General features: G+C 50.9%; 52 protein-coding genes and 1 pseudogene (1 of these 53 running past the window's edge). 26 read left to right on the top strand and 27 right to left on the bottom strand.

All coding sequences use genetic code 11. From position 1 onward, the window contains the following. The 3 genes from QKW35_RS10510 to QKW35_RS10500 form a co-directional block, all read left to right on the top strand. A protein-coding gene (locus QKW35_RS10510) for a LysR family transcriptional regulator (protein ID WP_282352929.1) crosses the window boundary here: on the top strand, nt 1-159 show its 3' portion. Its footprint begins 780 nt before the window's first position; only the last 159 of its 939 coding nucleotides appear in the window; its start codon lies beyond the left edge, outside the window; it ends in the stop codon at nt 157-159. A gap of 94 nt (nt 160-253) precedes the next feature. Next, complete coding sequence (locus tag QKW35_RS10505) at nt 254-760, top strand: Crp/Fnr family transcriptional regulator (RefSeq protein ID WP_282352927.1); 507 nt, start codon at nt 254-256, stop codon at nt 758-760. A gap of 212 nt (nt 761-972) precedes the next feature. Then, entirely contained in the window at nt 973-1,914 is a 942-nt protein-coding gene (locus tag QKW35_RS10500; protein ID WP_282352925.1) for a carbon-nitrogen hydrolase family protein, read from the top strand. Between the two features lie 197 nt (nt 1,915-2,111). Here the strand turns inward: QKW35_RS10500 and QKW35_RS10495 are convergent, their stop codons facing one another. Together QKW35_RS10495 and QKW35_RS10490 are read right to left on the bottom strand one after the other, a co-directional pair. Then, nucleotides 2,112-3,530 carry an aldehyde dehydrogenase family protein gene (locus QKW35_RS10495; protein WP_282352923.1) on the bottom strand — a complete coding sequence of 473 codons (1,419 nt, stop codon included), beginning with the start codon at nt 3,528-3,530 and terminating at the stop codon, nt 2,112-2,114. Between the two features lie 18 nt (nt 3,531-3,548). After that, a complete protein-coding gene (locus QKW35_RS10490; protein ID WP_282352920.1) occupies nt 3,549-4,967 on the bottom strand; it encodes an aminotransferase in 1,419 nt (472 codons plus the stop codon). A gap of 434 nt (nt 4,968-5,401) precedes the next feature. Here QKW35_RS10490 and QKW35_RS10485 point away from each other — a divergent pair, with 434 nt between their 5' ends. The 3 genes from QKW35_RS10485 to QKW35_RS10475 all read left to right on the top strand — a co-directional run bounded on the left by QKW35_RS10485 (nt 5,402) and on the right by QKW35_RS10475 (nt 8,801). Next, on the top strand, nt 5,402-6,124 hold the full coding sequence (locus QKW35_RS10485) for a TorF family putative porin (RefSeq protein ID WP_282352918.1): 723 nt from the start codon (nt 5,402-5,404) through the stop codon (nt 6,122-6,124). 203 nt (nt 6,125-6,327) lie between these two features. Beyond that, entirely contained in the window at nt 6,328-7,230 is a 903-nt protein-coding gene (locus tag QKW35_RS10480) for a LysR substrate-binding domain-containing protein (protein WP_282352916.1), read from the top strand. 155 nt (nt 7,231-7,385) lie between these two features. Then, complete coding sequence (locus QKW35_RS10475; RefSeq protein ID WP_282352914.1) at nt 7,386-8,801, top strand: NAD(P)/FAD-dependent oxidoreductase; 1,416 nt, start codon at nt 7,386-7,388, stop codon at nt 8,799-8,801. Nucleotides 8,802-9,130: 329 nt separating this feature from the next. Here the strand turns inward: QKW35_RS10475 and QKW35_RS10470 are convergent, their stop codons facing one another. Further along, nucleotides 9,131-10,069, bottom strand: coding sequence for a LysR family transcriptional regulator (locus QKW35_RS10470; RefSeq protein ID WP_282352912.1), 939 nt, complete (start codon nt 10,067-10,069; stop codon nt 9,131-9,133). Nucleotides 10,070-10,214: 145 nt separating this feature from the next. Between QKW35_RS10470 and QKW35_RS10465 the strand changes: the two genes are divergently transcribed. Together QKW35_RS10465 and QKW35_RS10460 are read left to right on the top strand one after the other, a co-directional pair. After that, complete coding sequence (locus QKW35_RS10465; protein WP_282352910.1) at nt 10,215-11,579, top strand: DUF3422 family protein; 1,365 nt, start codon at nt 10,215-10,217, stop codon at nt 11,577-11,579. A 225-nt stretch (nt 11,580-11,804) separates the two neighbouring features. Then, nucleotides 11,805-12,560 (top strand): Asp-tRNA(Asn)/Glu-tRNA(Gln) amidotransferase subunit GatC, encoded by a 756-nt coding sequence (locus QKW35_RS10460; RefSeq protein WP_282352908.1) that lies wholly within the window; start codon nt 11,805-11,807, stop codon nt 12,558-12,560. 68 nt (nt 12,561-12,628) lie between these two features. On the opposite strand, the gene QKW35_RS10455 is transcribed toward QKW35_RS10460, so the two are convergent. The 3 genes from QKW35_RS10455 to QKW35_RS10445 form a co-directional block, all read right to left on the bottom strand. Continuing rightward, nucleotides 12,629-12,862, bottom strand: coding sequence for a GDCCVxC domain-containing (seleno)protein (locus QKW35_RS10455; RefSeq protein WP_282352906.1), 234 nt, complete (start codon nt 12,860-12,862; stop codon nt 12,629-12,631). Beyond that, nucleotides 12,862-13,272, bottom strand: coding sequence for an organomercurial transporter MerC (gene merC, locus QKW35_RS10450; RefSeq protein WP_282352904.1), 411 nt, complete (start codon nt 13,270-13,272; stop codon nt 12,862-12,864). Before merC ends, QKW35_RS10455 begins: the two co-directional genes overlap by 1 nt. A 70-nt stretch (nt 13,273-13,342) precedes the next feature. Continuing rightward, nucleotides 13,343-13,738, bottom strand: a complete 396-nt coding sequence (locus QKW35_RS10445; RefSeq protein WP_282352902.1) for a MerR family transcriptional regulator — start codon at nt 13,736-13,738, stop codon at nt 13,343-13,345. Between the two features lie 341 nt (nt 13,739-14,079). Here QKW35_RS10445 and QKW35_RS10440 point away from each other — a divergent pair, with 341 nt between their 5' ends. Further along, on the top strand, nt 14,080-14,550 hold the full coding sequence (locus QKW35_RS10440) for a hypothetical protein (RefSeq protein ID WP_282352900.1): 471 nt from the start codon (nt 14,080-14,082) through the stop codon (nt 14,548-14,550). A gap of 111 nt (nt 14,551-14,661) precedes the next feature. Here the strand turns inward: QKW35_RS10440 and QKW35_RS10435 are convergent. The 3 genes and pseudogenes from QKW35_RS10435 to yghU all read right to left on the bottom strand — a co-directional run. Continuing rightward, nucleotides 14,662-14,847, bottom strand: a pseudogene (locus QKW35_RS10435) (Na+/H+ antiporter NhaA); the annotation flags it as partial. A gap of 151 nt (nt 14,848-14,998) precedes the next feature. Continuing rightward, complete coding sequence (locus tag QKW35_RS10430) at nt 14,999-15,670, bottom strand: glutathione S-transferase family protein (protein ID WP_282352898.1); 672 nt, start codon at nt 15,668-15,670, stop codon at nt 14,999-15,001. 12 nt (nt 15,671-15,682) lie between these two features. Further along, the gene (yghU, locus tag QKW35_RS10425) at nt 15,683-16,549 is read right to left on the bottom strand and encodes a glutathione-dependent disulfide-bond oxidoreductase (protein ID WP_282352895.1); all 867 of its coding nucleotides are present in this window, start codon (nt 16,547-16,549) and stop codon (nt 15,683-15,685) included. Between the two features lie 139 nt (nt 16,550-16,688). On the opposite strand from yghU, the gene QKW35_RS10420 reads away from it, so the two are divergent. Next, nucleotides 16,689-17,270, top strand: coding sequence for a TetR/AcrR family transcriptional regulator (locus tag QKW35_RS10420; protein ID WP_282352894.1), 582 nt, complete (start codon nt 16,689-16,691; stop codon nt 17,268-17,270). Nucleotides 17,271-17,440: 170 nt separating this feature from the next. Here QKW35_RS10420 and QKW35_RS10415 read toward each other — a convergent pair whose 3' ends face one another. After that, nucleotides 17,441-18,316 (bottom strand): SEL1-like repeat protein, encoded by an 876-nt coding sequence (locus QKW35_RS10415; protein ID WP_282352893.1) that lies wholly within the window; start codon nt 18,314-18,316, stop codon nt 17,441-17,443. A 214-nt stretch (nt 18,317-18,530) separates the two neighbouring features. Here QKW35_RS10415 and QKW35_RS10410 point away from each other — a divergent pair, with 214 nt between their 5' ends. The 4 genes from QKW35_RS10410 to QKW35_RS10395 all read left to right on the top strand — a co-directional run bounded on the left by QKW35_RS10410 (nt 18,531) and on the right by QKW35_RS10395 (nt 20,895). Then, nucleotides 18,531-18,920 carry a TonB-dependent receptor gene (locus QKW35_RS10410; protein WP_282352892.1) on the top strand — a complete coding sequence of 130 codons (390 nt, stop codon included), beginning with the start codon at nt 18,531-18,533 and terminating at the stop codon, nt 18,918-18,920. Nucleotides 18,921-19,090: 170 nt separating this feature from the next. Further along, nucleotides 19,091-19,408 (top strand): antibiotic biosynthesis monooxygenase family protein, encoded by a 318-nt coding sequence (locus QKW35_RS10405; protein ID WP_282352891.1) that lies wholly within the window; start codon nt 19,091-19,093, stop codon nt 19,406-19,408. 35 nt (nt 19,409-19,443) lie between these two features. Next, complete coding sequence (locus QKW35_RS10400; protein ID WP_282352890.1) at nt 19,444-19,914, top strand: HAD family hydrolase; 471 nt, start codon at nt 19,444-19,446, stop codon at nt 19,912-19,914. Nucleotides 19,915-20,031: 117 nt separating this feature from the next. After that, nucleotides 20,032-20,895, top strand: coding sequence for a LysR family transcriptional regulator (locus QKW35_RS10395; RefSeq protein WP_282352889.1), 864 nt, complete (start codon nt 20,032-20,034; stop codon nt 20,893-20,895). Nucleotides 20,896-20,955: 60 nt separating this feature from the next. Here QKW35_RS10395 and QKW35_RS10390 read toward each other — a convergent pair whose 3' ends face one another. Further along, the gene (locus tag QKW35_RS10390) at nt 20,956-21,837 is read right to left on the bottom strand and encodes a HalD/BesD family halogenase (RefSeq protein ID WP_282352887.1); all 882 of its coding nucleotides are present in this window, start codon (nt 21,835-21,837) and stop codon (nt 20,956-20,958) included. 513 nt (nt 21,838-22,350) lie between these two features. On the opposite strand from QKW35_RS10390, the gene QKW35_RS10385 reads away from it, so the two are divergent. Beyond that, nucleotides 22,351-23,259 carry a HalD/BesD family halogenase gene (locus QKW35_RS10385; protein WP_282352885.1) on the top strand — a complete coding sequence of 303 codons (909 nt, stop codon included), beginning with the start codon at nt 22,351-22,353 and terminating at the stop codon, nt 23,257-23,259. A gap of 208 nt (nt 23,260-23,467) precedes the next feature. Then, nucleotides 23,468-24,325 (top strand): LysR family transcriptional regulator, encoded by an 858-nt coding sequence (locus QKW35_RS10380; RefSeq protein ID WP_282352883.1) that lies wholly within the window; start codon nt 23,468-23,470, stop codon nt 24,323-24,325. A gap of 244 nt (nt 24,326-24,569) precedes the next feature. On the opposite strand, the gene QKW35_RS10375 is transcribed toward QKW35_RS10380, so the two are convergent. From QKW35_RS10375 to QKW35_RS10350, 6 genes are all read right to left on the bottom strand, one after another. Next, nucleotides 24,570-25,901, bottom strand: a complete 1,332-nt coding sequence (locus QKW35_RS10375; RefSeq protein WP_282352881.1) for a tetratricopeptide repeat protein — start codon at nt 25,899-25,901, stop codon at nt 24,570-24,572. A 259-nt stretch (nt 25,902-26,160) separates the two neighbouring features. Further along, on the bottom strand, nt 26,161-26,430 hold the full coding sequence (locus QKW35_RS10370) for a hypothetical protein (protein ID WP_282352878.1): 270 nt from the start codon (nt 26,428-26,430) through the stop codon (nt 26,161-26,163). Between the two features lie 141 nt (nt 26,431-26,571). Continuing rightward, nucleotides 26,572-27,342, bottom strand: a complete 771-nt coding sequence (locus tag QKW35_RS10365) for an SDR family oxidoreductase (RefSeq protein WP_282352876.1) — start codon at nt 27,340-27,342, stop codon at nt 26,572-26,574. Nucleotides 27,343-27,382: 40 nt separating this feature from the next. Then, entirely contained in the window at nt 27,383-28,450 is a 1,068-nt protein-coding gene (locus QKW35_RS10360; protein ID WP_282352874.1) for a quaternary amine ABC transporter ATP-binding protein, read from the bottom strand. An 11-nt stretch (nt 28,451-28,461) separates the two neighbouring features. Further along, entirely contained in the window at nt 28,462-29,496 is a 1,035-nt protein-coding gene (locus tag QKW35_RS10355) for an ABC transporter permease (RefSeq protein ID WP_282352872.1), read from the bottom strand. A 190-nt stretch (nt 29,497-29,686) separates the two neighbouring features. Beyond that, complete coding sequence (locus QKW35_RS10350; RefSeq protein ID WP_282352870.1) at nt 29,687-30,658, bottom strand: ABC transporter substrate-binding protein; 972 nt, start codon at nt 30,656-30,658, stop codon at nt 29,687-29,689. Between the two features lie 486 nt (nt 30,659-31,144). Between QKW35_RS10350 and QKW35_RS10345 the strand changes: the two genes are divergently transcribed. The 5 genes from QKW35_RS10345 (at nt 31,145) to QKW35_RS10325 (ending at nt 37,571) form a co-directional block, all read left to right on the top strand. Further along, complete coding sequence (locus QKW35_RS10345) at nt 31,145-32,233, top strand: mandelate racemase/muconate lactonizing enzyme family protein (RefSeq protein WP_282352868.1); 1,089 nt, start codon at nt 31,145-31,147, stop codon at nt 32,231-32,233. Nucleotides 32,234-32,549: 316 nt separating this feature from the next. Further along, a complete protein-coding gene (locus QKW35_RS10340) occupies nt 32,550-34,349 on the top strand; it encodes a hypothetical protein (protein WP_282352867.1) in 1,800 nt (599 codons plus the stop codon). Continuing rightward, complete coding sequence (locus tag QKW35_RS10335; protein ID WP_282352866.1) at nt 34,337-35,929, top strand: hypothetical protein; 1,593 nt, start codon at nt 34,337-34,339, stop codon at nt 35,927-35,929. Before QKW35_RS10340 ends, QKW35_RS10335 begins: the two co-directional genes overlap by 13 nt. A 9-nt stretch (nt 35,930-35,938) precedes the next feature. Next, complete coding sequence (locus QKW35_RS10330; protein WP_282352865.1) at nt 35,939-36,385, top strand: response regulator; 447 nt, start codon at nt 35,939-35,941, stop codon at nt 36,383-36,385. Beyond that, nucleotides 36,378-37,571 (top strand): response regulator, encoded by a 1,194-nt coding sequence (locus QKW35_RS10325; RefSeq protein WP_282352864.1) that lies wholly within the window; start codon nt 36,378-36,380, stop codon nt 37,569-37,571. The genes QKW35_RS10330 and QKW35_RS10325 overlap by 8 nt, the downstream gene beginning before the upstream one ends. A gap of 395 nt (nt 37,572-37,966) precedes the next feature. On the opposite strand, the gene QKW35_RS10320 is transcribed toward QKW35_RS10325, so the two are convergent. The 6 genes from QKW35_RS10320 to QKW35_RS10295 form a co-directional block, all read right to left on the bottom strand. Continuing rightward, nucleotides 37,967-38,830: a LysR family transcriptional regulator gene (locus QKW35_RS10320; RefSeq protein ID WP_282352863.1), complete on the bottom strand. Its 864-nt coding sequence runs from the start codon at nt 38,828-38,830 to the stop codon at nt 37,967-37,969. 292 nt (nt 38,831-39,122) lie between these two features. Then, a complete protein-coding gene (locus QKW35_RS10315) occupies nt 39,123-40,682 on the bottom strand; it encodes a BCCT family transporter (protein ID WP_282352862.1) in 1,560 nt (519 codons plus the stop codon). A gap of 212 nt (nt 40,683-40,894) precedes the next feature. Then, nucleotides 40,895-41,788 carry an NAD(P)-dependent oxidoreductase gene (locus QKW35_RS10310; protein WP_282352861.1) on the bottom strand — a complete coding sequence of 298 codons (894 nt, stop codon included), beginning with the start codon at nt 41,786-41,788 and terminating at the stop codon, nt 40,895-40,897. Between the two features lie 86 nt (nt 41,789-41,874). Then, entirely contained in the window at nt 41,875-42,621 is a 747-nt protein-coding gene (locus tag QKW35_RS10305) for a class II aldolase/adducin family protein (RefSeq protein WP_282352859.1), read from the bottom strand. A gap of 208 nt (nt 42,622-42,829) precedes the next feature. Then, a complete protein-coding gene (locus QKW35_RS10300; RefSeq protein ID WP_282352857.1) occupies nt 42,830-43,780 on the bottom strand; it encodes a 2-hydroxyacid dehydrogenase in 951 nt (316 codons plus the stop codon). Then, the gene (locus tag QKW35_RS10295) at nt 43,758-44,120 is read right to left on the bottom strand and encodes a DMT family transporter (protein WP_282352855.1); all 363 of its coding nucleotides are present in this window, start codon (nt 44,118-44,120) and stop codon (nt 43,758-43,760) included. Before QKW35_RS10295 ends, QKW35_RS10300 begins: the two co-directional genes overlap by 23 nt. Nucleotides 44,121-44,618: 498 nt before the next feature. Between QKW35_RS10295 and QKW35_RS10290 the strand changes: the two genes are divergently transcribed. The 3 genes from QKW35_RS10290 to QKW35_RS10280 all read left to right on the top strand — a co-directional run bounded on the left by QKW35_RS10290 (nt 44,619) and on the right by QKW35_RS10280 (nt 47,501). Continuing rightward, nucleotides 44,619-45,518, top strand: a complete 900-nt coding sequence (locus QKW35_RS10290) for a DMT family transporter (RefSeq protein ID WP_282352853.1) — start codon at nt 44,619-44,621, stop codon at nt 45,516-45,518. 98 nt (nt 45,519-45,616) lie between these two features. Then, entirely contained in the window at nt 45,617-46,090 is a 474-nt protein-coding gene (locus QKW35_RS10285) for a peroxiredoxin (RefSeq protein WP_282352852.1), read from the top strand. Nucleotides 46,091-46,232: 142 nt separating this feature from the next. Further along, nucleotides 46,233-47,501: a Coenzyme F420 hydrogenase/dehydrogenase, beta subunit C-terminal domain gene (locus QKW35_RS10280; protein ID WP_282352850.1), complete on the top strand. Its 1,269-nt coding sequence runs from the start codon at nt 46,233-46,235 to the stop codon at nt 47,499-47,501. Nucleotides 47,502-47,565: 64 nt separating this feature from the next. On the opposite strand, the gene QKW35_RS10275 is transcribed toward QKW35_RS10280, so the two are convergent. The 4 genes from QKW35_RS10275 to QKW35_RS10260 all read right to left on the bottom strand — a co-directional run bounded on the left by QKW35_RS10275 (nt 47,566) and on the right by QKW35_RS10260 (nt 55,041). After that, nucleotides 47,566-48,768 (bottom strand): M24 family metallopeptidase, encoded by a 1,203-nt coding sequence (locus tag QKW35_RS10275; protein WP_282352848.1) that lies wholly within the window; start codon nt 48,766-48,768, stop codon nt 47,566-47,568. 191 nt (nt 48,769-48,959) lie between these two features. Beyond that, nucleotides 48,960-51,836 (bottom strand): bifunctional diguanylate cyclase/phosphodiesterase, encoded by a 2,877-nt coding sequence (locus QKW35_RS10270; protein ID WP_282352846.1) that lies wholly within the window; start codon nt 51,834-51,836, stop codon nt 48,960-48,962. A 160-nt stretch (nt 51,837-51,996) separates the two neighbouring features. Continuing rightward, nucleotides 51,997-53,049, bottom strand: a complete 1,053-nt coding sequence (locus QKW35_RS10265) for a GGDEF domain-containing protein (RefSeq protein WP_282352844.1) — start codon at nt 53,047-53,049, stop codon at nt 51,997-51,999. Between the two features lie 1,116 nt (nt 53,050-54,165). After that, nucleotides 54,166-55,041, bottom strand: coding sequence for a DMT family transporter (locus QKW35_RS10260; protein WP_282352842.1), 876 nt, complete (start codon nt 55,039-55,041; stop codon nt 54,166-54,168). Nucleotides 55,042-55,541: 500 nt separating this feature from the next. Here QKW35_RS10260 and glyA point away from each other — a divergent pair, with 500 nt between their 5' ends. Together glyA and QKW35_RS10250 are read left to right on the top strand one after the other, a co-directional pair. After that, nucleotides 55,542-56,804 (top strand): serine hydroxymethyltransferase, encoded by a 1,263-nt coding sequence (gene glyA, locus QKW35_RS10255; protein ID WP_282352840.1) that lies wholly within the window; start codon nt 55,542-55,544, stop codon nt 56,802-56,804. Nucleotides 56,805-56,862: 58 nt separating this feature from the next. Beyond that, on the top strand, nt 56,863-57,671 hold an 809-nt coding region (locus QKW35_RS10250; RefSeq protein ID WP_282352838.1), incomplete at its 3' end, for an FAD-dependent oxidoreductase.

The following is a 57,671-nucleotide window of genomic DNA, read 5'->3' as shown; positions in this document are numbered from 1 at the left end:
CGCCAGATGGCGGAACTGTTCACCCAGATGTTGCCGGTGAAGCTTGTTGCACCACCGGAAGGTCTGGGATCGATCGATATGTCCGTGATCCATCATCCGCTGTATACACAAGATCCGGCGATCGCGTGGATGATCGAACAAGTAAAGCAGGACGTATAACGCTCATACAGGCGTGAACGCGGCTAGACTAAAAATAGAGTCGTGGGTATATCAAGCCACACTCAAGTATGTGCAGAAGTTTGAGGTAAGGGGTATGGAAATACTGGATGCGAAACAGGTGATCTATTCAATGGGGATGCCTTACTTCAGGGAGCTGGCGAGCTTTGGTGCGCTATCCGACAACGCCATTACCGATCTGCTCAGTCGCGGCAAAATCATGAAGTTGGAGAAGGGTGAATTCATCACCGTGCCAACGGGGGAGTCCAGTTTTAAGGTCGTGCTGCAGGGGAAAATGGCGTTCTACCGTGGTTTTGAAGAACGTCACGTCCTCACCCGCTATTTCAATCCCGGTGAACAGATGGGCTTCGATTGGATGATTGGTTTGATCTCCCATAAAGGCACCGATGTTGCTGTGGAAGACAGTGTGATCGTTGAGATCAGTTCAGATCAGTTTTACGACATGCACGTGGATCACCCTGCGGACTTTGGTCTCTTTATGATTAACCTGTCGCGGGAGCTGTCGCGTGAAATTGCCATGCTGGAAGATGTGATCGGTAAGAGCACGGGGTGGCAGATGTCGGCGGAGAGTGATGCCTCGTAGAGAGGGGCTAATCGTCTTAGAGTCTATAAATCGCCAGGTTGTGGGTATCCGCATTTGAGCTGGGTACACGCTTAAAGGCCTGCATGTGATATCCAGTGTTTCACGGAAAACGCCACCGTGACTTCATTATCAGAAACAGTCAGAGGTTAATTTCCAGTCAAACGGCTGGGCGATAGCTATCCTTACAAAACAACTTCTGAAAGGGGAAGAAAATGACTATTAAGGTAGCTATTGTGCAAAAACCACCCGTCTTGCTGGATCTTCAGGCGACGATGCAGCGTGCGTTGGAAAGCTTGGAGGAGGCTGTCTCTAATGGTGCTCAGTTAGTTGTATTTCCTGAGGCTTATTTACCTGGTTACCCCACTTGGATTTGGCGATTGCGCCCCGGCGGCGATATGGCGCTAGGCAATCGGCTTCATTCAATCTTAAGAGAGAATGCTGTCGATATATCTGCTGGAGGGCTAGATCGTGTGTGTGAAGCAGCTGCCAAGCATAATGTAGTCGTAGTGATGGGCATGAACGAAGTGGATTCCGACTATAGTGGGACGACACTTTTTAATACGGTCGTTGTTATTGGGTCAAACGGGGAGATCCTGAATCGTCACCGAAAACTCATGCCTACCAATCCGGAGAGGATGGTTTGGGGCATGGGGGATGCCTCGGGTTTGAGGGTGGTTGATACGCCAGTTGGACGTATTGGCTGCCTGATTTGTTGGGAAAGTTATATGCCTCTGGCACGTTACGCTCTCTTTGCGCAAGACATCGATATATATATTGCTCCGACTTGGGATAGCGGTGAAATCTGGCTTGCATCAATGAACCACATAGCAAGGGAAGGCGGTTGTTGGGTGTTGAGTACCGCCACTGCGATACATGGCTCAGATGTTCCCGCGGATTTTCCAGAGCGGGACATGCTGTTTGATGACGATGAATGGATAAATCCCGGTGACGCGGTAATCGTAAAGCCTTTCGGTGGCGTGCATAGCGGTCCGTTACATCAGGAAAAGGGGATTCTGTATGCCGATATTAGCTTAGAGGATGCACGAAACTCGCGGAAAGCGTTAGATGTATCGGGTCACTATGGGCGGCCTGATATCTTTCATTTGGAAGTGGACCGTAGTATTAAACCACCTGTTCGTTTTACGGATAAATAACCTTACGGAGATCGGCTATCAGCGCGAATGCTGCTGAAGGATGAATTGCTCAGCAGTGAGTATTATCGGCGTACCCATCAACGGTGGGAGGTTGCGATCGCCGCAGAAAAAAAGCGGGAGCAAGGCTCCCGCAAAAAATCGCCAAAGGTTTAAGCAAGCTGGCTATTCATGGAAAGTGATTCTGACTGCTCCGGTGCTTATCGGATCAGCGCCTTAGTCTCAAAGAACTCCTCGACACCGAAGTTACCCAGTTCTCGGCCGTTACCGGACTGCTTGTAGCCGCCGAACGGTGCTTCGTTGTTCCAGAAACCATCATTGATGTAGACCTGACCGGCGCGGATCTGGCGGGCCAGGGTTTCCGCTTTCGCTTTGTCTTCAGACCATACCCGTGCCGCGAGGCCGTATGGGGTGTCGTTGGCGATCTCCAGGGCTTGTGCTTCGTTCTGGTAAGGGATCATGCACAGCACTGGGCCGAAGATCTCTTCGCGGGCGATGGTCATTTGGTTGTTCACGTCGGCGAAGATGGTCGGGCGAACATAGTAGCCCTTATCCAGTCCTTCTGGTCGTTCCAGGCCACCGGTTACCAAACGTGCACCTTCTTCCACACCGATACCGATGTAACGCTGTACGGTTTCCATCTGCATCTGGGAGGCCATCGGGCCGAGGAAGGTATCTTCTTCAGTTGGATCGCCCACCTTCAGGGATTCGGTGTAGGTTTTCGCAATCTCGACCGCTTCTTCGTAACGCGCGGCCGGCACCAGCATACGGGTGAGGGCGGTACAGGTCTGGCCGCTGTTGAGCATTACATCATCCACGCCCAGCTTCACAGCCGTTTCCAGGTCTGCATCTTCACAGATCAGGAAAGGGGACTTACCACCCAGCTCCAGGCATACACGCTTGATGGTTGGCGCTGCCGCCTGGGAGATACGAACACCCGCACGGGTAGAGCCGGTGAAGGAGACCATATCCACTTCCGGGTGAGTACACAGCGGTTCGCCCACTTCAGGGCCGGTACCGTTCACCAGGTTGAAGACACCGGCAGGCAGGCCGATCTCGTCGATCGCTTCCGTCAGCAGGAAGGCATGCAGCGGGGTGTTTTCACTGGGTTTTACCACCATGGTGCAACCCGCCGCCAGGGCCGGGGCAACCTTGCCGATCATCTGGTGCAGCGGGTAGTTCCACGGGTTGATAAAGGCACAGACACCCACCGGTTCACGCACTGCTGTGGCGTTGCCGATCTCGATTTCGTGATCAAGCAACGCAGTGCGTGCAGCGTGTTTAGCCAGTGCGTCGATTGGATCTTCCACCTGAACTTCACGGCTGAACGCCAGGGTGGTTCCCATCTCGGTGGTGATGGTGTGGGTCATCTCGTCCACACGTTTGGTCAGTGCGTCGGCCAGTTTACTGATGTAGTCGGCACGCTCTTCCGCAGTGGTACGAGACCAGCTGTTAAAGGCACGGCGGGCAGCCTGCACGGCGCGATCAACATCGACTTCGTCGGCCAGTGCGGTGCGACCGGCAATCTCTTCGGTGGCCGGGTTGATCACGTCGATCATCTGGTTAGCGTGGGACTCAACCCACTGACCATCAATGTACAGTTTGTCGTAAATCTTCATTATTAAATGTTCCGGTCATTAAGCGGCCAGCAGGCCTTCTTCGCGTAAATCTTTGATGGTTGCCTCGATGCTTGCGCGCAGGGTGGCAACGATAAAATCAACATCGTCCCGGGTCATGGTGAGTGCCGGAGACATTACATTCAGGTGCACGATGGCACGGGTGATCAGGCCGCGTTCGTCGGCGTGGTTGGAGACGCGCTTGCCGATATCCAGCTCTTCCGGGAAGAGCGCTTTGGTGGTTTTGTCGGCCACATATTCCACACACATCATGAACTTGCGACCACGGACCTGACCGACGATCGGCAAGTCTTCCAGGGTTTTCAGCTGTTGCTCGAAGTACGGGCCGACCTCTTTTACGTTATCCAGCAGCTTGTCGCGTTCCAGAATCTCGATGTTCTTGAGGGCTGCAACACAGGCCACCGGATGGCCGGAGTAGGTGAAACCGTGGGCAAAGCAGCGGCCGCTGTCCGGGGCATTCAGTACGTCGAAAATCTCGTCGGAGAAAATCGTCGCGCCCAGCGGCTGGTAGCCGGAGGTCAGGCCTTTGGCGCAGGTGATGATGTCCGGCTGGATGTCGAACTCATCGGCGGAGGCGAACCAGTGACCCAGGCGACCAAAACCGGTCACCACCTCATCGGATACGTAGAGGATGTCGTTGTCTTTGCAGATCTGTCGCATACGCTTGAGGTACCCCTCCGGCGCTACGATTACGCCACCCGCGCCCATGATCGGCTCGGCAAAGAACGCGGCGACTTTGTCGGCGCCACCCAGTTCGGCAATTTTGTCTTCAAACTCCTTGATCAGGAACTCAACAAAATCAGACTCACTCATCCCTTCCGGTGCACGGTAGAAGTTCGGGCAACTCAAGTGATGGATGGTATCGCTGATGAAATCGAACTCCGGTGGATGGTCACCCGGTTTACCGCCAATCGACATGGAGGCATAGGTGGTGCCATGGTAGGAGTTGATCCGGGAGATAACATGTTTCTTGTCGTGTTTGCCGCGGCAGTTCTGGTAGTAGTGGATCATGCGGAAGGCAGTATCCACGGCAGTGGAACCACCACAGGTGAAGAACACGTGATTCAGCGAACCCGGTGCCAGCTCGGCCAGTTTAGCGGCCAGCTCTGCAGCCGGTGCGTTGGTGAGATCCACAAATGGGTTGGCGTAAGACAGCTGATACGCCTGCTGTGCAATCGCTTCCGCCATCTCTTTGCGGCCCAGACCGATGTTGTTGCACCACAAACCACCCACAGCATCGAAGTACTTTTTGCCATCCGCGTCGTAGATAAAGTTGTTATCACCGGCAACGATCGGCAGTGCGCCTTCCTCGCGGAATACGTCGAATACCTGCCATGGGTGAAGGTGGTGGGCTTTGTCTTTTTGCTGGATGTCCTGGGTGTTGTACTGCTTGGCACCGGACAATTGGAAGTCGGTCATGGGAACACCTGCTGAATCTATTGTTATCTTTATCCCACCAGTCTAGGAGCAGGCGGGATCAGGCTGTATACCCTGCTTAGGGTAGGTGTCCGAGGCCCGTGAGGCGGGGCTTTGCGGGTTGGCCGTCCAGAGGTAAGCGCAACCAATACCTGAGAAATCCTCAAATCTGTCCGAAAGTATTCTCAATAGTCGCGAGGGCAGGCTTGCCTTAATAATTTTTTTAGCGCGAATCGGGAGCCCGTTGGACTTAACACCAATCTACTGCGAAACAGGCAAATTTGGTCATATTCTCACGCTCTTTCTCGTTAAATAGCTCGCTATTCGCCTCGAAAGACCGAGAAATCTGCCTCAAATTGCCTTTTTCTCGTGACGATTGGTCAAGTCCAAAGCGCTCCCAAGCGCTTCTAAAAAATTATAAGAAGGTAGAAAAACCAATGAAAAAAACACTGACCTCGGTTTTGCTGGGTGCCGGATTGGCGGTTTCCTCCGTACAGGCGTTTGCGGATATCAGCGCGAACGTAAGCCTGACCAGCGATTACCGTTTCCGTGGTATCTCCCAAACGGCAGAAGATTTTGCTATCCAGGGTGGCATCGACTGGTTTAACGATGCAGGCTTCTTCGCAGGTGCGTGGGCAAGTAATGTCGACTTCTATCCAACCGGTGATGAGGATGACGACGGTGCGTCTGTCGAGCTGGACCTGTACGCAGGTTATGCCGGTGCGATCAACGATGATGTTGCCTACGACGTAACGGTTTACCGTTACATGTACCCAGGTGATGACATCGACCAGGATTACAACGAATTCGCACTGGGTGTGGATTACGGCCCGGTACGTGTAGCGTACTGGTATGCAGACGATTACCTGAACCTGGGCGAATCCACCCAGTACCTGGAACTGAACTACGCCATGGAGCTGCCACAGGAGTTCGGTCTGAACTTCCACGTGGGTCACTCCTTCGGTGATGCATACGACGATCCTTCCTTCCTGGGGTTGGAAGACTACACCGATTACTCCATCAGCCTGACCAAAACCTGGGCTGAGTTGGACTTCGAGCTGGCATACCTGGACACCGATCTGGACGGCAGCTTTGAAGTGGAGAGCGACCACAGTGCGAACCAGGACACCTTTGTCCTGACTGTATCCAAGTCCTTCTGATCGACCTGATCAATACCTCGGCCCGGACATCACGCCATCCCCTTCAGGCGGGGGTGTCCGGGGCGTTGTCTAAACACCTTCCCACCTGATCACCCCAACTTCTACCCTGAAGTGGGTATTTCTGCGCATTTCTCCTCTGGCATAAGCTCAACGACAATCACGTACTGTGTTGTTCCTGCATTCCAATAATAAGAGGTCAGGTTATGCGTCGTATGCCGCCGTTGAACCCGTTACGGGTGTTCGAAGTAGCTGCCCGGCACGAACATTTTGGCAAAGCTGCAGAGGAACTGTCTGTCTCGGACAGCGCTGTCAGTCACCAGATCCGTGTGCTGGAAGAGTACATGGGCGTAAAGCTGTTTCTGAAAGAGGGGCGGGAACTGCGCCTTACCTCATCAGGCCGCTCCCTGGGTCCTGTATTGAAGCAGGCCTTTGACCTGATCGCCGATGCTGCTGTCAGTGTGAGTAAGCAAAAAACGCAGGCCATACTCAAACTCTCCGTTCCCGATTCCATCGCCTCGAAGTGGCTTGTGAAGCGCATCGGACGTTTTCTCGAAGCTCATCCGGATATCGAGCTGGAACTCAAGACCACCGAAGCGCACGCCGGTGTGCAGGATCTGTACGCGGACATCTCCTTGGGTGTGTGGGATGAGTTGGACGTTCCGGAAGACTACATACGTTATCTGCTGAATGGTGTGGAGATGTTTCCGGTGTGCAGTCCAACGCTGCCCGATCCAATGAGTAGAGACCCGGAAAATCAATCTCGCTTTCGATTGCTAAAAGGGGACGACAACCCGCGCTGGACGCGTTGGTTTAAATCCTGTGCCCCCGGCTTGATGGCCGAAGCGGAGACGATCCGGTACCAGCAATCCAGTCTGGCGCTGGAAGCTGCGCTTTATGGGCAGGGGGTAGCGATGAGCGATTCCATTACCGCGGCTGACTATCTTACCGAGGGGCGCCTGATGCGACTGCTGCCCGAAATGAGTATTCCCGAACATCTGCAACTGATTGTGCGTCGTACCCAGGAAGAGAACAGTGCGATTGTTGCCTTTTGTAGCTGGCTGAACGACGAGCTTAATGAGCTGGGCATTGAACTTGAATCCTTTTAATACAAGGGGTTAGAGGGTTCAAATGCTGTTGCCTCTAAGCCGTGGACACCCCTAAGGAGGGTATACACCCTCTGGCGAGAAACAAGGATAGTAGATACCAACAAAGCATCGCCCGAACGATGTATCGAATAATAACGTAAAACAGGTACCACCCGATGAGCACAACTGAACATGCTAAGCAGGCTCTTCTGAAAACCAAATTTTTCCCTTACTGGTTGGATAACAAAGCTGCACCAGAGCCGGAACCGTCTTTGAAAGACAATATTAGCTGTGACCTGCTGATCGTAGGTGCAGGTTTTACCGGTCTGTGGGCTGCTATTCACGCGAAAGAGCAGAACCCAGAACGCGATGTAGTGATCATCGAATCCCAGTGTGTGGCAATCGGTGCATCCGGTCGTCCGGCGGCGATCCTGTCTGCGTCTGTCGTACACGGCCTGGAAAACGCCGACCGCTTCTTCCCGGAAGATATCGTTGAGCTGGAACGTCTGGGTAAAGAGAACATGGACGGCTTCCGCGAAACTATCGAGAAGTACGAAATCGATTGCGATATCGAGTGGGGCGGTGAGCTGACCGTTGCTGTGGGTGAGGAAGGCATCCCGGATCTGGAACGTGAGTACAAACTGTACAAAGAGCACGGCCACGATGCACACATGCTGAGCGGCGAAGAAGTACGCGCAGAGATCAACTCGCCACTGTTTGATGGTGGTCTGTGGTCTAAGCAGCGCAGTGGTACTGTGCACCCGGCAAAACTGGCGTGGGGCCTGAAGCGTATTGCCAAAGAGAAGGGCGTACGCATCTTTGAATACACCCCGCTGCAAGATTCCAAACACCTGAAGCCGGGCGTTCTGGTCAACACGCCAGAAGGCTCCGTTAAGGCAAACAAAGTGCTGCTGGCAACCAACGCATTTGCGGCGGGCAGCAAGAAGATCAAGAACCGTGTTGCGGCGATCCGTGACCGTATAGTAGTGACCGAGCCGCTGACCGACGAGCAGCTGGCGACTATCGGCTGGAAGAACCGTCAGGGCGTTTACGATACCCGTACCCAGCTGAACTACATGCGCCTGACCGCAGACAACCGCATCCTGTTTGGTGGTCGTCTGGGTTACTTCTTCAACAACAATACCGATCCGAAAGCGGACAAATCCGCCGACAACTTCGTGAACCTGGTGAAGAACTTCTACAAAACCTTCCCGACCCTGAAGGACGTTAAGTTCTCCCACGCATGGAGTGGCCCGATCGGTCTGACGACCCGCATGGCGGTGCACTATCAGAGCTACTACAAAGGCGACATGGTGTACGCGGGTGGTTACTCTGGTTTTGGTGTGACCGCGACCCGTTTCGGTTCCCGTATTGGTCTGGCGGTACTGGATAACACCGGTATTCCGGAAACCAAACTGAAGTTTGCCCGTACTCAGCCTAACTGGATTCCACCTGAGCCGTTCCGTTGGATCGGTGCGAAGATCACCATGTACGCACTGGATACCATGGATGAGAAAGGCGGCTGGCGTGTGCCTTGGATCCGTCTGGTCGAGAAGATGGGCTTCCCGATCACCCAGAACGAACTGGGTTAATACAAACCGTATGCATTGAGTCCGGTGGCAGTTGGAGCCGCCGGACTGAATGTCCCATTCCACAGAATCTACCCCATGACTCTGTGAGTACAGTGTGGCTAAGGCTCCTGCACTGTGCAGTTGCCTCAAGGGTTTACCCAACCCCATTTTTTAACGCAGATCGCGTTTGCAGGTTTAGAGCCTTAATTTATGCTCTGGTCCGTATAGACCTTACCTTCGGGGAAGACATTGTCTTCCCCTTTTTTTGTTTGTAGCTGATCGGATTTTTGTAGGGCAGCATTCATGCTGCCGGCAGCTTAAAAGCTGCCCTACAAAAGAGTGCCGATTACCTAGTTCGTCTCACTCGCAACCGCGTCCCACAAACACTCCATAAAGGTCCCGATCACCAGGTCATTCTCCGGGTAGGGCTTGGTCATTGCTGAGAAGCTGTTGGAGTAATTAAACCGATCCTGCATCAGCGGTCGCATCTCATTCAGCCAGCCCCAGTTCTTCACCAAGTGTTGTGGTAAAAAGCCGAGATAATGTCCAGTCAGGATCAGCGCCGCACGGGCTTCCTGGTGGTGGGCCGAGGCGTGTTTGTTCCAGCTCGACATCACCGGGTCCACCTCCCGGCCCGGCATCAGGCGAGGTGACTCCACAAACTTAAAGCGCTGTAGCTCACCGGTGCTGATGCTGCTGTCATCCCGGTCGTATAGGGGATGCGCTTTCGCACAGTACAGGCTCATCTCCTCATCAAACAGCGGCATGAAATCCAGCTCGGGAATACTGCGGTGGGTGACGGAAATACCGATCTGCACGCGGCCATCCAGCACCGCAGGTACCACATCATCGGAACTCATGCTGGTGATACGCACGCGTACATCCGGTGCCTTCTCGGTATAGAGCCGTAACGCCTCGATAATGCAGGAACGGTAGGCCCCCAACATGTGTTCGGCAAACCCCAGATGCAGATGGCCAAGGATGCGTTCGTGGGAGATGTTTACACGGTTACGAAACTGGTCCACGGCGCTAAGCAGATCTTGTGTGGCTTCATATACCACCTTGCCGTGATCGGTCAGGGAGAAACCGCCGCGCCCGCGATTACACAAGCGCATATCCAGACGTTTTTCCAGGTCGGAGATGTAGTTGGAGATGGTTGAGTTGGCGAGGTTCAGTTCAACCTCGGCTGGGGTAAAACCGCCGGATTCCACGACTGCCTTGAATACCCTTAGCAGGCGCAGGTCCAGATCGGCGAGTTGGCCCGAGAGTGCCGCTTTACGCTTACCCATGTTGTCTCCGTGGTTTTTATGTTTAGATATGTAAAAGTATAGTCGTTAAAAGAATTATATTAGTGAGTGTAGAGCTGGTCTATAAACTAGGAAGGCTAGTTCGATCTGCCCGTTTTAATAATCAGTGATGAGAGACCCGGAGACGATGAACAGTAGCGTTGAGTTGTACGATGCAGAGATCCCGAAAGCTCGGACAGAGGTATACCATGAACCGTATCCCTTCACACTGCACGATAATTTCCGCGCCAGTTATGCGGAGCTGCACAACCGTCCGTTCCCCGTGGTCTCCACGCCGTTGTGCGTATCCCATATCGCACTGAAGCACGACGTCAGCTGCACGGCCGCAGCAACACGGGAACACCTCCGCACCTTGTGCGAGCGCTATAGCGTGAACGGCCCCCGTGACGGGGACACCTGTTTTTACCAGGATTTTGGTGAATTTGAAGTGCGCTGGGAACAGCATTTCGAGTTTTGCAGCTATACCGTGATTGTACACGACCAGGCTGCCGTGCCGTTCCAGGCGCCACCGATCGATCTGTTACCGCAGGACTGGTTGTCATCGCTACCGGGGCAGTTGATTGCTGCCGTACACGTCGAAATGCGTGATGCGCTGAATGAAGACGTAACGCCGCAGGTGTTGCGTCCCTGGTTTGAAGGACAGCGCCTGATCGGATCACAGATCGGCGCAGGACGGGCGTCGTTGTGGAGTGCGTTTCGCCTGCACAGTGATAACTTCAACCGCATCCTGGTGCTGAGTAAAGACCTGAACGAGTGTCAGGCCGGCCGTGTGCTGCGTGCACTGCTAGAGCTGGAAACCTACCGCAACATGATGTTGCTGGCATTTCCGCTGGCACGCGAGATCAGCCGTAAGGTAACCGGTATGGAGCGTCAGTTGGCCGAAGCGGTGCGGCAGATGGGGGACATCCGTAGCGCTGAGGATGAGCGAGTCCGCCTGAATGAACTTTCCGCTATGGCTGCGGCGATCTCCGAAATGATCGCCGATACCCGTTACCGTTTTGATGCCACTCACGCCTATTATGACCTGGTCGAAAGCCGCCTGGCCGAACTGGAAGAGCGCGAGATCAGCGAGCTGCAAACGGTACGTGCTTTTATCGATCGCCGCCTGCTGCCTGCGTTCCGCACCGTTCAGGCTGCCCAACGCCGCATGGACGACCTGGCTCGTCGTATCGACAGTGCCAGTGACTTTCTGCGTACCCGCGTGGATATGTCGATTGAAGCGCAGAACCACGAACTGCTTATCTCCATGGATCGTCGTGCCAAGTTGCAGCTGAACCTGCAGCAGACAGTAGAAGGCTTGTCTGTGATGGTGCTGAGCTACTACCTGGTTGCGCTGGTGGAAAAACTGTTGGGTGGTGTGTCTATCTTTGCTGAAGGTTTTAACAAACCACTGGCTGTGGCGATCTGTGTACCGATTGCATTAGGTGCCGTGTGGGGCTTGTCGAGACGCTGGAAGAAGCGTCTGAAAAAGATGGAGTCGAAGTGGAAATAACATAGGAGCTACAGGTCATTTCAGAGAGGTGTTTAAAGGGGAGCCATAAGGGCTCCTTTTTTCATTGTGCCAAGATACTTCCACTCATTACGCAAGATAGTGTCAATGCCGTTGTCGATTATTCACTAAGCTACTAGGTATGTGCGAGTTATGCGCAGTTTGTACCGGCGGCGTTTGATCGTCAGGGCGCCAATATCCTTTGTGACCAGATCGAGGGAATTCCCAATGGGTACAGGTTCTAGTTTAAAGACTTTATTTACAGGGGCTCTGTTCGGAACAGCGTTAGCACTGACGCCGGTTTTAGGTAGCGCCGTTTTTGACCTGGATTCAAGTGCAGTTGTATATGCCAAGGGCGGTAATGGTGGCGGCAACGGAGGCGGTAACGGAAATGGCGGTGGTAATGGCAACGGTGGCGGACATGGGGGCGAGAAGGGCGGACACGGTGGCCAGGCAAAAGGTGCCGACGACTCGGACGGCCACCCAGGTCAGGGTAAGGGACATGACAAATACGAATATGGCTATCACGATGACAACGGCAAGCTGAAAGGCAGCCTGAACGCCGCCCATGCATCAGCAACCGCACATGCTCACGCAGCGCCTCACTCCCGCGTAGGGTTAATCGCCACCTATGAGCGCGCGGTGCTGGCATCCAGCGTATCGGACGATGATGCCGAACGTATCAGTGATCTGTTGGCAGAACTGGATAACCCTGAATTGACCAATCAGGAGCGAAAGGCAATTCAGGCTGAGCTGTCCGAGATTGTCGGCAATCTGGAGCAGGGCGAAGAGAAAGACGAAGCGGATGTGGAAACCCTGGCCGCTGTTGCCCGAAGTTCATTGGAAGCTGCCAGCAACAAGGAACTGGATAGCGAAGATAAGATGATGGATGCGGTCAACGAATTGCTGGGTATCAGTGAAGACAACGAGGTTGTCGCTGCGGTAAAAGCGATGGATGACGCGCCTGAGCCGGAAGAGGAATAACGGCTCAGGTGTAGTAATTCAACGCGATCAGACATTCTATGTCCGCTGTCGGCACAAAGTGTGCCCCTTCAGTTAGGGGTATTGCTAGATGAGCAACAACTTGTACCTTCCTGTATTGGAGGGCAAGGTACTGTGCCATAGGAGCAATAGACACAACAGTCGCCAGGAAGTGGCTTCAGTAACGTACCGCACCCCTCACACACATAAAACCATTGGCACGCATCGGTGGGCATGGATTCCATTTTTGAATGGCCGCACTCTGGGCAGGTAATAGTCGATTCCAAAATGATCTTGTTGTTCACTACGACTCCTTGCTCTGTCTAGTCGTTTGGCAAACCCGGTGAGGTGGTGAAGTGAGATCCCGGACCGCTACACCAAACATGAGCGTAAGGGCTCCGTAAAACATGTAGGTGCTCCATGCGTCCGTCCAGAACAGGTACAAAGTGGCCAGCACCATAATAGGTCCTGCAATGGCTAAAATACCTCTCAAGTGGCGTTTATGTGACCACCATGAGGCTAAGGCAGCGACGAGCACAATGGCCGCAAATAGCGGTAGTAAGGTATTGATGAAAACACCTTCAAATTGTGCCAAGAATCCCATTCCTAAGGCGGACCCAAGAGCACCCAGCACGGGAAAGCATGACGCACACCCCATAGCCGAGACGATAGTTCCCAGCGCCCCCAGCTTTTCGGTAAGTATTGATAACTGCATACCCTACATCTCAAAATTAATCGATACGTTGAGTATAAACTCCGTACTATGGTACGGAATCAAGCATGAATCACTTGCCCTGTGAAATGGCGTCAATGATTGGGCAGGAAGAGTTGGAGCTGTTGTCTTCACATGAACTGATCAGTGTTTCCAGCGTATATTTGATTGCACGGAGATCTTTTATTTTACCTTTCACATCATCAAGCTTACTGGACGCCAATTGCTTGGTTTGGTCACAGCTCCCCTCACCAAGGGAAAGCAGAGTCTTGATTTCAACAAGACTAAATCCGAGCTTCTTCGCGCGTTGTATGAACTGTATCTGCTGCACATCTTGGTCAGTGTATGTTCGATACCCAGAAGCAGGCTTCGCAGGCTCCAGGATAAGCCCAATACGTTGGTAATACCTTATGGTCTCTACGCCCACACCAGCCTGTTTAGCCGCTGTGCTGATAGTCAATTTGTCCATTGATTTTGATCATCACATCTCATTGCTTGGGGAGTGATCCTTACTATAGCCTCCAACACAAATTAATGTGAACGCCCGTTTGGGGTCGAAAACCGACTTCTTTGCCTTATGGTCTGCCTACCGTCTGCCATAGTGACCAGGACGGTCGCTTATCGGCACAAACCAGACTTTCACCTCCACCTGATTTTTACTTTTGTTGGTGATCCTCTCCAACTCGCAGCTACCCCACAGACATGGGCGCAAGACTATCTATTGGTAATTGTTCTTCTCTAGGTCTATTTTTTAGGTTGTCTCTGAAGCTGATAGAGATCGAGAAGGTGCTCTGTCACGAGGAAGTAGCTATGGAATTCATTACCAAAGGCGACACGATTAACTGCATTCGCATTATCAAAGATAAAGTTTCAGGTAAGGAAATTCACATCACTGTGGCCTCATTCAATGCCCGAGTTGACCGCCTCCCTCCTCATGTTGCGGCAGAACTATTCACTGAGGAGGTTAAAGAGCTTTTGGTATGGCTAGAGGATCGCACAAAACTACAGTCCAAATTAGCGAAGCAACCCATAGAAGACACTATTCTGGAATCACTTCCTCTCCTGCTCAGGCAGGCAACCCAAGCACTTAAAAATGTGGATAGGCTGGACTCGACGCTCTTTCGTTCAATCAACGAAAGGCTGGCAGAACTATCTGAGGCACTTGATAGCACTGAGCGTTTTACTGCTACTCGCAAAGCTGGTTCGATGCAGATGCAAAATAGCGAGGAGCAAAAAGAAAGATTGGATACAATCAAGAAGGACATCGAAAAAAAAGAATAATGTCCATCCTGAACTTCGTTGACGGTTTTTCGCGTCCTTTTTTGAATGCATTTATAAATGCTCTTGGCTACACACACTACAACGGTTGTCATTGCTCAATGATGGTATGACTCACCGTTTGATTCGCGGCTCACTTGAGGAAATATTGCCACGTTCAGGCGAACACATTAACAGTGCGAGACCCGCCGCTGCGGAAACAATGGATGCTAGGAATATTCCCAGTTTAGCGCTATCAACAATATTCTGGTTATAAGCGAGGTTCGCTATAAACAGAGCCATGGTGAAGCCGATTCCGGCGAGTAGGCTGCCGCTATTTTAGGGGAGGTTTACACAATCACTTCGCTCCATATTAGATCGAATATATTCTCGCTGTTGAGAAACTGTTCGTTGCCCTCACAACTATAAAGCCTGGTTGACCCAGGCTTTATCAGGAACTGGACTGGGGCTGCTATTGATAATTCTGCGGAAACAGAGCTCGCTTCGCTTCTTCATCCATATCTGATTTGAAACTGTATTCTTGAGCCAAGGCCCGGGTTTTCTTTACAGATGGGCGTGCATCCACTGTTGTAAACCAGCGCTGGAGCTCAGGGAAATTTTCCAGCTCTCCTTCACCTAGAACTGGGGTCACCCGGTCTATCCATCCCCAAGCTGAAATATCCGCCAGAGTAAAGCAATCTCCAACCAGAAAATCCCTGCCTTCTAGCCGATCATTCAGAACCTGATAGTGGCGAATCGCCTCTTTGCGATAGCGGTTAACGGCGTAAGGAATATTCTCGGGGGCTGAACGCTGAAAGTGAACCGCCTGGCCAGAATAGGGGCCCAATCCCGTGGCAATGAACATCAACCATGACAGAAGCTCGCCACGATTTTCCTTAGCACCCAGAAATACGTCATGCTTTTCTGCCAGATACAGCAGGATGGCGGTAGAGTCGAACACCACGGTGCCATCATCATCAATGGCGGGTACCTTGCTGTTTGGGTTAATCGATTTATATTCAGGTGTATGTTGTTCTCCCTTCAACGTATCAACAGGCACTAATTCATAGGATAAGCCTGCTTCTTCGAGAAACAGAGCGACTTTCATAGGATTAGGGGTAGGGTGAAAGTAAAATTTCAGCATCGTCTTCACTTTTTAATTTCGGGGTTTAAGTTTTAGAACGTGGTCAATATCAGAAGCGCTATGTCTTTCTGCTAGTTGCTCCCAACTTTCGCCCCAGGTTCGGTTAACAATACGCCCTCGTTGAACAGCCGGGCGTTGTTCTATCTCTTTTGCCCAGCGTTGTAGGTTTGGATAACTATTAACATCCAAAAAATCTGCGGCATTGTATTGATTTCCAAGGACCAGATTTCCATACCAGGGCCAGATTGCTATATCAGCAATACTGTAATAATCACCTGCAATGTACTGCTGGTTTGCCAGCTGCTTATCCAGCAAATCCAACTGGCGCTTTACCTCCATAGTGAAACGGTTAATCGGGTATTCCATCTTTTCCGGGGCGTATACGTAGAAGTGACCAAAACCACCGCCTAGGTAGGGCGCAGAACCCTGTAACCAAAAAAGCCAGTTTAAGGTTTCTGTCTTTTCGGCGGACGTTGCAGGCAGTAGTTTGGAAAACTTCTCAGCGAGATATAAAAGAATATTGCCGGATTCAAATACACGAACAGGGGAATCCTGTGCTGAGTGATCAATCAACACCGGGATTTTTGAATTAGGGTTCGCCGCTACAAACCCTGTAGAGAACTGATCACCGTCACTAATTTTAATCAAATGTGCATCATACTCGGCCTCTGATACCCCCTGAGCCAACAGCTCTTCAAGCATGATGGTGACTTTTTGTCCGTTTGGTGTGCCCATTGAATAGAGCTGTAGTGGTTGCTTTCCAACTGGAAGAATCGCCTCATGTGTAGCGCCAGCGGTAGGACGGTTAACTTTCGCCCAAGTACCGCCGTTCGTTTCATCAAAGGTCCAGACTTCTGGTGGTGTGTATTGGATGCCCATAGTTTATCTACCAAGTCCGTTACGCAAATTTTTAAATGCTTCTGAGTCTGTAATTGATCGATCGTTCAGGTTATCCTATCTGGACTTGAACGAGTGTTCAATATAAAATTTGAATACACTTTCAAATAAAAATTTTCATATGGCTAATAAGTTGAAGCATGATCGTCAGTTGGTAATAAACCAGGCGACCAATCTGTTCTGGGAAAAAGGCTTTCATGCAACCTCAATGCGTAACCTTCAAGACCATATCGATATGCGTCCTGGTAGTATTTATGCCGCTTTTGGTAGTAAGGAGGGTTTGTTCAAGGAAACTCTTCAATGTTACGCCGACGGCAGCCTGAAGCGATTGCAAGCATCTGTTGAAGCGACACCAAGCCCCCTAGCAGCGATGAAACACTTTGTGAAGTTGGTGGTTCAGCAGGGGAAAAATCAGGCCCCTAATGAGATGTGTATGCTGGTTAAGACCGTCTCTGAACTCACTGAAGAAAACGAAGAGCTGCTAGAGGAATCAAAACGCTTGCTAAAGGTTATGGAAAACGCGTTCGCTGATCTGTTGTCTCAGGCCCAGCAAGCAGGTGAAATTGATTCCTCTAAAGACCCGCAACGGTTGGCTCGGTTGATTCAGATGCAGCTAATTGGTTTGCGTCTGTACGCACGGACTAGTAATTCTGAAAACAGTGTTAATGATTTGATAGATGATCTTTTTAACTGTTTAAAATGATATCAGGGCGGTATTTGCTTCTTAACGCAAATTGCTGAGAGTGTCTGCAAAGCGACATAGCTAGGCTATTCACGTCCGTACGTCCTTGTGCCCCTTTGGTTCACCGGCAGGCAACCTTGCTTTGATGTCATCCTAAACGCGAGGTAAGGTCAGATCTGAGTTAGTACAGGTCACGCCCCCATTTCTGACCTGATCGCGCTGATCAGGTCAGTATTTAGCTTATTGCCAATGTCAGACAATCCACGGTCTGACGTATACGCCGCAATTCCTTTACGGGTGTTTGGCCCCAGCAAACCATCGATTGATCCTGATGGGAAACCCAACAGGTTCAGGCAGTGTTGTACAAACCGGATTTCAGCGGGAGAAATGACTGTTGTGTAACGCTGTGGGGACCAGCGATTAAAGCGTGCGTCTGCTTGCGCGATTTCGTCGGCGCTCATCTTAGTGTGGAGCCTATTCAGTAAGGCTTGCGCCTGTGGTTGGTTATTACTCTGTGCCAACCGTAGCCACATTGAGGCTTCCCCCAAGTCTTGGACAACCCCCATACCGGTCGCAAAGGCGACACCGGTTGCTAACTGGGCGGGGCCATGCCCCTGTTTTGCAGATCGCATCAACCAGTGCACGCCCCAGGCTTCTTCTGGCGAAACGCCACGTCCGTTCAGATAGATATTTCCCAGTGCGTACTGCGCTTGTGCATGCCCCTTTTGTGCGGACTTCTCCAACCATTTAACTGCTTGCTCTGTATCTGGTTGAGTACCTTTACCGTTGAGATACGCCGTACCCAACATGTATTGCGCTTCCACATGCCCCAGGTCGGCCGCTTTCTGAAACGCATCCAGCGCACGAGGATAATTGGGATCGCCATCGTTGCCACTGGCAAGGCGCACACCCAACCGATAGTAGATATCGGCACTGGATAGCTCGGGCTCAGCGCTGTTGGGGGCTTGTCGCTCAGCGTCCTGCAGAGGAAGCCACTCTTTTAGCGTATTGCAGCCCGCTAATGGCAAGCAAAGGAGGGAGATCAGCAGTAACGGCTTGGTTTTCATCGTAGCGCTTCCAGTCACTCAACTTGTAGAACTATAGACGACTGGTGATGGGCGGTTTGAGCTTTATGTGTAGAAAAACATAAGCCGATAGGCTCGGCCGGAAGCAGTTGTGTACCGGATCACAGCAATGTGTGTTAAAGATTTCTCGCGCCTACAGGCGGAATGTATCTCTGGTCTACACTTTCTGTAGCAACTTGTGTACAGAGGGTTGTTTATGGACCGTAAGTTTGTATTAACAGCGTTTGGTTATGCGATATTGGGCTTGCTTTTGGGCATATATATGGCGGCGTCGGGCAATCACGGACAGTTTGTGACACACGCCCATATTATGCTGGTTGGTTTCCTACTGTCGTTTCTGTATGGCTTATGCCATAAGCTCTGGCTTAACAACTCGACGTCAAGGTTGGCATGTGTGCAGTTTTACCTTCATCAAGCGGGGGCTGTGGTTTTGCTCCCGGGACTGTTTCTCCTATACGGTGAGTTTCTAGATGCGGAAACGCTTGATCCGGTACTGGCGGCGGCCTCTATAACGGTGTTTATGGGCGTTGTGCTGATGAGTATCGAGTTTATCAAGTGCACAAGAGATGTAACTGACGGAGCCTAGGCGGACTTTTCACGTGCAATGAATCAGTGTGATTAACGGCTTGTTGAGGCAGGTTTCAGGGGCATACAATATCCGCTTTGTGTATCCGCCTGCTGCAGATGATTTGGGGCCATACTCAAACCATCTGCAGGCAAGTAGGCATACCATAACACCCACGCCAGGAATTCACAGTGACACTCATCGCAGAAACACCCGAACCTCCTTACTACGCAGTTATCTTTACTTCTCTTCGCACCAACGACGACAACGGCTACGGTGAGATGGCTGAAAGAATGGTGAAGCTGGCTTCAGAACAACCTGGTTTTCTGGGGGTGGAATCCGCACGGGAAGAGGTGGGTATTACCGTTTCCTATTGGTCTGATCTTGAGTCGATCAAGAACTGGAAAGCAAACCTGGAACATCTGGAAGCGCAAAAACTCGGGCATGAGCGCTGGTATTCCTCCTTCAAAACACGCATCGCCAAGGTTGAGCGTGATTACGGTATCTGACCGCCAATCCCACTGAAAGTCTACAAGGCAGTTCAATGATCGATACTTACCTGTTTGATTGGGGCGATACGCTCATGATCGACTTCCCAGATGTACCCGGGAAGATGTGTGATTGGGAGGTGGTTGAGGCGGTTGATGGGGCCAAAGAGGCGCTGGGTTATCTGTCACAGCATGCCAAGATTTACATCGCCACCGGTGCTGCGGATTCCAGTGAAGCGGATATCGCAAAAGCCTTTGCACGTGTCGGATTGAGTCAGTACATCTCGGGTTACTTCTGCCAGGCAAACTTGGGGTTAGCTAAGGGTATGCCGGAGTTTCTGCCCGCAATTATTGATCGGCTGGGTATCCCAAAAGAGCGCATTGCAATGGTCGGTGATACGTTGGCTAAGGATATTGAGCCTGCGTTGGCTGCCGGGATTAAGCCGATCTGGTTATGTCGTGATGAACAGAAAATCGCCCCTGAGAATGTGCAAATCATCGGAAGCCTGCGAGCGCTGTGCGCTTAGAAACGGCTGATACGGCATGTGGTCTTATCGCTCGCCCACATGTCGTATTCCACATTACAAAGCTTAGGATTGAGTGATACATTCAAGTGATTGGAATAACGTGGCTTTGGATAACCTATGAAAAGGCTCGACTTCGGCCAGTTGGCAACCTTTGTGGCGATTGTGGATGCGGGCAGTATCACCAAAGCCGCAGCGTCTTTGCATCGTACCCAGGCGGCGGTCAGCATTCAGTTGAAGAAGCTGGAAGAGGGCACGGGTAAGCAACTGCTTAACCGCAGCTATAACCAGTTTACCCTTACCCACGAGGGCGAGATCCTGCTCTCTTATGCCCGCAAGATTCTCAATCTGTCGGAAGAGGCCTTTAACGCGATCAGTGACGAAGAGGTATCGGGCGTGGTGCGCTTTGGCATCCCCGATGGCTATGCGCGTGCCTATATCCTGAATTCTCTGAAACAGTTCATCAGCCGCTTTCCGAAGATCCGTATCCAGATCAAAAATGACAACAGCCACAACCTTTACCAAAGCCTGCGGGAAGGCGAGCTGGATCTGATTCTGGCAACCCGTGATCCGAAGGAATCCGGTGGCCAGCTGGTGCGCCGCGAGAAGATCTGCTGGGTGGCCGCCAAGGATTACCAACTGGATATCAGTCAGCCGATTCCGTTGGCGTTGTACGAGCAAGGGTGTGCCTACCGACATAACATCGTCGAGAAGCTGAATCAGAACGAGAAGGACTGGTTTGTCTCGTTCGAGTGTCAGGGCGTGACCGGCTTTGATATTGCGATCACCAATGGTTTGGCGATCTCGGCGCTGTCCGAGTCACTGGTGAAAGATGAGTGGCGGGTGATCAAGCCGTCAGAAGGATTGCCGGACTTGGGAGAGATCGAGATCGAACTGCATATGAGCCCCGGGGACGTGAGTGAGGCGGTGCGCTGTTTCGCCGATGAGATCCGCAATCAGGTCAGTAATATCCAGGTGTCCTGATAAAGAAAAGCCTTCCTGTTGGAAGGCTTTTTACGTTGAAGGGGCGTTCGCAAAAACGATTTAGTCCAGCAGGGTGTCCGGACGGTTGGCTTCGCGCTCAAAGTGGACCGGCAGAGCACGACCGTAGAACTGCTTGGAATGCTCCGGGCGGTTCACCGTATCCGGATCGGTCATGTAAGTTGGCAGGGCCGTGATCCAGGCGCCCGGGCCTTTCACCTTCTGCACGCGGTGCAGCGCATAGCGGCCCTTAAAGAGCTGTAGATAGCCCGGTTTCCATTCCAGCTCGTAGACCCCTTCTTTATCTCCATTCAGCACGCGTTTCACCGCTTCGATGTTTTCATCTTCCTTGGTGCGGATATTTGGTGCGTACTCGAAGATACCGCCTTCAGCCGGTTGTTCCACAGATACGCTGACAGTGAACTCGTTACCGTCAAAGTGCCACGGGAAGTAATCGCCGTCTTCCAGAATACCGTACGGGCAACGCGCCAGCGGATCAGCCCAGGTGTAAATCGGCCAGATGCCCAGACACTCACCCACAAAGCGGGTCATGATGTCGTTGTCGTACATCCCCAGCATGTCGGAGTCTTCCGGGATGATATCGGTGTTGACGAAGCCCGCGGTGCGCCGCTGCAGGTAGTGGTTGGGATGATCGTTAGACAGCTGATCGTCTTTCTTCGTCATGTATGGGTTGTGCTCCTGCTCGGAGCGGAAGATACACGGCAGGAGGCGGCGTGCTTCCAAGCGCATCCGTTCCTGAGCTTCCGGGCGGACAAAGTCAGCGATAACGCTGCAGCCGATATCATCCAGCTGTTCACGGCAACGAGCGACCAGTTCCTGGGTCACGGGGTGCTCCAGATCGTGGATTGGGTATTTGTCCAAATCAACGATCTGAGCCAGGCGTTCAAGTTGCTGAGCATAGTCTTTCTGAGTTGTGGCAGTCATAGGGACCTCTTTAGGTTTATTTTTGTCATGGAATGGCCACATATTCATCGCGGGAAACGCCTGGCGGCAAACGAAGAAAACCGCGTTTTTAAATCGATTTTTTAAATAATGTAGAGCGGATGGGGGCTGCAGAAGTGCTCCGGATGCAGTATTGCAATTTTAAATAGTTGAGAATGTTTTTTGCGATGGTTACGCGTTTTTAAAAGAAGTGTGTCTCGATCAAAATAAATTGATTTTATGGATCGAAAATATCGATTTGATGCCGGTTTTTGTGCTTGTGAGGAAATTGTAAATTGATGTGTGGATTTAGTAAATATTTGATATTTAAAAGATTTAGTGTCCATTCTTGGTTTGGAAAACTAGAAGGGATTGTCGATGTGGCTCACATATCGAAAAACTTAATTTTAACCATCCATATATCTGTTTTTTCTGAACATGATTTTTAACTAAATTGGTTTTGTGGCTGTGGGCCACTGAATATTTACCAACGCGAAAAATAAAAAAGGTTGAATCATGACAGAAGCAGTTAGCATTAACGAACAGAATGCAGTTGAGCTCACAGTAGCGCCGTCTGTAATGCCTGAGTTGGAAGATCTGGTCGATCTGGAAACCTACCCGATCCACGATCTGGAATCCCCAAAACGTCAAGCGCTGGTGGACCAGTGCCGCAAAGAGCTGGATGCTGTGGGTTGCTGCCGTATCCCGGACATCATCAAGCCGGAATCCATTGAGCGCATGCGCCAGGAAGTCGAGCGTCAGCGCGATGAAATCTACTGGTCTGAAGACAGCCACAACCCATATATGACTAAGGAAGATACATCACTTCCTGAAGATCACCCGGCGCGTTTCTTCGAAAAACGCTCCAGCGGATTTGTGAACTCCGACATCCTGGAACAGTACTCCGACCTGCGTGCCATCTACGATAATGATGTGATTTTGCAGTTTGTGTCTGACTGCTTAGGGATTGCACCGATTTACCGTTGGGCTGATCCGCTGGGCAGCAACCCATACAGCATCATGGATGAAGGCGATTACTTCCCATGGCACTTTGACGGTAACGAATTCACCGTGTCTATTCTGGTTCAGGAACCGGAGAAGGGCGGTGAGTTTCAATACTACCCAGACCTGCGTACCCCTGAAAACGAGAACCTGGACGAGGTTGCGCGTGTATTGAACGGTGACTATAGCAAGGTGCATTCACTGGCACTGCGTCCGGGTGATATGCAGATCTTTAAAGGTCGCTTTTCGATGCACCGTGTAACCCCGGTGGAAGGTAAGACGTCCCGTTACATTGCGCTGCCGACCTACATGCGAGAGCCGGATTCTGTAAATCGCCCAGAGCGCGCTAAACAGTTTTACGGGCGTGCACTGCCAATCCACTACGAGCGCGAGGCGAACCGTCCTGACGATCTGATCGACTAACACCGTCGCGTCAGGACGCTGACGCGAATGCCTTCATATTATGCAGACTTTCAGGGTGGCTCTGAGGATAGGGGCTGCCCTTTTTTGTTTCAGTGTCAGTGAGTTAGGCGTCAGTAATTGCCTGTTCACGACGCCTTCCAATATGTTTGTTGATCAAAAAAACAAATATTACTAAGCTCAAGACAAAAATAATAAATGGCTATGCTGTATGAACATCAACCATATGAAGGCCTTCCTTGAAGTTGCCCGCAATGGCAGTTTTCAGACTGCAGCTGAAAATCTGCATATTACCCAATCAACCGTCAGTGCCCGAATCAAGGTGCTGGAAGATCTGCTCAACACCACGCTGTTTCATCGTAAACGTGATGGCTCCGAGCTGACCCCCGCAGGTAAAAACTTCGTGCGTTATGCGACGACGGCGGTGCGTGCCTGGGAGCAGGCAAAGCAGGAGATCGCGTTACCCGAAGAGCTCGAAGCGATGATCTCTTTAGGCGTGCAGCTTAATCTCTGGCAGCAGATTACGCCTGCCTGGATCGAGCAGATGCAGAACAACGCACCGGCCATCGGTACACGCGTGGTGATGGATTACTCCGACAGTTTGCTGGCTCAACTCGCCGATGGTGAGCTCGATCTGGCGCTGACCTACGTAAAGCGTCAGCAGGCAGAGCTTCACTGTGAACTGCTGATGGAGGATACACTGGTGCTGGTGGCGACCGAACCACGTGGCGTACAGAAGGGCTGGGTAGCCGATTACGTCTTTGTGGACTGGGGTGACGAGTTCCGTGAAGCGCATGCGCTGGCCTACCCGGATACGCAGGCACCGCGTCTGTCGGTGGGGATCGGCATGGTTGGCTTGGATTACATCCTTAACTACGGCGGTGCAGGTTACTTTCCGGAGCGCATGGTTGAGCGTTTCGTCGATCAGGAACGGCTGTTCTACGTGGACGGTGCACCAACGTTTAGCCGTCCCGTGTACCTTGCGTATCCCAAGGATCCGATCAACTCAGAATTGTTGGAAATGGCGTTAGAGACGCTGCAGCAGGTGGTGAAACTGGGGCAGGCGTAACCTCGGAGAAAGGTCATAGGTCTTATTAGTCGTCCCTGTTTTCGGGCACAAATAGAAAGATTGTGACTGCAATCAACACAATGGCGCCCACTATGTAACCGAAGCGTCCCAGGCCCATTCCCTTCATGCCGTGCGCTTCAAAAAACAGGTAAAAAGCCAAACAGAGTGCGACGACCGCCCCGAATATTTTCACAACCACCTCTTAGGCTCTATTGAATGGGTTGCATCCCGTGCTTAGGATTTTTTAGTGACCAACTGCCGATCCCGATCCTGCACGGGAAAGGAAGTTTCGGTTCATCAAACTGTGTGGCTTCAGTGCCAGCCGCTCGTTCGCTAACGCTTCAGCCAGATCGGTTAATCCGCCACGTAACGCCGCTTCTGTCAGCGTCCAATCAATGATGTCACGTTGGGCATGGCTACCGCCAAAACGATTAACGATCACGCGCGCGCTGTAGAGCTTTTCTGCCGCCTGTTTGTAGTCGCCATGCCAGAAGGCCGCGAAACCCTCGACCAGGGGGAGGCCTACTTGCTGTGCCCACATCTCCACCTGATTTACCGGAGAGGTGAGTGCTTTGTAGGTTGTGAGAATACGCTCCACCTCTTGACTCCGTCCCGCACCCAAATAGGCCATCACCGCATGCCAATCATTGAAGGGATATAGCTTTCCATCGGCGTGCTGGTCCCACATCGTCGCCAGCTCTTGCCAGCGGTCAGCAAGATCGCAATCCAGCAATGCTAAGCGCCAGAGGAGCGCAGAGGCGTCGACCATATCGAGTGCAACGGCACTGCGATCCTCCCGGACCGGGCCGTCATAGAGTGCCAGTGCTGCGTCGGTTTGACCCAGGTCCAGATGGTAGAGTGCCAGATGCCACCAGTTGTGCACTTTGAAAAAGTTGTCCTCTCCTGACCAATAGGGCTCTCGCGTGGTCATCCAACCAACGCCATCTTCGACCCGGCCCTGCATCTCCATAACATGCGCAACGGCATGATGGGCCCAGCAATCAAGCGGTTCCATTTCAACCGCCTGACGCCCATTCTCTTCTGCACGTCCGTAATTGCCGCTTTCTTCCAAGCCAAAGGCATACATACCCAGCAAAATCGAATAGCCGGGAATCTCGGGAGACCATTTGGGTAAGACCCGGGCGATCCGGTCGCGTAATCCTCTGGCATTGGCCCGGTAAAAGTCCATCAAATGACCACACTGTATTCCGACAAGATCCAGGGGGTAGGCGGCATTGTGATGATCCAGGGCGATAGCGGCAGCATCCCAGTTACCGTTGAGCACCAAGTTCAGTGCAGCAATATGGGATCTTTCCCTGTCGTTGAGTGATAGCGATTTGGCTTTATCAACATTCGACAGCGCTGCCTGCACGGCGTCAGGTTCAGTCGCCGTGGCGCAGAGATATGCTTTCAGGATATACGCCATCGCAAAGTCTGGCGCATCTTCGATGGCGGTATCCAAATGCGCAAAGGGATCACCGCGATAGAGATTGAAGGCTATGACGGCTTGGTTGTATTGCTCTAGCGCTGTTGGCGTTGCGCCGGAGAGAGGATTGCCTTGTTGGTCAGATAACATTACCGAAGCCTCCCGCTGTGTCCTGATGACTCAAACGAACGATGTTGCTCAAAGTGGTGTTTAAGCTTCGCAATTTCGCTCGGTTGCCTCGTTATTAATGACGATAAAACTAAATGAAATTGTAGTTCAGCTGTTCGCCTAATGAAGCAAGAAACGCGGTAGGAAAGCTGAGGATGCCAGGTTTGAATTCAACGTGGCCTTCTAGGAGCGATCATGCAGCTTTTGTTGCTTTAGGGGAGGCAACTAATCTCTTTCCAGCTTATTCCTCAAGCAGCTGCCAATTTGCGAAGCCATTCTTCATTTCACCCTTTTCCAACTCCTGCCCAACTAATCGACAGCTGGTCTGTTGGGGATGGGTTTTGATCCCGATATAGGCCCGTACGAGGTTTGCGACTGTGGCTTCCTGTAGCACGATCTCTTCGCCGGATTTCAGCTTAATTGTTGTACGCAGATGCAGGTGTCCTGGAGGTGGAGCGATATGTATTTCGGAGATATCTGCGTTGGTTAGGATGCGTGTCTTATCGTTCATCTCTGACTCCCAATGCTTAAGCACGGTGGTGCTTATATCAGGATAAGACAGGTTTTAGAGTTACGAGGTAAGAGAAGCACTGAGAAAAGAACCCAGCAGGTCGCCGGGTTCTGGACATGGCGCTGTTGATGAAGGTGGGGGTTAAGTACGCGGATACAGTGTTTCTGTAAAACCATCCACACCGACGATTTGGCCCGATACATGGCGGCTGTAATCGGAGCAGAGGAAACAGATCATATCCGCGATCTCCTCCGGATCGACGTAGCACTGCATAGAAGTGCCGATGGCGTAGAGGCGGCGTACCTCTTCCGGATCGATATCTTCGGCTTCTGCATGGGCCTTGATGATGCGCTCCATGCGCTCGCCATTCACGTTACCCGGTACGATACCGTTTACGCGGATATTGTCCGGGCCCAGTTCCATCGCCAGGGTTTTGGTCAGGCCGGTAACCGCCCATTTCGCCGCGACGTAGGGGCTACGGTTTGGGAAGCCCAGGATACCGGCAGCAGATACCAGATTGATGATCACACCCGACTGCTGTTGCTTAAATACCGGCACTGCGCGGCGTGCGCAGTAGAATTGACCATCGATACATACGCCCATGCACTGACGCCATTCGTCATTGCTCACATCTTCGATGGGCGCTGTTGGCCCGCCGATACCCGCGTTGTTCACCAAAATATCCAGACCGTCCGGCAGGATCTGGTCGAACATCGCATCCACCTGCGCCGGATCGGATACGTCACACATAAAGGTGGTGATTTCGTCAGGCAGGCTTGCCAGCGCCGCTTCATCCAAATCACAGGTAAACACGGTGGCGCCCAGGTTGTGCATCGCCAGGGCGGTGGCGCGACCCATACCCGCGCCACCGGCGGTGATCACTACTCGTTTTCCGGCAAGAGATACGTTCATTCATTACACCTTTTACTTCGTATTTATTTTTGTTGTTTGCTTACGCCGCGTTGACCTGACCACGTACACCGTCTTCAGACGGCGCGCGAGGTACCAGCGCACGCACCAGATCTTTCATGCAGATGGTGCCGACCGCTTCGCTGCCGTTCTTCACCAGATACACTTTGCTGGTGTCACCGTCGGAGTGGGAGATCACATCTTCCAGCGTGTCGTTGTAATCGACCGTACCGGCATGGGCGGCGGTGCTGTCAGACAGCGGGCGCATCACCGAACGGACACGCAGTACGCGGGCGCGGTTGATGTCGCTGACAAAGTCCTCGATATACGGATCGGATGGGTTGAGCAGGATGTGCTGTGGCTCTCCCTGTTGCACCACTTCACCGTCTTTCAGGATTACAAGGTGATCTGCCAGTTTCAGGGCTTCATCCAGGTCGTGGCTGATAAAGATGATGGTTTTGTGCAGCTCTTTCTGTAGCTCCAGCAGCAGGTCCTGCATATCGGTACGGATCAGCGGATCGAGTGCCGAGAAGGCTTCATCCATCAGCATTACCGCCGAGTTGGAGGTCAACGCGCGGGCGATACCGACACGCTGCTGCATACCGCCAGACAGCTGGTGAGGATAGTGATCTTCAAAGCCTGCCAGGCCAACACGGTCCAGCCACTTACGGCCTTCCTGATCGGCATTTTCGCTGCTTTCACCACGCACGCGCAGGGCGGTGCCGGCGTTTTCCAGCACGGTTTTGTGTGGCAGCAGGGCGAACTTCTGGAACACCATCGACATACCTTGCTGACGCAGTTTACGCAGGTCGTTGTCAGAGAGCGTCATCACATCCACGCCATCGATCAGGATCTGGCCGTCGGTCGGTTCGATCAGGCGGTTAAAGTGACGGATCAGGGTGGATTTGCCGGAGCCGGACAGGCCCATGATCACCGTGATCTCGCCATCCTTTATGTCGATGTTGATATCTTTCAGGCCCAGCACGTGGCCATGCTGTTCCAACAGTTCTGCTTTCTCGATGCCATTCTTGGCGTGTACCAGCGCTGATTTCGGATCGGAGCCGAAGATCTTGTACAGATTCTTAATCGATACTTTTACATTTGCAGTCATCGTCAGCGCCCTCAGTTCTGCTGTGATACGTCAACGCGGGCCAGGGTGGCTTTGCTGACACGGTCAAGAAGGATGGCCAGGATTACGATGCAGAAGCCGGATACCAGGCCTACACCCAATTCAAGGTTGTTGATGCCGCGCAGTACCAACACACCCAAGCCCGGTGCGGATACCAGCGATGCAATGACCACCATCGCCAGGGACATCATGATGGTCTGGTTCACACCGGCCATGATGTTCGGCAGGGCCAGTGGCAGCTCTACGCTGAGCAGCTTCTGACGGGCGCTCATACCGAAGGCGTTGGCGGCTTCGATGATGTCCTGATCAACCAGGCGAATACCCAGATCGGTCAGGCGGATCACCGGCACGATCGCATACAGGATGATGGCGATACCGTAGAGCTTGGATTCAGTCACACTGAACAGGAAGATCAATGGGATCAGGTACACGAACGATGGCAGCGTTTGCAGCATATCCAGCACCGGGATCACGGCTTTCTGCAGACGGTCGTTCTTCGACATCGCTATACCTACCGGTACCCCCAGGAGTACGCTGAGCCCGGTACAGACGAAGATGATCGCCATGGTTTGTACGGCGTAGGTGTAGTGGTCGATAAACGCCATAAACAGCCAGGTAAACGCAACCAGCAGGGTGGCGCTTTTGGAGCGGGTAATAAACTGTACCGCGACCAGCGTCAGGGCAATCAGCAGCCACCACGGTATGGACACAAACATCCAGATCGATCCGTCCAGCAACCAGCTCAGAGGCTGGGTCAGCGGATCAAGCACAAACTGCAGGCTGCTTTTGATGTCGAGGAAAAACTGCTCGACACCCGAGGTCATATCTCGTGTACGTGGGATCGCATTGCACGAGGCGTGCAGCTCATCCAGCGACGGGAAGGGGACGTTCCAGGCAGAGGTTTCTTCTGCCTGGGTGCCTTTGCTGCGGGTCAGCAGTTCCGCCATGGTCATCGGGCCACCTTTGGCATCGGCGCCGCACCACTCTTTTAACCCTAGCGAATCGAAAATCGAATCATAGAATGCCATTGTTCTTATCCTGTTTATTCTTATTCAGTGCCCCGCCTGGTTGAACGTCGGCTCGTGGGCGGGTGTCGCTACTTCGCTACTTGGGTTGAGATGCTGGAGCACAAAGCCCATGGGCAGCAGTCTGTGTAGCCAATACGCGAGGGGAGAGGAGCTTGCGGCTGTGTGAGCCACAAGCCCCATCGGCAGTTGCTTAGTTCAGCAGGCCCGCCAGGTTTTTACGGGCATCGTCATTGATCCACTGGGACCAGGTGCCTTGCTGAGTGGTAATGAAGTGAACCGCGGTCTCTTCAGAAGAGGCCTTGTTCTCTTCCTGCCAAGCCAGCAGTTTGCCCATTTCGGCGTTGGTGAAGGTCACCCTCTTCATCAGCTCCAGTACTTCAGGTGCGCGCTTCGCCAGATCGGCGGTGATTGCAGTCACAACCGGTGCAGACGGAAGGGAGGTTTTCTGTGGGTTCGCACACTCTTCACTCTGAGCACAGGTGTGAGCCGCATCGTCGTAAGGGCCCAGATCGACCGCAACCATCTCGTACTTACCCAGAACGGAGGTTGGCGCCCAGTAGTAGCCGAACCAAGGTTCTTTGTTGTTGTAAGCAGACGCGATGGAGGCAGCCAGGGTTTCACCGGAGCCGTGGTTGAAGACGCCCATCTTGTGGCCTTCAAAGTCGAACGCCTTGATCAGGTTGTCGTTCTTGATACGGATGCCCCAACCGTTAGGCGCATTGTGGAAACGGCCACCCACCAGTTCTGGATTGGCCAGTACACCTTCGATGGTTTTCAGCTCTGGGTGCTTATCTACCAGGTATTTAGGAATCCACCATGCGTCCTGGCCACCGTCAGACAGAATCTTGGCTGCGGTCACAACTTTGCCTTGCTCTTCCAGCTTGGTGTACAGCGGCACGGAGTTCAGCCACAGCTCGGTTACGATATCCGGCTTGCCGGTCTCCGCTACGGACGTTACAGAAGGCACAGTCGAGGTTGGAACGGTTTGTACTTTACAGCCGTAGCCTTCTTCCAGCAGGAATTTGGATACGTAAGTTACCAGCTGGGAGGACGCCCAGTTCATCTCACTGATGCTGATTTCACCGCAGTCAGCGTGTGCGGCAGTGGACATCATGGAAGTACCAGCGATAAAACCAGCAAATGCCAGGAGTGATTTTTTCATAGTCGTTTCCTTTAATTTTTATTGTTACTTAACCAGGTGGATTGCTGCTTGTTGGGAGGATTACCTCAGCCACACAATCCACGTGATGTTTAGATTTGTCTGATCGAAAACTTCTATGGCTGATACTAGAACCGTGCATGACCCGTTGTTAAATTTATAATTATTGGAAAGAACTTAAATGAAATTTATGTGGGGCGGGAAGGCCGGGTAGGTGCTTGTTTTCTAAGCGACATGGGGCTTGGCAGGGCGGGGCATAAATAAAATTTAAGGAAACGTTAACGATTTTAAATTTCAGTTGTGTTTTTGGCTGTTCTAGGATGCCCCTAACGATAGCTTCCAGTCAGCGGAATGGCTGGTAACAAAAATAACAAGTCAGACAAGCAACTATAAAAACAGACGGCGTTTTAACTGTATAAGCCCGTTGATGTTATTTACGTCCCAGCAGACGTGTTGATTACCTGGCTGATCTGAAAGGCGGGAGTACGCGTGAAGATTACCAATGTAAAAACGATGCAGGTGGAGATTCCCCTGCAGAAGCCCCTGATCACCGCGATCCATAAAACCGAGTCCGTCGGCTGTGTTCTGGTGATGATCGAAACCGATACCGGCTTGGTGGGGGAGAACTACGTCTTTGCCCTCAACAAAGCACGTCTGACCGTGTTCGAAGCGATGATCAACAGCCTGACCCAGTTCCTGATCGGTCAGAACCCGTTATACGTCGAGAAAATCTGGGAACAGATGTGGGTCGACTGTAACCCGCTGGGCCAAAAGGGCGTCACAGTATCCGCGATCTCCGCTATCGATACCGCTCTTTGGGACCTGATCGGCAAACAGGCCAACATGCCGCTGTACCAGCTGTTTGGCGCCTGCCGTGACCGCGTGAAAACCTACGCCAGCAGCGGCCTATGGTTGTCTGCGTCTATCGACGAACTAATCGATGAAGCCCACGGTTTTATCGAGCAGGGCTTCCGATCTATGAAGCTACGCCTGGGTAAAGAAAATCCGCGTGAGGACGTGGCCCGTGCCCGAGCATTGCGTGAAGCAGTGGGTGATGATATCGAAATCCTGACCGATGCCAACCAGTCCATGACGCCACGACAGGCAATCGCATTGGCCCGCCAGCTGGAAGACCTGAACATCGGTTGGCTGGAAGAACCGGTACCGGCCAATGACCTCGTCGGACACGCCCGTATTCTGGAAGCGATCAACATTCCTGTTGCCAGCGGTGAAACCGACTACACCCGCTTTGGTATGAAAGACATCCTCGATAAACGTGCCGTTGATGTACTGATGCCAGACCTGCAACGTATCGGTGGCCTGAGTGAATTTCGCCGTGCAGCCGCAATTGCATCTGCTTACCACACCCCAATTTCCACCCATATCTTTACCGAACAGAGCCTCGCCATCGCCGGATCTGCCAGCAACTGTATCTCGGTAGAACACGTGGACTGGTTCTCACCACTCTACAACGAAGAGATGCAGATCGAAGAGGGCGACATCCTGATGCCGGAAGCACCGGGGCTGGGCTTCACCTTCGATTATGACTTTATCGAAGGGCATCGGATTAAGGGGTAAGCGCTATCCGTTACCAATACATCTGAGCGAGAGAGGCTGGTCTGAGAAGACCGGCCTTTTTTGTGACTACAAACAATGGCTTACCTCTTCACACTACACAGTGATTGTGTGAGGATAGGCATCAGATTGACGCTATTCCCCTGATGGAAGTACACGCGATGTTAAGGAAAACGTATGCCTATCAACGATCTACCTTTCTTTTATTTTGTGTGTTCTATAGTGATTAAAAAATATCCACTGAATTTTACATGAATCCTTGGTGCGGTTTGAGTGTCTATTCTTATTACCGTAACGGATACTATAGGGAAATAAAATAATGAAAGGAACGAAAGCTCGCGGTGCTCATTTCTATTTGTTTCTTGCTAAGAAAATAACGCAGGGGTTTCGTGTAAAGAAAACTCCCAAAATCATCCTGGTTTCAAGAATAATTCATGCATTAAGTGACGTTTCTGAAGATTCAGTCGCATACTTTTCTAGGGTTTGTTATAGGAATAGAATAATAACTTCCTCTCTTAATCTTAAGGGTATTAAATCTGATCTGTTTATAGATCGTGAAAATCAATATGATCTTCCGTTGAGATTTCAGATCAAATTGTTTGAACAATTCGTAAAGGATCATGCTGCAGACATAAATACGTTCTATGATCTTAAGTGCAAGTTAGAAAGCGCTTTGATTATAGGTGATTATGAGCAGTCTTTGAGTTTGGTTGATCGGATTGATAGCCTTTGTGGAAGTAGTATTTGGGCTATAGATGCTCGAATGAGTATTTATAATAGATTCAAAAAATTGGAAGAGCTTGATCGATTTAAAGAGTCATTCAATGATAGCGATATCTCGCATGTTGCACATGTAATATATAGTAAACATACTGCAAAAAGCCCTGAGGCTTTTAAGAACCAAGTGTTAGGTAATTTGCTTAAGGAGTTTAGAAGTAATGGGAGTGAGCGTTATGCCGACTTACTATCTTTATATTTGTTGCCAAGAGATAAGGATAAAGATATTTCAGTAGAAGAACTGCTATACCTTTCTCAGAAATTGAGCCCGGTTGATAGACTGTTCATATATAAGAGAGTATCGGTTGCATATCTCGATGTTAAAGGAGATTTTTCTTACGAGTGGGAACGGCTGCTGTTTGAATTTAGTGAGGCAGTCTGCGGTTATCTAACGGATACATCCTGGACACATATCAGTGATGCAAGAAGCGGAGGAATATGCATACGAGTGGATTCTCGCCTCAGAAAAATTATTCAACTCTACTCATCAGGAGATTATGAGAGGGTAGTGAAATGCTGTGAGGCTGCACTTGTGGAAAATCCACGGGATTTTTCAGTTATGGATATCTACTCTAGAGCTTTAATTTACCTTGGTCGCCAGGATGAGCTCGACGATGACGATGAAGATGTGGCAATTTGTGGTGTTCATCAACAGATAGCGACAACACTATGCAGTCTTTTAATATCAACACAAAGCTATCAAATGTCAAAAAGCACTTTAGAGAATTTTTGCTTTAGATGGTTGTGTTTTGACTTTATCTTTTCCCTTCGGCCGTTGTGCTTTACAGCATATCCTTTTGTTGACCAAGATACTCTTAGTTCGTCCTGTAAAACATTAGGGTTTAGTGAGTTTGATCTTACTCCAAAATACTATTCATTTGCATTAAACGGTGATGAAGGATCAGAACGCAATGTAATATCGTCTACATTGAGTGTAGTGGACTACGAAAACCTAAGTGAAAGTCGAAAGTTACGATATGACTTAGAGGTGGAGTTGTCGAAAAGTACGCCAGATTCTCAAAAAGTTGATGCTATTCTTTCTGGGTTGGTTAGCGTTAAGGATATCCTAGCTTCGGAATATATGTATCTTTGGGCAAACTCGAAGATTTGTGTTGGTAGTTATATGGAGGTGATTAATAGAGTTTCAGAAGGATGCATAAATAGCATAAAAGATAGTGTTCTTTATCCTTTGAGAAAAATGTCGTCAATTATAAGTGGTGATAGGGAAAGGTATGAGGGCGAGATTTCTGCTCTGATCTGTTATTACTTTAATTTTCGGCTTAACGATTTTTCATCTAAAGAGGCTACCTCTGAATTTTTGAAGACTATGTGCTTTCTGTAGGTGTGGATAAGCCTAGTGAGCTTGATTCTATTTGGGGTGATTTAGATCAGGAGAAGAGTTTCTTTTTGGAATCAATATGTACGCCAGAGATCATGGGGATACTAGTTGAAATTGACACCAAACAAAAGCTCCTGTTTGAAAGGTTGAAAGTTATAGATTTTTTAAAGACTAGAAAAGGAGAGGGAGACGAAGCTCTAAACTCAGAGGAACAGAAGATTTATGAAGAACTACTTTTAGATAATGTGTCATCTCATAGTGTTACCAACAAAATAACTATAGATTCAGATGGTATTAAAAAATCAAAGCTTAAAGATTATGGGGCCTACCTTGAATATCTAGGTTTTTTGGATGGGATTTCAGAATCTGACTTAGCTAATTTTGTAAATGATTCAGGTGAGGAAATCTCAGAGGATGAAATAAAGCAGTTTCTGATTGGAACCGTGTACGATAGCGTCTTAGAAGATTTCGTATTCGATGGAGACCATGGTCTAGTAAGGTATTTGAGCTCGGAAATTAGGCATGGTGTTTTGCCCAACCAGATAAGAAGTGTTCTAGAAGCATCTAACTTAGTTACTGTAAAAGTAGATGAGAATTCTTATGAGTCAAATAGTTATTGGCGGAATCAGTATGCGCTAGCAGCTCAAGAAGATTTTCTAGATTTTGTTGATGAGCAACTTGCTTGGTTTTCTACAAAGGTTGATGAACTAATTGATCTCGCTAATGGTTGGCCTGTTGCTACTCGAGACGCAACAAACAGAAGCGTTGCATTCAACTTGTCGTATAGTTCTGGAAAACTAGAGGAGTTTAGGGAGTTTACTTCACCCGCGAATACTCCAGAAGAATTCTTTACTTTGTGTGAGGATTTTGTATGGCAGCAACTAGACACCTGTTTCAGGGTCATGAGATCTCTTATAAATAAAGACCTAAAGCCAAAATTCAATAAGCTTTTTGATGAGTTAGTACTTCGCCTTAAGAGTAACCCAGCGAAGATCGAACTTAACATTCTTAGAGAAGAAATATTTCTCGCAAAAAATAAGGTTATTGAAGAGTTATCTTTGATCGAAGGCTGGTTTGTTAAGCCAGGAAATGATCATTATACAAGCATTTCTTTGGATTATGCTTTAAAGATTTCCATTGAGAATGTTCGGGGAATTTACGACCCAAGAGAGATTGCTATAGACTTTGAAGGAGTAGATTCTGACTGTTCATTGAATAAAAATGAAATGGTAGGACTAGTAAGGTCTCTAGTAACGTCATATCAAAATGCAATCAATCATGGCTGCAAGAATACTGGCTTTAAGGTTGTACCTCAGATCTCAGATGATGGTCGGGATATCGAAATCGTTGTTTCAAATTTTGTCTCTGTGGATAAGCTAAGAGAGATAAATAGAAAGAAAATATTGGATAAAGTACCTACTTTTAGTGTAGACGATAATCATGAATTACTCACTACAGAAGGAGGAACAGGGCTGTACAAGACATACAGATATTTAATCGATTTCTGTCAGAATGCTCAGTTTTCTGTTTCTGTTGACGAAAATGTTTTTAGTCAAAAAATGTGTATATCAAAGGCAATGTAAGGAGTCTATATGAATATTTTGCTTGTAGAGGACGGAGAATATAAGAGTGAGCGAGTAGTGGAATTTATACGGGAGCGATTTGAAACTGCTACAGTTGATTTATGTCGATCTTATTCGTCGGCGATCAAGAATATGATTAAGAACGACTACGACTTAACTATTCTAGATATGAGCTTGCCTACTTTTGATAATAATGGTCAGTCAGGTGGTGAGTTTAGAGCTTATGGCGGATTAGATATTGCCAGGCAGATCAAGAGAAGAAAAATTAATGTCGATTTTCTTTTTTTGACACAGTATAAATCCTTTACAGATAATCCTGCATTGGGAGGGATTGAGGATATCGATAGAATTGCTAAAGATGAATATAAGGATATGTATCTGGGGTGTATATTCTACGAACACGCTGGATTCGAATGGAAAGACGAGTTAGGAGAAGTAATTAGGCGTTATGAATAAGATTTTGATCGTAGATGATGACATTTCAAGAAGCTCTAAGCTACACCAAAGGCTTTTGACTTCATTTGATTCAATGAAAATTGATGTTGATATTGTCGCAAGCTACCAAGAAGCTCGGCGTGCATTGAAAAGATGCTACTACCCTGTCTTATTCCTAGATATGGCGCTTCCAGTGTATCAAGGGGAAAAGGATATTCTTGATGATGCTGGTGCTAAGATATTACGCGAGATATCTAAAGGTAGAATTCTAAAAAAGCCATTACGAGTTATAGGTTATACAGCTCTTGAAAAAGATACATCAGCCATGGAGTTGGAGTTTGAAAACTTAGGTTTTAAACTTTACCATTCAAGGTCGGGCGACTTTTCTTGGCTAACTAAGGCAGTAAGCCAAGCACGTTATTCATTTAGTTCGCTCGACTCAGTGGAAACACAGGAAAGAGAGCTGGCTGTTGTGACTGTCCACGGAATTCTCACGTTTGGAAGTTGGCAGGAGGATCTTTATTGCAAAATTGATTCAGAATATTGTGATAAAGACGTATCTCATCTTAGCTTTAAATATACAAGATTTGATGTTTTTAGCTTTTTGATGCCAATTCTTAGAGATGCCATTGTTTCGAGGTTTAGACGCGACCTTAAGCGTTGGATTGAACAAAATAGCTCTAAAAGAATTGTTTGCTTTTCCCATAGCTTTGGTACTTATGTTCTGATTAATGCATTGGAGTCATTTGATGAACATTTGCTCCAGCATATTGATCTTGTTGTATTGAGTGGTAGTGTTCTTAAACAGGATCATGACTTTAGTCAGCTCAGAAACTGCAAGGGTATTAGGATTGTTAACGACTGTGCGGTTCACGATAAAGCACTTTTAGCAAGTATGGCGTTTGTTCCTGGTACAGGGATGGACGGGAAGGTTGGTTTTAGTACTTTGTCTGATGATAATTTCGTTAATAGGTTTTTTTCAGGTGGGCATAGTAGTTTTTTTTGTAAGGATTCTGGGTTTATTGATGAATATTGGATGCCGCTTCTTGATTCTGATCATTCATTAAAAGCTGTCGCTTTTGATGGGGATTACTCCTTGTTAGACAAGGCTTTAGATAATTTTGCAAAGTTATTTGGTGTGTTTAAGGCTGCTTATGCTCCGTTGATTTTGCTTTTTATATGCTGGTATGTTTATGACTGGAATTAGTAACTAGTACAGAATTTAGGTCGGATGTTCAATGGGAGGGTGTTACTCTCCCTTTCTTTTTTGTTCGAACTATTTTTCTCTAAAAGGTAACAAGAAAAATTCCAAGATTACTTGAAGCGTGTTCGAATTATAGAGAGTGTTGAATAAATATAATTTTCTTTTGTATTAAGGCATTTATGTCCGTTCCATGTCGCGCTAACAAGGCTGGAAAGTTCGTGCCAGTTGTTCAAAAGGTAATCCATTATTGGAATGTCTAAACATTTCTTTGGTAACCAATTATTCCATCATTGGTTGGTCTAGCTAACCAACACTAGTAGACAACTTCTATAATCCAGTTTACGCGTGGCACGGAGGGGGAGGCCTAGATATGTTAATATTCCACGCTGAAACGCACATCACACCCCATACTCCCCAACAAATCGCGTAGCCCTTAACCCTTCAATTGCCTGTAGTACGGCGGGATCATTCCGCCGTGCATCGGCAACCGCCAGATAGATCGTCAGCTTAAACTCCCTCGCACCTTCTACCCGAAACAGTTTCCCTTCCTCCAAATACTTCTGCACCGTGGAGTGGGCGAGGTAGGCTGATCCACCACGCTCCAGCATCTGTTCCAAAGCCTGGTATTCCAGTGCCAGGGTAATACGGTGGTGGGGCACATCCGGGTATTCGTGGTTGTGTTGCTCCTGAAACTGATGGCCCCAGTCGATGTAGATGTAGCCCTCGGTATGACCGCTGCCTACAGTACGTGGTTCGGTAGAGACCAAAATCAGCGGTTCTTCGAACAGGGGCTCCATATGTAGCCCGGGGCTGTGCATCGGTTCAAAAATTAGGGCCAGATCGAGCAGACCGTCTCGCATCTCGTTGAGCAGGAAGACCGAGTAGTCAGACTGAATACGGGTGGCGATGCCGGGGGCATTCTCGTTCATCCAATCCAGCCAGTCAGAGTAGAGCTTGTTCCAGTAATGCACCGGAATGCCCAGGCTGACTATGCCTTCTACACCCGGTGGCAGAGAGACCTCCTGCTGGGCCTGCTGCCAGGTTTTCACCACGGAAAGGGCGTAGGGATAAAAAGCCTTGCCGCCGTTGTTCAGCGCAACGCCGTCCCGTTTACGGGTGAACAGTTCACGGTTGAGCCGTTCTTCCAGTGCCTTGATTCGGGCACTGACGGTGGACTGGGTGATATGCAGGTTTTCAGAGGCTTTCTGAAAGCTGCCAGTGGCGGTGACTTCCAGGAAGGCGCGCAGGTTCTCGATATTCATAACAGCCTTTTATCCACTTGCTGGTTATCAACTTGGTGGTAATTTACATCGAATCGCGTAGCAGCGGTCTTTTATGCCCTTTAGGGTGCCGACTGCGACAAGGCCGCAAAGCCTGCACCAAAGCGCGGTCGCCCTCGGAGAGGGCTGCTACAGTAGTTTGCAGGTACGATGTAATTTATCGCCCGTTTAATATCCGTTCATCCTAAAACAGGGGGAGACGGTATTCCGAAATATGAAAACAAAAAAGCCCGCGATCATTAAGAAAGCGGGCTTTGTTTATCACGTTCTCAGGTTACACCCGTTCGTGCCTCAGGCCTTTGTACAGGCTCAGACACATCAGCAACAGTACGATACAGAACGGGAAACCGGTGGACACGGTTGCCGCTTGCAGCGATCCCAGGCCACCACCCAGCAGCAGTGCGATCGCTACCAGACCTTCAAACGAGCACCAGAAGATGCGTTGTGGCAGTGGTGGGTTCAGGATACCACCCGCGGTGATCGTATCGATTACCAGAGAACCACTGTCAGACGAGGTTACGAAGAAGATCACGATCAGCAGCAGGGAGATAAACGATACGATAAAGCTCATCGGTAGTTCAGCCAGCAGGCGGTAAAGCACCACTTCAGGCTGCCAGTTGTTTACGGCTTCACGCACACCGTCGTAGCCGCCTGCCATCTGCTCGATTGCTGCGCCACCAAATACGGTCATCCACAGCAGACAGAAGAGCGTTGGCACGATCAGTACACAGACGATGAATTCGCGTACGGTGCGGCCTTTACTGATGCGGGCGATAAACATGCCCACGAATGGAGACCACGCGATCCACCATGCCCAGTAGAATGTAGTCCAGCCATGATAGAAGCCGGTGTCTTCTCGTCCTACAGGGTTGGACAGTGGGAAGCTGTACATCAGATAGTCGCCCAGCCCGATTATAAACTTGCTCAGCAGTTCCAGTGTTGGGCCGCTGAACAGTACGAACAGCAGCAGGCCAACCGCCATTACCATATTGATCTCACTGAGGCGTTTTACACCAGAATCGAGACCCGCTACACAGGAACCGATCGCAATCATCGTGATACCGATGATCAGAACAACCTTTACGATATTGGACGGGGAGATCTCGAACAGTTCGTTCAGGCCCGCGGCGATCTGCTCGGCGCCGTAACCCAGCGAGGTTGCCAAACCAAAGATTGTGGCAAAGACCGCCAGGATATCGATTACGTGACCGGTAAAGCCCCATACGCGGTCACCCAGCAGAGGGAAGAATGCTGAGCGCAGTGTTAGTGGCAGCCCGTGGTTAAAACTGAAGTACGCTAACGCCAAGCCAACAACCGCGTACACCGCCCAGGCACTCATACCCCAGTGGAAGGTTGCCGCGGCGATACCAAGGCGTGCTGCTTCAGGGGCATCGGGTGATATACCCAGTGGTGGGTTGAGCATATGCGTAACCGGCTCAAGCACACCAAAGAACATCAGGCCGATACCGATACCGGCAGAGAACAGCATCGCCAGCCAACCTGGATAGCTGAATTCTGGTTTGGCGTCAGGGCCGCCGATTCTTACGCGACCGGTCTTGGAGAAGGCGACGTACAGGCAAAACAGGATGAAGAAGTTGATGCTACCCACAAAGAACCAGTCAAGCTGGGTGGTCAGCCAAGGGCGCAGTTCGTTAAAGAACGTGCCGGCCTGTTCCTGAAAGACTAGGGTTAATGCGACAAATACAACGATGCATACTGCAGAGACGGGAAAGACCAAGTTATGGATATCCAAACCAAATGGCTGGATGTTGTCTTGTCCTATCTGGTAATCCGTTGTCGTTGAAAGAGGCGCTGGTTTATCAGCATTTGACATGTTACTACGTAACTCCCTGATGGATTTATAGTTTTTATAATAGGTTATAAGAACCGTGTGCATCCGCACAAAACGTTAGAACTATAAGTTTAGTTCAATCAAAAAGACAGGCCGGGTCGGGAATAAAGCCAACCGGCCTGTGAGAGGGACAGAGGGTTCTTGTCTTAAAACGGCCCGCACCGGGGTGATGCAGGCTGTGTGGCAGTTGTCTGTTAGGTGCGTAGGAGCTGGTCGGATTTCTCTTCGATCAGCTTGAGCACGCTCAGGTGAGGGACTTCCGCGCCGTATTTGTCGGTCGCAACTTTGTAGTTGTCGTATACGCTGTTTGCCAGCGTCATATCGATACCCAGGTGGCTGCCCAGTTCGGTGATCAGGCGCATGTCTTTGGTTGCCAGACCCAATGCGAAGGAGCGGTCATAGCTGCCATCCAGCACTTTCGGGATGTAGTTGTCGACCACGTAGCTCTGCGCGCAGCTGTTCTGCAATACGTTGTGCAGGACATTGAGGTCCAGATCTGCTTTAGCACCCATCATCAGTGCTTCACCGATACCCATTGCCACCAGGTAGTTCAGGTGCAGCTGGGACAGCTTGGTTACATAGCCTGCACCTGCAGGCCCCATGCGTACCGCTTTCTTGGTGAACGCGTCCAGCATAGGTGCGAACTTCGCCAGAGTTTCTTCTTCGACGCCCAACAGCATGGTCAGGGTGCCTGCGGCTGCGCCTTCGGAACCGCCGGTTACCGGCGCATCGATCAGCGTCATGCCTGCCGGTGCGGCTTCGCGTACCTTTTCCCACTCCGCCAGTTCGTTGGTGCTGGTTTCAAACCAGGTTGCGCCCGGAAGTGCATTTTCCAGAATGCCGTCTTCGCCAAAGGCCACCTGATTTACCTGCACAGAACTTGGCAGGGAGGTGAAGATCACTTCACAGCGTTGAGCGATGTTCTTAACGGAGCCGCCCGCAGACGCGCCGTTAGCGATGAATTGATCCACCACGGTCTGGTTCAGGTCCAGTACCAGCAGTTCGTCACCCTGAGATTTGCAGTAATCGAGCAGGTTCGCAGCCATGCCTGAACCCATATTGCCCAGGCCAATAAAACCGATTTTCATTTTTGTTATCCGTTCTTATATGTTGGGTAAGGCCGGCAGCCTTGCTTTAGTGGTGCTGCCGGCGTACTGATCTGATGGCGAATGGATCAGAACTTGTAGGACGGGTCTGCGCGGTCACATTTGCGCAGCAGTCCTGGCCATTCGTATTTGCCCGGAGGGAAGGACTCATACTGCTTGGCAGCCAGTTCCCACAGTGCCGGGTCGCCGTGTTCCAGCTCGTAGCCGGACGAAGTCGCTTGCAGAGCCACTTCGCAGGTACGGATCAGGTAGTACATGTTCATGAAGCACTCGCCTGCGGTTTCACCTACGGTCAGGAAACCGTGGTTGCGCATGATCAGGCAGCTGTTTTCGCCCATGTTTTCAGCGATACGGAAACGTTCTTCAGGGTCTACAGACAGACCTTCCCAATCGTGGAAACCAACCTTGCCGTACAGCATGGAGGAGTCCTGAACCAGGAATGGCAGCTCTTTGAATGCGGTGGCTGCGGTGCAGGATTTAGGGTGCGCGTGGAATACAAACTTGTTGTTGCGGTGGCTGTCGCTCAGGTGGATTGCACCGTGGATGATGAAACCGGCGGTATTCACATCACTTGGACCTTCCAGTACGTTGCCTTCTTCGTCCACCTTGATCAGGTTGGACGCGGTGACCTCTTCGTAGTTCAGACCGAAGCGGTGCATATAGAAGTGGTGATCGGAACCCGGCACACGTGCGGTGATGTGGTTCCAGATGGTGTCATCCCAGCCAAACAGATGGGTCAGGCGGAACATCGCTGCCAGATCGATACGAACCTGTTCCTGCTGCTGTTCCAGTGTTAGCTCTTGTGTGGTTGTCATCTTTTCATCTCTCTATTGTTTTTATGTTGCTATTAACCCGGCGGAAAAATAGGTTCCCTTCCTATTTTTCCGTCGCCCAATAAAAACGGGCGCAGTTACGCGGAACTGCTTGTTTTTATTGAGCTCGCATTGGCCTATGGCCAATGTTGATGCGTCCATGCATCAAGCGATTAACCCGCCGGGTTAATCGGTGTCCGGATTGGTTCGCTTATGCCGAGGCAGCGATCCGGGCAGGGTGTTGATGCAGCGGAAACGGTTCCTCGCCGTTTTCGATGCGTAATATGTTGTCGGCGATCAGTCGTGCCGCCGAGCGGGCATAAGTCGCACCCGACATGTGTGGCGTTACGGTCACGTTGGGGTGACGCCAGAAACGGGAATACTCGGGCAGCGGCTCGATGCTGAAGGCGTCCAGAACCGCGTGACTCAGTTGGCCACGGTCCAGTGCCGCCAGCAGATCCACATCGCGGATCACGTCGCCACGGCTGATATTGATCAGCGCGGCAGATTGCGGCAGCTGATTCAGCAGTGTGCTGTCGATAAAACCGATGGTGTCGGGGGTAACCGGCAGGCAGTTCACCAGAACATCGGTTGATTGCAGAGATGCACCTAACTGGTCAGGGCCTGCGTAACAGGTCACCCCATCCAGCTGCTGTTCAAAGCGATCCCAGCCGGATACGTTGAAGCCGTTCAGTTGCAGTCGATTGGCAACCTCTTTACCTACGGCACCCAGGCCCAGCACGGTAACCTTGTAGTCCTGGGGGGCGCAGATGTCGTGACGCTGCCAGACACGCTGGCTCTGCTGCTCGCGGTAGGTGTCATATTGGCGATGCAGGTTCATCACCCAATAGAGGGTGTAGAGCGCCATGTCTTTTAATACTTCGGGATCAACCAGCCGCACGATGGGTAGGTCCGGTACGGTTAGGTCCTGATCGATATGTTCGGTACCTGCACCCAACAACAGAATGCCTTTCAGATTGGGGTAACACTGCAGATCGCCCGCAGGGTGGTTCCAGATCACGGCGTATTCGATCTCGTCTGCCACCATGTCTACAGAGCTGAGCTGGTCATACCGGTAAACGGTTTTCTCGGGCAGCAGCATGGTGAGTTGCTCGTACCATGTCTGGTTGTCGTAGCCGTTATTGTTGAGAAGTATGGACATGCTCAGTCTCCGGTTGCTCAGGATTGCTTTCGTGGTGCAGACCCAGCACACCAACAAGGATCAGGACGATAAAACCGATGCGGCCAGGGCTGATGGCTTCCTGAAAGAACAGAACGCCCAACAGAGTGATCAGCACAATGCCGACACCGGACCACACCGCGTATACGATGCTTACGTCGAGGGTTTTCGCGCTGAGGGTGATCAGGCTGAGTGCGACTGCAAAGAACGCAAAACAGAGCACCGAAGCCGTGACATTGCTGAAGCCGTTAGATAGCTTCAGGCAAAAGGTGCCTGCCACTTCAAATACGATGCCCAACATCAACAGAGACCAGCCCGTCATGTCGAAACCCTCACTGTGAAAACCAACTGGCTTTCAATATCGAACTTCAGTGAAAAGCTGTAAAACGGAAAAAATTGGAGGGGGGTATCGGTTTTTTTGGTGGCTCTGAAAGCCCCGTGGCGTGAGGCTTTCAGGCGGCTGGTGCCGTCAGCGTGGATGTAGGGATTTAGGTATAAATATTTTTTAAGATCTTTCTAAAAACTATTAGTTTGAGTAAAGGTTCTGATCCGACTAGCGTTTGGGCTGTAGTGATTTCCTAAAAAGCTCAGAGCCTTTTGGGAGAACTACTCCATGGTATTTAAGACGTGGTGTCTTAAATTTGGCCCCAGCTCAGGGGCCTTTTTTATCTGCAGAACCTAGTGGCATGAACAGTCAGACCCGGTTGTAGGTTGGCCATCGCGGAGCGATGTCCAACACATCGACTCAACATTGCCCATGATTGTTGGGCTTCGCCTTGCGAAGGCCAACCTACGCTACTTATCAGGAAGGAGTGGCTGGATGAACAGTCAGAATCAGGCGGTCGCTACGCAAACCCATACGCTCGGGATCAGTCTTTGCCTGGGATCGATGTTTATCTTTGCAGTGCAGGATTCCATCACTAAAGTATTGGTGCAGGATATGGCGGTCGCCCAGTTTGTGATGGTGCGCTATTGGGTGTTTGCACTCTTTGCCATCGGTTGGGTTGCCTGGCGTGGTGGTTTACGGCGTGCATTACATACTCGGAAACCGGGCCTGCAGATAGCACGTTCGCTGTTATCCGTGGCAGAGATCGCCATCTTCAACCTGTCGTTACGTTACCTGGGCTTGGCTGAAGCCCATGCGTTGCTCGCCGTGTTCCCGCTGATTGCAATAGCGCTGGCGTCGCCCATGTTGGGAGAGAAGGTCGGTTTACGCCGCTGGCTGGCGGTGGCTGCGGGATTCGTCGGCACCTTGATTATCTTGCGGCCCGGACTGGAGGTGTTCAAACCTGAGGCTTTCATCGCCCTGTCTGCCGCAGTGTGTTTTGCCTTCTACAACCTGATCACCCGATTTGTGAGTGCGGCGGGAGACAGCTTCAACACCAACATGCTGTATATGGCGTTGCTAGGGTGTGCATCTTCCACGTTGTTTGGCATTCCTGAGTGGCGCGAACCCAGTTCAGATGAGTGGCTGATGATGGCCGTCTTATCAGTCACCGGCATATTTGGGCACCTGTTACTGGTCAAAGCACTGGAGCATGCACCGGCCTCAGTTTTACAACCTTTTAACTACAGTCTGCTGGTCTTTGCTACAGTATTTGGTGTGCTGTTGTTTGCTGAGATCCCTGATCTGCCGACATTGATCGGTTCGGCGATCATCACCGGGAGTGGGCTCTATGTGATTCTGCAGGGGCAAAACCGGCGTCCGAAAGATGTTTAAGGTCGGTTGGTAAGCACGGGCTACAAGGAACTGAGATGCATCCTTTGAGGTAATCTAATTGCCAACAGGTGCACGGTCATTTAAAGAGGGTAACGAACATGATTCAAGTGGGTGATTCCATTCCTGAAGTAACGGTCCAGACCATGGGTGAAAAGGGACCGGAAAATGTAAGTTCCACCGCACTGTTTGCTGATCAGAAGATTGTTTTGTTTGCAGTACCTGGGGCGTTTACCCCAACCTGTTCAGCCGCGCATCTGCCGGGCTATGTGGTTAAAGCCGATGAGATCCTGGCGAAGGGCGTTGATCGGATTATCTGTATGGCAGTGAACGATGCCTTCGTAATGGATGCCTGGGGTAAGGCAAGCAATGCGGATCAGATTTTGATGGTTGCTGATGGCAATGGTGAGTTTGCGACTGCGTTGGGTTTGGAAGCGGACTTCCATAACTTCCATATGGGCCTGCGCTCTAAGCGTTTTGCCATGGTGGTGGAAAACGGTGTTGTGAAAACGCTGGCTGTGGATGAGAAAGGCTTGGAAAAAACCGCTGCCGAAGCGATTTTGGCAACGCTGTAATTCAACCTATCGCAGGCGGGGAAGTCGGATCGAAAAATCTGATCTCCGCCTGCGAAAAGTTAGTTTGGTCATTTGCGCCATGAGGTCGACACTGAATTCACAATAACCATGAATCCAGATGTTCTGCTGTGAGGTGTAAGTGATGTTAGACCGATGCCGAAGCGCCGCCAAAGACCGGCTTTACCGGATTGTTGAAGAGGGGATGTGCACCGGTTGTGGCTTGTGTCAGTCCGTTGCCGGTGAAGATTCCATCCAGATACGTACGCAGGCAACCGGGTACAAGCGACCGGTTGTGGTGGGTGATCTGAGCGACGAAACGGTCGATACGATCTATCAGGTCTGTCCCGGTATCAATGTCAGTCAGCACCTGCCCGCCGATGCGAGCGCGTCGGAGGATCTGATCTGGGGACGCAATGTCCGCAATGTGATGGCCTGGACTGCTCAGCCCGATGTTCGTTTCAAAGCATCCACCGGTGGTGTGATGACCGGATTGGCGCAATATCTGGTTGCCAGCGGCGACGTTGATTTTATCCTGCATGTGAAAGCCTCCGACTCAGAACCTGCCTTTGGTGAGCGCCACCTGAGTTTCACCAACGCCGATGTGATTGAAGCTTCCGGTTCCCGTTACGGGCCTGCTGCGCCGTTGCTGGATATCGGCCCGTTGCTTGACCGTGGCCAAGCCTTCGCTTTCATCGGTAAACCCTGCGATGTATCCGCCCTCAACAACTATGCCCGTATTGATCCCCGTGTAGACGAACTGGTGCGCTACAAGCTGGCGATTGTGTGTGGTGGCTATCTCACTCCAGATAGCTTCAACGGTTTTCTGGAACAGGCGGGGGTACCGCGTAAAGATCTGGCGCGTATTCGCTATCGCGGGAATGGTTGCCCTGGACCGGTTGAAATTGAGAATGCCCAAGGCGAAGTGTTCTTCCGCAGCTACAACGATTTCTGGGGAGAGGGCGAAACCAACTGGTCGATCCCGTTTCGTTGCAAGATCTGCCCGAACGGTATTGGCGAAGGTGCTGATATCGCGGCTGCGGACAGCTGGCCAGACTGCCAGGTGGATTCAGCGACGGAAAAAGATGATCCGGGTAGTAACGCGGTCATTGTGCGCACCAGCAGTGGTAATGACCTGATGAACGCGGCGGTAGAGGCAGGCTTTATCGAAACCGGCGATGAGATCACCCCACGCGATATGGATTTCTTCCAGCCTCATCAGGTGCTCAAAAAGCAGGCAGGAATGGCACGTATCGAAGGGCTGGTGGAAGAGGGCGGTTTGGGTATCCGTTGTAAAGGTCATCGGCTGGCACAGATCGCCGACACGATGGACGAAGACTTTCTGAAGCGCCAGCGAGACGGTACGAGGCGTCGCTTCCGGGCCGGGGATAGTGAGGAGCCTACACCGGTATAAAGAAACGCCCCGGTGGTTTTCCGGGGCGTATATCTCTTTTTCTCAGCGATTAAGACGTAACGGGTTATTTCAGCAATGATTCTTCATACGGGTACGTAGAGAGTTTCTCGTACCCGTTTGCGGTGACGCGAACCATCTCTTCCAGTTTCACCCCATCCCGGCCACCTTTGACACCGGAATAGCTTTCGACACAGATCACCATATTCTCTTCAAGCACGCCATCGTAGCCGTTGCCTTGCCAATCTTCGCCGTAGTAAATCTTTGGATGTTCATCGGACATACCTGCACCGTGGAAGGCACACACATAACGTTGCTCCCGATATTCTTTCTTCCGTGCAAAGGCTATTTCAGATAGTTCAGAAAAGCTTACGCCAGGACGGATCAACTCCATATTGTGGTGAATCTCATCGTAAGCATGCTGGTAAGCATCGCGCTGCTCGGCGGTACCGCGACCTCCGCCGCAGATCCAGGAGCGGGAGATGTCCGCCAGATATCCCTGGGGACCGATCATATCGGTATCAAAGGCAACCATATCACCGGCTTCGATGACCTTCGACGTCGCTTCCTGCAGCCATGGATTGGTGCGTTGACCGGAGGCGAGCATCTTGCCTTCGATCCAGTCACCGCCGTGGGCAATATTCACTTGATGGATAACGGACCAGAGCTGGTTTTCGGTGATGCCCGGTTGCAGCGCGGTGTGCATTTTATGAATGCCGAGCTCGGCAACCGCGATTGAGTGACGAATGCAGTCAATTTCAGTGGGGTGTTTGATCAGTTTCGCTTGTTCGATCAGGGCTTCTCCATCGGTCAGGCGGTAGCCCTTGCTGACCAATTGCTGGCTGATCAGCGGTGAGAAGCGCTCCAACGCGATCCGGCTACCCGCGTTGTGGAGCTGGTGGTCGCGAATAAAGCGCTCGATATCTGCAACGATGCGCTGGGATTGTCGCGATAGATCCAGTCCGCCATCAAAAGGTGTTGCGAAACGGGAGCCCTGGTAGCTATCCACGTTGGCGTGGTGACGCTGGCTTGCACCGAAGAGGGTGACAGGGCCTTCAAGTGGAATGAACAGGTGCGCCGTTGGAATGTGCGACTGGAACATCAGGTATTCATCGAAATTAACCGCATAACGCAGGTTGACCGGGCTGGTCAGAATACTCAGTGAGATGTTGTGTTCGGCCATTACGGCGCGGATACGCTCAAGCCGGTAGTTGTACATCGCATCAAGGCGTTGTTGGCTGATGCCTGCGTCTGGAATCAACTCAATCATGATGGCTCCTGTTTGTTCTTGTTGTATGCAGTGATTGTTTGATGGGGAGAGTTTGCGCTGAGGGCAGGGCAGGCGACAAACGAAGATCTAGGAGGCAGCCATCGGGATCTTCGATTGTATATGTGGTTGGTGACCAGGAGAGGGGGAATCCAGAGGAGCAATCCTCTGGATTTTGGTGCAGGAACCTGAATTCAGGTTACGGCGTCTGCGTGTTTGTTGAGGTATAACGCTTCCAACTGAGCGGCTGGCACAGCAGGAGAGAAATAGTATCCCTGGATCTTGTTGCAGTTCAGCACCGTCAGGAAAACCATCTGTTCTTCGTTTTCTACACCTTCCGCTACAACCTCAAGGCTCATGTTGTGAGCCACAGAAATGATAGAGGAGATGATGCTGGCGTTCTCCGTATCCGTTGGCACGCCATTCACGAAACTACGGTCTATTTTTACTTCGGAGACCGGCATCTTTTTCAGCAGCGATAGGCTGGAATAGCCGGTTCCGAAGTCATCCAGCGAGATCGGTACACCCAGTGCCGAGATTGCATTCAGGTTTTCGATCACGTGCTCTTCGTCTCCGATCAAGGCGGTTTCGGTCACTTCCAGTACGATCAGGTGTGGATCGAGGCTGTAGCGTGCCAGGGCGCGTTTTACATCGGTGATAAACGATTTGGATCTGATCTGCACGGGTGAGATGTTTATAGATACCGGCAGTACGATGCCGTGCGCGAGCCATTGAGCCGCTTGGCGGCAGGCTTCGTCCAAAACCCACTTGCCAATCTCGATAATCTGGCCGGTTTCTTCGGAGACGGGAATAAACTGGTCGGGGGAGACAAGCGTGCCATCCCGTTGTTGCCATCGAATCAGTGCTTCAACACTCGACATGCGGCGATCGGATGAACGGTGTTGAGGTTGATAATACAGTTCGAACTCGCGGTTGTTGATCGCAACGTTGAGCTGGTTTTCGATCTGCATGCGTTGAACAACCGTTTCGTTCATTTCTCCCTTGAAGAACTGGAAGTTGTTGCGGCCACATTTCTTCGCGTGATGCAGGGCGATATCCGCATGTTTAGTCAGTTCTTCGCAGCTGACGCCATCCTGAGGTGCAATCGCGATACCTATGCTGGCTGTCAGCAGTACGTCCGCTTCCGGCAGATCTATTACCTGAGAGATTGCTTCGATCATTCGAAAGGCGATCTGCGTGACGACAACGGAGATTTTGTAGGCAGGGTCGAGCACAACAACAAATTCATCGCCGGATATCCGGCTCAGTGTATCCACTTCCCGTAACGAGCCTTTAATACGCCGCGCAATCTCTATGATCACCTTGTCACCGCATTTATGACCCAGCGAGTCGTTAATGCGCTTAAAGTGGTCCAGGTCGATACACAGGATTGCTGTTTGCTCGCCTTTATGACGTTCGATGTGTGCCAGTGCCTGGTTGAGGCGTTCCAGCATAACCCGCTTGTTAGGAAGGTCGGTTAGTGGGTCGTAATCGGACAGGTAGCTCAGTTTTGCCCGATCTGCCTTCTGCTCCGTGATGTCGCTGAAGGTTGCTATGTAATTGAGTACGTCGCCGTTTTTGCCATAGAAGGTATTGATCGACAGCCACTGGGGGTACATCGAGCCGTCTTTGCGCCGGTTGATGATTTCGCCCGCCCAACTGCCGGTTTCAACCAGGGTTTGCCATAGCTGCTGGTAGAACTGAGCCTTCTGTACACCTGATGAGAGCTTGGCGGGTGTACTGCCAAGCATCTCATCTCGGGTATAGCCGGTAATCTCGGTAAACGCACGGTTGACGTGGATGATCTTCGCGTCCCTGTCGGTGACGATCAGTCCTTCCGATGCACTTTCCACAATACGTTCATTAAGTTCCAGCAATTCGGTGCGGCGCTTCAGTAGCTGTTGGCGCTTCTTCATTATTGAATGCGTTGCGCTAAAGCGTCTGCTCAACCAGCTAGTGAAGAGGTAAGTGGACGTCAGACTCAGCCCACCTATTATCAGAAACGCGACAGCCAGATTGATCAAGCTGCTATTGAGCTGGTTGTCCAGTTCCTGCCGTTTTTCGTTGATAAGTTCGGTCAGGGTGTTCCGATACACGCCGGCTACCAGTACCCATCCGTTAAAGGGCAGGGGCTTCACGTAGGAGAGCTTCTCTTCAATGCTGTTGCTGTCTGGTCGGTACCAGTTATACGAAATGAACTGAGCCCCTTCGTTTGCGGACTCGACGATCAGGCGGATTGCGTCGCCATTTATGGTGGACATATTGGCGTGGTGGATGCCCTCTAGATGGCGGGCGCTGGCACTTTTCAGAATCGTTCCGTCAGCACTTACAATTGCGATATAGCCATCGCGGCCAAAGCGGATGGCGTCGATATCCTCTTGGATCTGTTTCTCTATACCCTGGCGGAAGGTATGGATGTAATCACCGGCACCGATAACCCAATTGAACGGTTCGTACAGTGCAACGTAGCTGATTTTGGTGTGGGTTCGTTGCTTGTTATCGGGCATATTCCATTCGTAGTCGATGAACCCATTACGCTCCAGCGAGTTACTGACAGCGAGGATCTTCATCATGACGCTGTAGCTGTTGGATTGCTCGTCTGCCAGGAAGGAGTGGCCTTCAAAACCAGGTGCCGGAGGTAGCAGCACCGACGTACCATCCATCTCATCAATAAACAGATAGCCACGGCCATCAAAGAAGCGGATTGGGCGTAAGCTTTCACGAATAAAGGCTTTTAGCTCCTGCTCATTCATCTGTTCACCATAGGTTTTGTGCAGGTGCTGAATCTGCGCAATGGCTTTCTCTACTTCGTTACGGGACAGCGCTTTCAGACGGTCTTTGGCGGAGAGGTAGGCGTTTTCGATGCGGCGTGCAGCACTTTCGGTTTCTTGTTGCAGCCGGGCTTTCTGCTGAGAAACGATGTCGTCTTCAAACTGTTGCAGGTATTGCTCGAAACGTGTTTGTTCCGAGTAAACAGAATAGCCGTAAATGACAAGAACAATGCCAGACAGCAGGCTGATAACACCCCAGATCAGGTAGATGATAAGACGGTTGGCTTTTAGATTACCCATACAGCGGTATCCATGTTTGAATCAGGGGCCATAGTAGCAGTCGCTGATGCGTTGGGAAGTGACAGATGCGTTGGTAATGATGGAAGCTGATATGCATCAATTAAACCCTCTGCAGAGAGGGGGCTGACTGTATGTTTCTAATATTCAGAGGTGTTTGATATCACTGTGCATCAAAAACGCACAGTTGGTTTTTGCCGGTTTCTTTTGCAATGTACATCGCCTTATCGGCCGCGGTCAGCGCTGCTTCCGCACTCCGGGTGTCTCGAGTGATTAAAGATATGCCGATGCTCGCTGACAGATGAAGTTCCTTATCGTCGATCCAAACTGTTTCGCTGAGCTTGTTGATCAGCTTTTGCGCCACGATTTCAGCTTGGTCTGCTTTATCAAGCTCACTTAAGACGACTACGAATTCGTCGCCGCCCAGGCGTCCCGCCATATCAGAGCCGCGTACGTTGTCCTTGATCCTGGCGGCTAACAGTGTCAGGCAACGGTCTCCCATTTCATGGCCGTGCTGGTCGTTGACCGGCTTGAAGTTGTCTAGATCGATAAATAGCACCGCCGCAACGCTATTCTTACGTTTTACTGACGACATAACCCGTTCGATCTGATGGGTGAGATACACGCGATTGGGCAAACCTGTCAGGTGATCGTGAGTGGCGACATGTTGTAGTTCCGTGTTGGCGGCTTCCAATAATCGGCGCTGTTTGGCGGAGGTGAAAATTACGTAGCCAGCAAAGACAAAACCCGCTACGACAATGATCACCATGTAAATCAACACGCGACCGAAGAGCTGAGTTTGTGCCTGAGAAGATTGCTCTCGGTAGTGCTCATTCTGTGTGCGTTGCATCTCAATCAGTTTGTCTAGAAGGTTGGCCACAATGATCTGATCGGACAGTGCTGTGTTGAGCATGGCTGTAGAGCTGTGGTTGCTGGTCATTAGTTTCTCAGCGAAGGACTTCAATTCCGAGGTACGGGTGGCCGCTTCGTAATTCAACCGATCAATGACTTCAAGCTCTTGCGGGGTCAGGTCCGTGTCTAATAGCTGGGCACGGGCTTTGAGAAAGGCGCTGCCATGTGCGTAGAAACGTTGATATAGCGCGTCACGCTTTATTTGATCGTCCAGCAGTGTCATTTGCCACAGCAAAATGGCACGCTCACGCACGGATACACGCATGTCCATAGCGGCGTTTTGCTGGATGTCGTTGTTGTGCATCGCCCCTCGGCAAAAGCGTTCTGCAGCATGAAAAAGCGCTGGTAACCATATTCAAACACAAATATGAATGCGCCAAAGATGAAAACGAAGCCAAGAATATAGATGTTTAGGCTGTTTTCCTGCACCTGTTGAGGCATGGTCCCGTACTCACTATCCCTGAAAACTGTTCAATGAAGTATAGTTCTTGAATGTTTGTTTGCCTTATAAGTTGCTGGAAATCAGTGATATTTTTTAGGTTTTAGCAGGCTGACGTTAAAGAAAAAATTATCGATAACGAGGTATGTACAGGTGTCACATGGTTCGGAGGCGAGTGTTACTGGCTTTGTTACAGGCGCCGTACCTTGTCGCAGGTTAGACAGAGAATTCAAACAAAAGTGAGGTGCGTTAGCGGGCGTTGCTGCCTGTTCACGGCGATCTTTGCAAAGTAAATAGAAAAAAGGTCAAAAATTACTCTTTTAGGAAAAAGAGAGTCGTATTTAGATAATGCCGTAAAGGCATGTTGGGATAATCTAACTTCAGTCGAAGTGAACGCCATATTTAAGCGGGGACGCCCTGCCTTATTTGACGTTACCGGAAACTTTGACTGAATAATGGATTATTCGCGCTCAACCGTTGATGGCACTTGCATATTACTGCATTGCTTTGGCGACTACAGACTAAATCGTCCAATTAGTCTGAGGAGCTTGCCTCGCTCCAATCCCTCGTATATTACGGGTCTTTTTTCGCCACCCTTCGCCATGGGTGGCTTTTTTTTGCCTGGAATAGGCTGGAGGTTGGTGAATACTGGCAACTTCGGGTTCTCATGCTTTGTGTGGGAATCCTTGGAAGGCACGGATTATATGCGTTCCCACGCAGAGCGTGGGAACGAGGAGGGAACGGTGGGGAGTTTAGAATTCAGAAGTTTGGCATTGTCGTAAATAAAAATGCTGGTAGCGTATTTAGGAAACTAAACCTTGAAAACAACGGCTAGTATTTGAATTGATCTATATCGATCCATCAGTGAAGGATGTGCTTGGCCACCCATTTGGGTGGCCTTTTTTATTGCACGAACTTTTCGAAGGGAAAATGGTTTATTCAGGTGGCTATTAATATTAACTGGTCGTGTTGAATGACTGCTTATTTAGAGCGTGATAACAAGACCACAGCAAGAATAACCATCCCGCCACCAATCATTGTGGCTGTATTCAGTGGCTCTCCAATCAATAGCAGGGCGATTGCAACCGCTACGACCGGTTCCATGGTGGAGATGGTGGACGCATTAGATGCGCCAATCTTAGGCGCACCCGCTATAAACGTCGCGATCGGGAAGATGGTTGCGAACAATGCCAGTCCTACCACCGACAACCACCCCGCATCCGTTTGTGGCCAATGTGTCGGTTGCACCGAGCTGACCGCTACCGCACCCAGGAAGCATCCGATCAATACCATGCAGGCTGACTGCGCTGGATACAGCGGGCTGGCTTTATGGGTGCCGTACAATATAGCCGAGCCGTACGCAAACGCCGCGAACAACGCCCAAAGCACACCGGTACTATCACCCTGAATATCCAGGCCGACCGCCACAATAACCCCGCCAATTGCCAATGCGACACTGACCAGCTTCAGTGGTGTGGCTTTCTCCTTAAGTACCCCAATGGAAAACAGAACCACAAATGCGGGGAAGGAGAACATCAGAATAACCGCCAGGCTGACCGAGGTACTGTGGCTGGCACTGTAGTAACCCAGCGCCGCACCGGAGTATCCGATTCCAACCAGCAGGTATTGCAGGTTGTGTTTCAGCGGTGGCATCTCAAAGCCCCGCAGCTTTAACCAGACAAACATCATCGAAGAGGCTGCCAGGAAGCGCAGCACCAATAAGCCCACGGGGCTGGCGCCGTCGCTGTAGGCAACGTGGGTAAATAACGGTTGCAGTCCGTAGCCAATGGCAGAGAGCAGAACCAGGGTGAATCCTTTCAGGTAGTCGTTATCAACGGTGGCTGTATTCGTGGTCATGGTGCTATACGCAATAAGATTGAAAAAATGGACGCTACCTCTGCTTCTTATAACGAGCAATGGATTGTTTTGCATATGTCGCATGGAGTGCGGAGTTGCGCAAAAAGATGACGCATACAGAAAACAGCTCTGCATAGGTGTGCATATTTAATCTGTAACGTCGCAATTGAGTTGTTGTGTGTCGCTACACGCCAGCAATGGCGCTGGCAGCGGCGGTGCGGGGTGGATCAGGGGTTGTGTCGCATACTAAATAGACCGCCTGTCGTAAATTGATATTACCAAGACGTATTCGAGCATAGCCGCCTCCCTGAGACCCGATACTATCGATTGCGTGGGAGTTGTTTAGCACGCCCGTGTAGGGTTCCTAGCCAGTAACACCGTTCAGCGTTTACCTCCCGGCCTGATTACTTTCCCTCATAAGTAGTAGAGAGAAAGCCAGGACAACAACAATTAAAAACTGATTTGAAGAACTCACCGATTAGTCGGGTGAGGAGGTGCAAATGTTTAATAAGAATGATCAGATCCAAGGTTTCGATGATGCCCTGTGGGTGGTAATGGAGCAGGAAGCAAAGCGTCAGGAAGAGCACATCGAGCTGATCGCCTCCGAAAACTACACCAGCCCGCGCGTTATGCAGGCGCAGGGTTCCGTGCTGACCAACAAATACGCTGAGGGTTACCCTGAAAAGCGATACTACGGCGGTTGTGAATATGTCGATGTAGCTGAACAGCTGGCGATCGACCGCGCGAAAGAACTGTTTGGTGCTGAGTACGCCAACGTTCAGCCACACTCCGGCTCCCAGGCGAACGCAGCTGTATATATGTCTCTGTGTGAACCAGGCGACACTGTGCTGGGTATGAGCCTGGCGCACGGTGGTCACCTGACTCACGGTTCTCACGTTAACTTCTCCGGCAAGATCTACAACGCGGTACAGTACGGTCTGAACGAAGAAACCGGTGAGATCGATTACGATCAGGTTGAAGCGCTGGCTGTTGAACACAAGCCAAAAATGATCGTGGCAGGCTTCTCTGCTTACTCCCAGATCGTTGACTGGGCGCGTTTCCGCGAGATCGCAGACAAAGTAGGCGCATACCTGTTTGTTGATATGGCACACGTTGCCGGTCTGGTCGCAGCGGGCCTGTACCCGAACCCGGTACCGTTCGCAGATGTTGTTACTACCACGACTCACAAGACTCTGCGTGGTCCACGTGGTGGTCTGATCATCTCCCGCGACAACGCACTGGAGAAGAAGATCAACTCTGCAGTATTCCCAGGCGGTCAGGGTGGTCCTCTGATGCACGTGATCGCTGCGAAAGCAGTAGCTTTCCAGGAAGCGCTGCAGCCTGAATTCAAAGAGTACCAGGCACAGGTTGTTAAGAACGCTAACGCGATGGCTGAAGTGCTGATCGAACGTGGCTTCGAGATCGTTTCCGGCGGCACCAAAAACCACCTGTTCCTGCTGAGCCTGATCAAGCAGGGTCTGACCGGTAAAGATGCAGACGCTGCCCTGGGCCGCGCGAACATCACCGTGAACAAGAACGCGGTGCCTAACGATCCACAGTCTCCATTCGTCACCTCTGGTCTGCGTATCGGTTCTCCGGTTGTGACCACCCGTGGTTTCAAAGAAGAGCAGTGCCGTACTCTGGCGGGCTGGATCGCTGACCTGCTGGACGTACTGAGCGAGCCGGAAGCGCTGGAAGCGAAGATCGCTGAAGTTAAAGAACAGGTTAAAGCGCTGTGCGCTGACTACCCTGTTTACCGCTAATTGAACAGAACTGAGGCGGTCGGCACGACTGACCGCCCATTTAACGGGAGCTGATACGATGCAGCATTATTCAGGTTTCGGACTGTTCAAGCACAGTCTTAGCCATCACGAAAACTGGCAGCGCGCCTGGCGTAACCCTACGCCGAAGAAGAAGTACGATGTCATCATCATCGGTGGCGGCGGTCACGGTCTGGCAACAGCCTACTACCTGGCGAAAGAATTTGGTGTGACCAATGTAGCGGTCATCGAAAAAGGGTACCTGGGTGGTGGTAACACCGCACGTAACACCACCATCGTACGTTCCAACTACCTGTGGGACGAAGCCGCTCACCTGTACGAGCACGCGATGAAGCTGTGGGAAGGCCTGTCACAGGACCTGAACTACAACGTAATGTTCTCCCAGCGTGGTGTACTGAACCTGGGGCACACGCTGCAGGATATGCGTGACATCGAGCGTCGTGTAAACGCTAACCGTCTGAACGGTATCGACGGTGAAGTGCTGGATACAAAAGGTGTGCAGGAACTGGTTCCTCACATGGATTGCTCCGAGAACACCCGTTACCCGATCCTGGGTGCATCCTGGCAGCCTCGCGCCGGTGTTGCGCGTCACGATGCGGTAGCCTGGGGTTTCGCACGTGGTGCTGACGCACACGGCGTAGACCTGATCCAGAAAACTGAAGTAACCGACCTGATCATCGAAGATGGCACCATTGTTGGCGTTAAAACCAATCGTTACGGCGACATCATGGCAGACCGCGTAGGTTCTGTCGTTGCGGGTAACTCCGGTGTGGTTGCGAAGATGGCCGGTTTCGAACTGCCGCTGGAATCCCACCCGCTGCAGGCACTGGTATCCGAGCCGATCAAACC

The organism is Pontibacterium granulatum, assembly GCF_029961155.1.
GTDB classification, from domain to species: Bacteria; Pseudomonadota; Gammaproteobacteria; order Pseudomonadales; family Balneatricaceae; genus Pontibacterium; species Pontibacterium granulatum.
This window is presented reverse-complemented; position numbering and strand designations above follow the sequence as displayed.

What these genes read in the sequence shown, in the direction of transcription:
- QKW35_RS10485 (WP_282352918.1), top strand. Translation starts at nt 5,402, where the DNA reads ATGAAAAAAACACTGACCTCGGTTTTGCTGGGTGCCGGATTGGCGGTT.
- QKW35_RS10410 (WP_282352892.1), top strand. Translation starts at nt 18,531, where the DNA reads ATGGACCGTAAGTTTGTATTAACAGCGTTTGGTTATGCGATATTGGGC.
- QKW35_RS10500 (WP_282352925.1), top strand. Translation starts at nt 973, where the DNA reads ATGACTATTAAGGTAGCTATTGTGCAAAAACCACCCGTCTTGCTGGAT.
- QKW35_RS10365 (WP_282352876.1), bottom strand. Translation starts at nt 27,342, where the DNA reads ATGAACGTATCTCTTGCCGGAAAACGAGTAGTGATCACCGCCGGTGGC.
- QKW35_RS10380 (WP_282352883.1), top strand. Translation starts at nt 23,468, where the DNA reads ATGAACATCAACCATATGAAGGCCTTCCTTGAAGTTGCCCGCAATGGC.
- QKW35_RS10465 (WP_282352910.1), top strand. Translation starts at nt 10,215, where the DNA reads ATGAACAGTAGCGTTGAGTTGTACGATGCAGAGATCCCGAAAGCTCGG.
- yghU (WP_282352895.1), bottom strand. Translation starts at nt 16,549, where the DNA reads ATGGGCATCCAATACACACCACCAGAAGTCTGGACCTTTGATGAAACG.
- QKW35_RS10460 (WP_282352908.1), top strand. Translation starts at nt 11,805, where the DNA reads ATGGGTACAGGTTCTAGTTTAAAGACTTTATTTACAGGGGCTCTGTTC.
- QKW35_RS10290 (WP_282352853.1), top strand. Translation starts at nt 44,619, where the DNA reads ATGAACAGTCAGAATCAGGCGGTCGCTACGCAAACCCATACGCTCGGG.
- QKW35_RS10340 (WP_282352867.1), top strand. Translation starts at nt 32,550, where the DNA reads ATGAAAGGAACGAAAGCTCGCGGTGCTCATTTCTATTTGTTTCTTGCT.
- QKW35_RS10400 (WP_282352890.1), top strand. Translation starts at nt 19,444, where the DNA reads ATGATCGATACTTACCTGTTTGATTGGGGCGATACGCTCATGATCGAC.
- QKW35_RS10470 (WP_282352912.1), bottom strand. Translation starts at nt 10,069, where the DNA reads ATGGGTAAGCGTAAAGCGGCACTCTCGGGCCAACTCGCCGATCTGGAC.
- QKW35_RS10440 (WP_282352900.1), top strand. Translation starts at nt 14,080, where the DNA reads ATGGAATTCATTACCAAAGGCGACACGATTAACTGCATTCGCATTATC.
- QKW35_RS10385 (WP_282352885.1), top strand. Translation starts at nt 22,351, where the DNA reads ATGACAGAAGCAGTTAGCATTAACGAACAGAATGCAGTTGAGCTCACA.
- QKW35_RS10375 (WP_282352881.1), bottom strand. Translation starts at nt 25,901, where the DNA reads ATGTTATCTGACCAACAAGGCAATCCTCTCTCCGGCGCAACGCCAACA.
- QKW35_RS10315 (WP_282352862.1), bottom strand. Translation starts at nt 40,682, where the DNA reads ATGTCAAATGCTGATAAACCAGCGCCTCTTTCAACGACAACGGATTAC.
- QKW35_RS10310 (WP_282352861.1), bottom strand. Translation starts at nt 41,788, where the DNA reads ATGAAAATCGGTTTTATTGGCCTGGGCAATATGGGTTCAGGCATGGCT.
- QKW35_RS10265 (WP_282352844.1), bottom strand. Translation starts at nt 53,049, where the DNA reads ATGCACAACAACGACATCCAGCAAAACGCCGCTATGGACATGCGTGTA.
- QKW35_RS10275 (WP_282352848.1), bottom strand. Translation starts at nt 48,768, where the DNA reads ATGATTGAGTTGATTCCAGACGCAGGCATCAGCCAACAACGCCTTGAT.
- QKW35_RS10355 (WP_282352872.1), bottom strand. Translation starts at nt 29,496, where the DNA reads ATGGCATTCTATGATTCGATTTTCGATTCGCTAGGGTTAAAAGAGTGG.
- QKW35_RS10270 (WP_282352846.1), bottom strand. Translation starts at nt 51,836, where the DNA reads ATGGGTAATCTAAAAGCCAACCGTCTTATCATCTACCTGATCTGGGGT.
- QKW35_RS10480 (WP_282352916.1), top strand. Translation starts at nt 6,328, where the DNA reads ATGCGTCGTATGCCGCCGTTGAACCCGTTACGGGTGTTCGAAGTAGCT.
- QKW35_RS10505 (WP_282352927.1), top strand. Translation starts at nt 254, where the DNA reads ATGGAAATACTGGATGCGAAACAGGTGATCTATTCAATGGGGATGCCT.
- glyA (WP_282352840.1), top strand. Translation starts at nt 55,542, where the DNA reads ATGTTTAATAAGAATGATCAGATCCAAGGTTTCGATGATGCCCTGTGG.
- QKW35_RS10415 (WP_282352893.1), bottom strand. Translation starts at nt 18,316, where the DNA reads ATGAAAACCAAGCCGTTACTGCTGATCTCCCTCCTTTGCTTGCCATTA.
- QKW35_RS10420 (WP_282352894.1), top strand. Translation starts at nt 16,689, where the DNA reads ATGGCTAATAAGTTGAAGCATGATCGTCAGTTGGTAATAAACCAGGCG.
- QKW35_RS10430 (WP_282352898.1), bottom strand. Translation starts at nt 15,670, where the DNA reads ATGCTGAAATTTTACTTTCACCCTACCCCTAATCCTATGAAAGTCGCT.
- QKW35_RS10360 (WP_282352874.1), bottom strand. Translation starts at nt 28,450, where the DNA reads ATGACTGCAAATGTAAAAGTATCGATTAAGAATCTGTACAAGATCTTC.
- QKW35_RS10490 (WP_282352920.1), bottom strand. Translation starts at nt 4,967, where the DNA reads ATGACCGACTTCCAATTGTCCGGTGCCAAGCAGTACAACACCCAGGAC.
- QKW35_RS10295 (WP_282352855.1), bottom strand. Translation starts at nt 44,120, where the DNA reads ATGACGGGCTGGTCTCTGTTGATGTTGGGCATCGTATTTGAAGTGGCA.
- QKW35_RS10475 (WP_282352914.1), top strand. Translation starts at nt 7,386, where the DNA reads ATGAGCACAACTGAACATGCTAAGCAGGCTCTTCTGAAAACCAAATTT.
- QKW35_RS10320 (WP_282352863.1), bottom strand. Translation starts at nt 38,830, where the DNA reads ATGAATATCGAGAACCTGCGCGCCTTCCTGGAAGTCACCGCCACTGGC.
- QKW35_RS10330 (WP_282352865.1), top strand. Translation starts at nt 35,939, where the DNA reads ATGAATATTTTGCTTGTAGAGGACGGAGAATATAAGAGTGAGCGAGTA.
- QKW35_RS10260 (WP_282352842.1), bottom strand. Translation starts at nt 55,041, where the DNA reads ATGACCACGAATACAGCCACCGTTGATAACGACTACCTGAAAGGATTC.
- QKW35_RS10390 (WP_282352887.1), bottom strand. Translation starts at nt 21,837, where the DNA reads ATGACTGCCACAACTCAGAAAGACTATGCTCAGCAACTTGAACGCCTG.
- QKW35_RS10370 (WP_282352878.1), bottom strand. Translation starts at nt 26,430, where the DNA reads ATGAACGATAAGACACGCATCCTAACCAACGCAGATATCTCCGAAATA.
- QKW35_RS10495 (WP_282352923.1), bottom strand. Translation starts at nt 3,530, where the DNA reads ATGAAGATTTACGACAAACTGTACATTGATGGTCAGTGGGTTGAGTCC.
- QKW35_RS10350 (WP_282352870.1), bottom strand. Translation starts at nt 30,658, where the DNA reads ATGAAAAAATCACTCCTGGCATTTGCTGGTTTTATCGCTGGTACTTCC.
- QKW35_RS10305 (WP_282352859.1), bottom strand. Translation starts at nt 42,621, where the DNA reads ATGACAACCACACAAGAGCTAACACTGGAACAGCAGCAGGAACAGGTT.
- QKW35_RS10325 (WP_282352864.1), top strand. Translation starts at nt 36,378, where the DNA reads ATGAATAAGATTTTGATCGTAGATGATGACATTTCAAGAAGCTCTAAG.
- QKW35_RS10280 (WP_282352850.1), top strand. Translation starts at nt 46,233, where the DNA reads ATGTTAGACCGATGCCGAAGCGCCGCCAAAGACCGGCTTTACCGGATT.
- QKW35_RS10300 (WP_282352857.1), bottom strand. Translation starts at nt 43,780, where the DNA reads ATGTCCATACTTCTCAACAATAACGGCTACGACAACCAGACATGGTAC.
- merC (WP_282352904.1), bottom strand. Translation starts at nt 13,272, where the DNA reads ATGCAGTTATCAATACTTACCGAAAAGCTGGGGGCGCTGGGAACTATC.
- QKW35_RS10285 (WP_282352852.1), top strand. Translation starts at nt 45,617, where the DNA reads ATGATTCAAGTGGGTGATTCCATTCCTGAAGTAACGGTCCAGACCATG.
- QKW35_RS10395 (WP_282352889.1), top strand. Translation starts at nt 20,032, where the DNA reads ATGAAAAGGCTCGACTTCGGCCAGTTGGCAACCTTTGTGGCGATTGTG.
- QKW35_RS10445 (WP_282352902.1), bottom strand. Translation starts at nt 13,738, where the DNA reads ATGGACAAATTGACTATCAGCACAGCGGCTAAACAGGCTGGTGTGGGC.